This is a genomic window from Rhizobium sp. Leaf262 (assembly GCF_001422245.1).
Taxonomy (GTDB): domain Bacteria; phylum Pseudomonadota; class Alphaproteobacteria; order Rhizobiales; family Rhizobiaceae; genus Agrobacterium.
In genome coordinates this window covers 1-56135 of sequence record NZ_LMMM01000008.1, presented here as the reverse complement: position 1 = coordinate 56135, position 56135 = coordinate 1, and the positions used below count along the sequence as shown (strand labels likewise).

The following is a 56135-nucleotide window of genomic DNA, read 5'->3' as shown; positions in this document are numbered from 1 at the left end:
CATCTTGGCGTCGCCGAAGACGGTTGCCCATTCGCTAAAGCTGAGGTTGGTGGTTATCACCACGCTGGTCCGCTCATAGAGCTTGCTCAACAGGTGGAAGAGCAGCGCTCCGCCTGAAGCGCTGAATGGAAGGTATCCGAGCTCATCAAGGATCAGCAGATCAAGGCGGACCAAGGTCTCAGCGATCTGGCCTGCCTTGCCTTTGGCCTTCTCCTGCTCAAGTGCGTTGACCAATTCGATGGTTGAGAAGAAGCGGACCTTTCGACGGTGATGTTCGATAGCCTGGATTCCAAGGGCCGTCGCCACGTGGGTTTTGCCTGTGCCCGGTCCGCCGACGAGCACGATATTCTGCGCTCCGTCAATGAACTCGCATCTGTGCAACTGGCGCACCGTCGCTTCGTTGATCTCGCTGGCGGCAAAGTCGTATCCAGAGATGTCCTTGTAGGCAGGGAAGCGTGCAGCCTTCATATGATAGGCGATGGAGCGGACCTCGCGCTCGGCCATCTCGGCTTTCAGCAACTGGGAGAGGATCGGCACGGCTGCATCAGAAGCTGGAGCACCTTGCTCGATCAGGTCTGTGACGGCTTGCGCCATGCCATACATCTTCAGGCTACGGAGCATGATGACGACGGCCGCGCTGGCAGGATCATGACGCATGGCGACCTCCCACGATCCGGACGCGCAAGCCATCGTAGCGTTCTACATTGGCCTTGGGTTCACGTAGCAAGGTCAGTGCCTGTGGCGTATCGACGTCGGGACCCTCGTTCGTCTTGCCGTCGATGAGACGGTGCAGAAGATTCAGCACATGCGTTTTGGTTGCCACGCCTTGATCCAAAGCCAGTTCTACAGCCCTGACGACAACCTGTTCGTCGTGATGAAGGACGAGGGCAAGGATATCGGCCATCTCACGATCACCACCGGGGTGGCGAAGCATCTGGTCCTGTAGTTGTCGAAAGGCAAACGGCAATTCCAGGAAGGGAGCACCATTGCGCAGGGCACCGGGCTTGCGCTGGATGACCGTCAGATAATGTCGCCAATCATAGATTGTCCGGGGTAGCCTGTGGCTGCGCTCGATGACCCGCGCGTGTTCACATAGAATGTTTCCCTCGGCTGCGACGACCAGGCGCTCGGGATATATCCGCAGGCTGACGGGCCGGTTTGCAAATGATGCAGGCACGCTGTAGCGGTTCCGCTCGAAGGTAATCAGGCATGTTGGTGAGACGCGCTTGCTCTGCTCGACGAAGCCGTCAAATGCAGTCGGCAATGCCATCAATGCTGCTCGCTCATCGGCCCAAACATCTGCGATAGAACCGGGCAAGGTGCCATGCGCCGTGTCCCGCCACAGCTCCTGGCAATGTTGCTCCAGCCAGTCATTCAAAGCCATCAGATTTGGAAAGTCTGGCATCTGTTGCCACAAGCGTGGTCGGGCATCCTGGACGTTCTTCTCGACCTGACCCTTTTCCCAACCGGCCGCTGGATTGCAGAACTCAGGTGCAAAGACGTAATGGTTCGTCATCGCGAGGAAGCGCATGTTGACCTGTCGCTCCTTGCCGCGACCCACACGATCGACCGCTGTCTTCATGTTATCGTAAATGCCACGACCAGGCACGCCGCCGAAGACACGGAAGCCGTGCCAGTGCGCGTCAAAGAGCATCTCGTGTGTTTGCAGCAAGTATCGGTCTTTTCGACACGTTCCTCATTAGGACGAACATGTCGCCTTCATGCGGTACTTGGCTCCCGACAATGGCTGACGGGTCGGCAGCCCCCTTATTCGGATAGACAAGGTATGTATGGATGCTCTCGATAGGCAAGCTTATCCCCTCGCTGCCGAATACTTCAATTTTACAACAGCTACATAGAATACCTGTCCCGCACAAGCAGACGAACATTTACCGCCGCTGAATCACAGAGAATGAGGATGAACCCCGCAATCATCAATCTCGACACATCGTCCCAAACTGATTAGTTGTGGGCATGGCTCGCTCGCACGCTACGATACCGCTCCGCCCCTATCTTGCACCCATGCTCTTGCGGGGTGTAGGCAAAATCGCCAACGCCCGCCTTCTCCGGGCTCTCACAGCTGAGCTCGAAGCTTTGATAGGCGTGGCTGTTGGCCCGAGAACCCTCCTCAGAACATCCCCACCCATCGTAAGCGGTGCGTTGCGCACGGTAACCATTGAATATCAACACCGGTCGGAACCGGCCTGGGCACCATCGGGAACATATACTGATCTGGCCCACCACCTGCTGACCATTTCAGTGAAAGGAAGCTTAGCCGCAATCTCTGCATCCGAGTCGGCCGTTCGTCCGCAGATTGATCGCAAACTCACAGCGGCACGCCCCATCTCCCGAACCGAGATCGAATCCGGCTTCGTCGGCAGTGAGACCAAAGCGCTGTGGTTAGACGGTATTCACGCCCGCTCTGACGCCAAGCCTGACGCGAAGACCTTGATGGGACGTGCATTGGAGTTCGCCATTGATCCTCTCGGCGATCAGACCTACGCCTTTAAGGCGGTCCGCAGCAAAGTGCCGCTGGTCCTGTCGAGTGGCGCAGCGAGTCAAGTGGTCGGTGCCTCCCCAGATGACGCTCGCCTCTGGCTCAACCGCCCCAAGACTTGGGCTGACTTCTTAACAGACACGGAGATCTTGCTCGACGTGGCGGCTTCGGTCGGGGCGACTCCACCAACCGTGCGCTTCCCTGCTCTTGCGCAGGCGGTTAACGATCTGGCAACCGTCAGCGACGGCGACGCGATCGCCGTGGTTCCACCGGAACTTTTGGCTGAGGACACCGATCAGACCCTGAAGGAACGCGCCGCACAATGGGCCTACGGGGCCGAATTCTCCGTGGTTCCTGGCGCAGGACCGAATCTCGTCGCAACAGTGACCTTCGAAATGACGCTACTAGGAGACCTATCTATCACTCCAACTCTAGCTGGCGACAAGATCACACTCGGTTTTGACTGGACGACTCGACCCGTGACGGGAGCGGCCGGCCGGCCGGCTTTCGATGCCCTGATAGCGGAATATGATTGGCTCAAAATCTACTATGGCAGTGGCCATACTATTTCCGGAGGAAAATGTTTCAGAAGCGCTTACACTGACCAGTGGTTTCCCAATTGGCAGTTCAAGAACTTAGCCAATTACAATGTGACGCAGGAAAAGCCAGTTATACTGGTAGGGCAGACCCTCGGTTTGTCTATCGGGACGCCGAAGGCGCCGGGTCAGCACGACGACTCGCTATTTGGCTATTGCCACGACATTTTTAACACCGGCTGGTTGGCTAGCGATGACGGTTCGATGGAACTTGCTGATTTCGTTCACATTGATGATGCCACAAACCTTGTCACTCTGATCCACGCAAAAGGGGCTGGCTCTTCGGCTGTCACAAGGGAAGTCTCCGCATCGAAGTACGAGGTCGTTACGGGTCAAGCCGTCAAGAACCTTCGTCATCTGGAACGACAATCCTTGACAGACACGCTAGACGCTGGACGCCATCATCTTATCGCGGACGCCGTTTGGCACAACGGTATTCGACAACCCGACAGAACTGGACTTATCGCCCGAGTTCAGGCGCTTCCCATCGGCTACAAAAAGCGAGTAGTGATTCTTCAGCCTCAATTAACGGAGACCGAACATGACGAATGTGCGAATGGCCAAGCTTCCCAAAGAAGAACCCTGAAGATGAAGCAACTCAACACGTTACTCCTTGCAGCAAGACTATCGGCGAACGCGGTTGGCTCAGATTTGGAGGTTTGGGGTGCTGCTTGAACGCTCCTGTGCAACGTCTTGGGCTGGCTAGCATCGTTCCTGCGGGCACCGTAATACGGATGCACAGTGACCGGTCAAGATGGATCGACGCACTCCCTTACAAATCTCCATATAGACATACACGCTTAAGGCGATTCGGCCGAGCGGCGCCGCAATTTCGAGCTTTGCGGCCAGCCCTTGCCTGTCGGCTCTCCGGCTACCCCCCCTGCGTAGAGAAGTTCAACTTTAACATTATGCCGCAACCCGCATTCGCCTTGCATTCTAAGCAAAATATTGCATAGTCCTCAACCAGAGGTGGCGTCACGGGGGGGTCAAATTTATGCAAGTTCAGATAAAGCAAATCACAGGATCCTGGGATTTGGGATACGCATTACACAAGCATTCTCTCCACAGCACCTTCACCGGGCACAATGAATTTGGCCACCCTACTTATGACACCACCAGGTCAGAGCCCGGAGAAGCACTTTATCAGCTCAAATATCGCAATGACTGGTCGCAGGCTGGACCGATAGCCGCCCAAATTAAGACGTCAATTCTACCACTATTTGAAACGATAGGGTTGATAGTACCCATGCCTGCGTCCACCCTGCGTGCCAGACAACCTGTCGATGAGATCGCCAACGAACTGGCCAAGGTCATTGACGCCAGCGTGTTCAACAACATCGTCGTAAAGGCTCCGGCTCCTGAGGGCAGCACGCCGCTCAAGAATTTAAACACAAAGGCAGAAAAGGATGCCGCGCTCGCTGGGCGTTTTTCGATTAACGATCAGATTTCTGGCGATGGTAGTTGGAACGCCTTACTGTTAGATGACCTATATGATACTGGCGCAACGATGGACGCGGTGTGTAAAACACTTAAGACCTACCCGAAGATCGCACGGGTCTACGCTGTTGCCGTGACTTGGAAGTGAGCCAATGAACACCGTTTTTATCGCAGGTTCCATATCAATCAGCCGCCTGCATGAGAAAGTTAAAAGTAGGATTGAGAAGATCGTTGCGTCCGACCTCGATATTGTCGTCGGAGACGCAGACGGCGCGGATACATCGATCCAACAGTGCCTTGTTGAGTATGGCGCTAAGAGAGTGACCGTGTTTTGCAGCGGTGATCGGCCGCGCAATAACTTGGCCGAATGGCCGGTCACTCATATTCACCCGAAAGCGCCGCCCGGTAGTCGAGCCTTTTACACTGCTAAAGACATCGAGATGGCCCACGCCAGCAATTACGGCCTAATGGTTTGGGATTGCAAGAGCACAGGCACACTGAGCAATGTCATTCAGCTAATAAAAGAAGATAAAAAGTCCGTTGTGTTCGTAAATAAAAATAAGGATTTCGTCACTGTCGCTGACGAAGAGGGGTTGAACTACCTGCTTACGTTTATGTCCGACCACGCTCGGACCAAAGCAGAGGAAAAGATCGGCCTATCCTCGAAAATTGCGGACATATCGCAAAAGCAATTCACTCTCGATGTCAACGACAGCGAGCTAGAGCAAAAGAGCAAAAAAAACGCACCCCATATGGCGCCTAGACCCTACCATGAGACCACCTCCAAGCGTGTGGTTTCGGGGGGCGAAAAAAGCATAGCCAATGCGACCAATCCAGTGGATGGAGACTCCGCATGTGCCCAAAACATGAAATTGCGTGTGATTTTAATCACGGCGATTGGGAGCCGTGTGAAAGCAAAGGGCTGGACGCAGGCGGAAGCTGCCCGGCTACTTGGCGTAACTCAGCCTCGTGTGTCAGATCTGCTCCGGCACGAGGTAGGCGTTTTCGGCTTGGACACGTTGATCAATATGGCTGCTGCTGCTGGATTGAATGTTGAAATGCGTGTCAGCGACGCTGTCTGATTGATCATTATAGTCGAAGGCTAACTCTTGATTGGATCCTGAGTGATCCCTTCATAAAAGAACTTCAGTACATATACGTCAAAACGGGAAAGGCTAGGTATTTTGCTGATAGTTTCCAAGCCTATCGACTGAAAAGCTTTTATCGCGGTGGGCAGATCAAGGCTTGGATCGTTGAAATTCATGGCGCCGCTCCGATGAATTTTTCGCGAAATCATTCTTGGTAGCCCGTACTCTTCTAGCTGATAAACGGCGCCGGGCAAAAACGCATGCCCCAGTCGCGCAATAAAAGGTGACACATCTACATTGGGATCGACGATGACCTTGTGAAGTTCATTGGCGTCGCTCAACAAAGTAGTGAGCTTGAACGTTACCGTACGTTCAAGCTGAAAGAACAACTCCACGTCAATTCCCTCATCATCAAGCTCCAGCAATAGATCCGGAATTTCCCGGCGCCAGTTTCTCGAGAGAATTTTCACAAAGGAGACAAGCTTACTGAATTTCACATCCCATCCCGCCGGGCTGAGATTTATGATCAAATAAAGTAATCGATCCCAATGGTCGGGATTATCGGAGTTGAGGTAAGCTAAGCCACGCCATTCCTCGGGCTGTGCCTTCATATTCTCAGCGACCCGCATGATGAAATCTGAGTCACTGTTTTGCAGCACGTTGCTCTTGCTCAAGCGCGCAAATTCATCAGGTCCAAGGATGTTGCCCATCGTGCTCTTGTACTCAACGATTTTCTGGACCTGTTCGTGCGTCAGGGATTCACGGTGCAATTCCTCATCAATGTCGCCCAAAATCGTGTCGGGGAAATCAATTTGAAGCTGGGCGTCTTCATCTTTTGGAGGAGCCTCAAGAAGGTATATTTTACCAACGAAGTGTTTGAACATCCGCCCGCCTCGGCCGATGATATTTTTATACATAAAGTTTTTTAGATTGCTGCTGCCAACCTTGCTCCGCCAAATTATAACGTTTTCAGCAGATGTATTCACCCCTTCAATAATTGAGGATGTCGAAATTATACTGTCGAAACCATGCTTTGATTCAAATATTTTGACCTGTATCTGGCTAAGTGATCTATGCATTCGCCCATTGTGTACTCCTACTCCGCGGCGCACGAGGTTTGTTAATTGCCAGTTGGGATCATAGTTATCGGCAAGCCATCGTGAAAAATGGTTCAATAGCGGCCGATCGAGAACTCCCAGATTTCCAACTACAAGGTTGGCAACTTTATCAATTTGCGGATATGATCCAGCATATATTAAGGACTTTGAAGTCCGAGGAGAAATTATTTTAAGCAACTCTTCGCTTTTCTTGGCCTCATCTTTTCCTATATGCTTATAAATTTCAAATATTTCAAGAAATACTGTATTAAAATCAAGCAGCTCAATGAACTTCATTCCGCGTGTAAAAACACTTTCCTCGAGCCGTTTAATGTTCGGGGCGAGGAAGTAGCGCTGTTTGGCTATCTTGGACAGTTTCAAAATAGCTTTTACGAGCGACGGCGACCGATCTTTATCGTGTACTGCGCTGGCTTTGTAAAATTCGTCTACTATCAAAAGGTCGATGGTGCTCAGCTTGTTCAGGTAACCGAACGCGCGTTCCTGGGGGAAAATTAGGATATTGCGTTTGCCAAGTGGCATATCCGACGTCGTAATGATGTTGTACTTATCTGAGAACTTTTTGAAAACGCGGCGCCGTGTCTCATCCATTAATGCAATAGTGGGAACTATCAGCACAACATTTTCTGGCTCCTTCGCAGCAATAAAGGCATCTATAATGAAGCTCTTCCCGAAGCTGGTGGGGGCACTGACCGCAATATCCGTACCCTCTAAAAGATGGGAAAGCACCAACGATTGCTCGCGATGCAGAGTAGCATGAGCTCGGCCTACATCCACCTTGAACGCTTCGATTATGAACTTCTGCTGCCACGATGCGTGATCAGTCTGCAGATAGGGATAGAGGCCAGTCTCGCGGATTTGATAGTTCAGCACCTCTGGGTACTCAGCTTTCTCTGCACTAAGTTCGGCCAAAAGAGCAATCAGCTTATTTCGGGCGGAAACCTGGTCACCCGAAAATATCAGTTCATTCACTTCTTGGCAGACGTCAAAAACATCCATCTCGCTATCCCTGAGACTTATAAAATTGGACTCCGGACACAAACGCCTTAACTATTGCCTGCTTATTAGGAACTGGAAATAGTATTACATGAAATTTAACATCACTATACTTGAATACAGATGTTGATTTCGCTAGTTGCTTTTTATAGTACGCTTCAACGCGCTCCATATGATGGGAACTTATTAATTTTCTATAGCTATCTGTCAGATCTATATTCTTAGACGTGATGTCGCACTCATGCAAAATCATGATCGGGACGTTTATCCTGCTCTTCAGTTTATCAATCGACTCCTTCGGCCGGATTGCCGCAACTATTCGAGCCTGTAAATCTGAGCCGATCGGAAGCTGGTAAATATCAGACACATTTGTAACGATAATGTTTTCTTTCTTCAGCTTATCAGTCTGAAGCGATTTCAAAACAGAGGTGACTATACTGTCGAGCCTCTTATCTTCTATTGAGTTGTAAAACTTCGCCTCTCCGAACCAAAGGGTAAAATCGTCATCCTTTACGACGATATGCACGCTGTCCGCGCCTTTGGCATTGTCCTGAGCGTTTTGCTTGTAGAATATTTTGGGAACCACAGGCAAAGCCCCAAAGTGATCTTTCATAAAGCCATAAAGAAAAATCTCTGCGATTTCGCTTCCCTCGCCAACTTCATCAGCATCAGAGAAACGCAGGTTCCTGGCTGCTTCTACGAGCTGTGAATGACTTTTACCCGCAAGAGAATCCCGTTCGCGTTGAGAAAGCGCGGTCTGCGCGATATTGTCCCAGAGATAGGTTTGAAATTTCGCGAACCGCCATTTGCCATCCTCGTAATCATTGATGAGGCTGATAAATCGCTTGTTCAGAGCTGTCTTTAATTGCTCCGACGAGCAAACAGTGGACAGTGAAGTGTCCACTAATACTTCAAAATCAACTTTCACCGACATCGCCAAAATGAACCGCAGCCTACTTCACCAGAATCATATATTCTAAAAGTAGTAAAACTAACGCATGCATCGCGCCAGTGGGTTGAGTGCGCTATACCGCATAATCGAATTTCATTATGGCTAAGCTTGGGATTTAACTAAGAATACAAGGAACCCTTGGGGGTGCGCAGTTAGAATCCCCGGTTTGGTATCAAATTATGCCCCACGCCCGAAACCTCCCCCTCCCCGTCATCTCCCGCAAGCCCAACTCCTCGACGATCCGCAGCGCCGCCCGCGGCGTGACGGCAAGCTCCTTCGCGATCATCCCGGCCGACACCAGCGGCCGCGAGATCACCAGCTCGATCAGCTCTGGCAGTTTTGAAGACGTTCGTCTTCCCGCCAATTTGCGCTCCATCATCTGTCGTGCCAGCGTCAACCGGTCATGTTCTTTAAGCCCGAGCTCTGCAGCCGCCACGAAACCATGCGCGATCGCCAGCAGCCTTGTCTCGCGGTCACGATGTCGACGGCGATCGACCGGAATGGTTCTCAGGCCGAGATTGACAGCCGCAAGATGCGCACCGGTGGTGATGCCAGCCTGGCGCAGGATCGACGCGGCCAGCAAGCGGCCGAGCCAGGGCGCATGTTGCAGCACTAAAAGTTCGTTCCAGGCATCGAGGGCGATGATCGCCTGCAGCACTGGCGGCAAATTTTCGGCCTGTCGTACGACACCGTGCCATTCCTCCAGCCGCTGATCCTCGTCCCAGTCGAGATCATAGATCATCGGATTTTTTTCGGCCGCACGCCCAGCCGCCGATTTGCTGGGACGCTTTGCCTGCTCGATGGCGGCGTCCGAGCGGGCGAGCAACGCGTCGATGGCAGCGAATTCTTCCGCAAGCGTGCTCGCACCGTCATCCTCGTTGGCCTCCCCAGCGCCGTTCGCAGTGTTGGGCGCCGCCTCGTCGTCTACAATGACGGAGGTCTCATCACTCAAGGATACTGCAGGCGCGACGCCGGCGACGTCGTGCCCGCGGAGGCTTCGAAGTCCGGCAGGGCTGAGTGCCCAGCCAGACGGCTGCGCGACGATGCGCCTGCGAGTGCGCAACACGTCGCGGGCAATTGTGAGCTCGTGGGTTGGTGTGCGGATGTCTTTGGTGGCATCATGCAGGACGAGGTCTTCGAGATGAACGAGTTCACCATCAATCCATAGCGTCGCGCACGCATCGGTAAAATGCGAGCGTTCGACAAAGCCCTCCCCGACCTGCGATCGGGCAATGCGCTCGTCGAGACGTGACAGTGCGGATGTGGGTTTTAGTTTAATTTTTCAACTCGGAAATTGTCATACAGACGTAAGGGTTCGGCGATAAATTTCAGTATATTTTTCGCTAAGGATTTCAGCGAGGTCTGCCCATGCCAAAGCAATTGCATGATCAGGGATTGCCGGCGACACGCGCGATCTCGGGTGAGCATTGGTCGGTCGCGCTCCGCACGGCCCGCGAACTGGACAAGATCCTTGATGGCATCGGGCCGAAGCAGGTGGCCGTTTCGCGCGCGGCGGCCGAGCTGCGGCTAACGCGGCGACAAATCTACAATCTCCTCGTCCGCTATCGCATGGACAGGAAGGTGACAGCCTTACTCCCGCGCACCGCAAAAAGCCGCCGCAAGCGGCTGTCAGAAAAACTTGAAGCAATCATAGCGACAACACTGCGCGAGCAATGGCTGACACTGGAAGCTCTGCCCCTTGCCCCGGTCGTGGCCGAAATCCGCGCTCGTTGCGAGGAAGCCGGGCTTACCCTGCCGTCATACGTTACGGTTGCCCGACGTATCCCGATGCTGTTTACCGCTGAAGAGATCGCTAAAAAACGGTCAGCCAATCCGAAACACCTGCTCCGGCTGAGGCCACGACCAGGATATATTCACGCAACTCACCCGCTCGATGTCTGTCAGATCGATCACACTCCGGCTGATATCAATTTCGTGGAGGTCGTTGACGGAACTGGCGTGTTTGTGGGTCGGCCTTATCTCACGATCGTGACCGATGTGGCATCACGCGTTATTCTAGGTTTCTGCCTGACTTTGGAGAAACCATCTGTTCTGTCGGTCGGACTTTGCCTTGCCCATGCGATGTGCGCGAAGGACGAATGGCTTGCCAACCGTAACCTTGCTCATGCCTGGCCGACATTCGGCCGGCCTCGGGTGCTCGTCACCGACTCGGCGATGGAATTCAAGGGGCAGGCTTTCCAGCGTGGCTGCGACGATTATGGCATCCGCATTCGATATCGTGATCGGGGAAGAGTGCACCAAGGCGGCGTGGTCGAACGGCTGCTGGGCAAGCTAAACGCGGTCCTCGCCACCTATCGCGGTTCGACCGGAAGGTCTGTGGTTGATCGCGATGAATATCCCTCGGAACGGCGCGCCTGTCTCGGATTCGCGGACCTGGAGCGGTGCGTTGCGCTGGCCATCCTCGATCACAACCGTCAGGAAAACACCAAGACACTGAATGTGCCGAATACGGAGTGGCAGCGCAACAACGCAGCTTTACCGCGCTTCAATGACGATCCACACACCGTTCTATTGTCGTTTCTGCCGGGTACGGAAAGAAGATTGTCGCCGCAGGGGATCAGCATGTTTGCCGTACATTATTACGCGTCATGGCTTGGCGGCCTCATTCCGCAGCGCGACCGGCTCGGAAGGCTGGAGGTAAGATATGACCCTCGAGACATCAGCCATATCTATGTCCGGGATCCGGAAAGCAGACACTTCCGGCCCGTCGAACGGCGCGATGGCAGACTTGCGTCGCTGACGCTTTGGGAACATGAGGCTGAGCGCGCCCGGCGGCGCGACGCAAACCACCGCTCAAGCGTTGCAAAGGTGGAGTTTCGTCGCCAAATCGCTGCTATCGTCGGGACTGCGAAACAACCCAGACGCCAGTTGCGGAATGCTGTCCGCGGTATTCACGCGGTCGCGTCGCAGAAGCCTTATGCGGCTATGCAGGAAAAAGCGCCCGTTGCCTCACCTCATCCCACCCGTCAGAAAAGCCGACTACCGGTCGAAGACTGGTAGCATGGCATGTCGGACCATCTGCTCGACCATGTCCGATCCTACCTTGAACGCGACCAGGATGAGCGGATCGCCTACATCCGTGCCCCACGATGGATCGGCCATCAGGTTGCTCAAGACAGCCATATGCGGCTCACCGAGTTGCTCTCAAGACCGCCGTCATTGCGAACCCAGGGCCTGATGCTGGTCGGTCCCTATGCCAATGGCAAGACGATGATCGCTGAGCGGTTTGCCGTCGAACACCTGCGAACATCTGTCCAGCAGAGGCTTTGGATGGTTCAGACGCGAGAGGGCGCGGGCCTTGGCCATTTTTACGCCAGCATTCTCCAGGCGCTTCACGCCCCCGGGGGTGACATTTGGAATGTCAGCCGCAAGGCGGAACAGTTGGATCACTTGCTGGAAAGTCTCAAACCAAGGGTGTTGATCTTCGACGAGTTTCACAACGCGCTGCGCGGAAGAGCACGCGACATCGAGGCAATATTTGCGTTCCTGCGCCGGATCGGACGTCAGTATGACATCGCCCCGGTTTTGATCGGAGACGTATCCGTCTACGACTTTCTCAACGCCACCAGCGAGATGGCAAGCCGTTTTGATCTGGTCGCAGTCCCGCGATGGCAATACGATGAGCCCTATCTGATGTTGCTCGATAGCCTCGAAGCAGCGTTGCCACTTGCCAGGATCTCGGATCTGTCCAGCGAGCCGTCGGCGCGGCTTATCTTCAGGTTATCGGAAGGTTTGATAGGCGAGACCGTCACCATCGTCACAAGAGCGGCCGTCGCGGCGGTACAATCCGGAGCCGAACGTATCACCAAGGCGGGCATCGTAGAACTGCGGCACATACCAATATCGCAGCGGCGCCTACCGGCTTTACGGGACAACCTGTTATGACGATGGGCGATGCTGGTATCCCGACAATCAGCATACAACGGAGATACCGTCACGTCGTTTCCGACCAGTGGCCCGTCAACGTCTTACCGCAACCCGATGAATTGCTGTCGAGTTGGCTGCACCGTCTTGCTTATGCCAACGGCGTTGCACCGCGTGGATTCGCGTGCGTCTTCGGACTTGGATCTGGCATGTGGTCACCAGCCATCGATTTCAGACCCTCGAGCGACATCGAAAACCTGCTTCGCGCAAATGCCGGTGTATCCCACGCTCAGATCGTGGCAATGACCCTGGCAAGTGGCATCCCGACGGAGCTCTTGCTGCCGTTACGAAACAGCGGTCGGCGCGGGACTTCAACCTGGTTGCAGTACTGCCCCCAATGCCTGGCTGGCGATGAGCATCCATATTTTCGCCGCAGCTGGCGTTTGGCGACCAAAGTATCTTGCCGCCACCACCGCTGCGGCTTGCGCGACCGGTGCCCATCCTGCCAAAGACGTATCGAAGCCTACGGTCAAAGCAAGCTTGTTCCCCAGCATTTTTGCGTCCACTGCGGTTTCGATTTGCGCAAGGCGTCAAGGGTCATCGTCAGCGTTGCAGCGCACCTGGTGGATTATCGCATTGATCAGATGTGCCGCGGGGCGAGTGTCACTCCAGAAAATCAGCGCGTTTTCCTTGCACGATTGCTGCAAATCCCCACGCTGGTGATGACCCACACTTCCGGCTCGCTGCTCAACTTTTCCAGCTCGATGCGAATCCGATGCTTCGAAAAGTTTGCAGATCGCGTTTGCGCACGAATAATGCGTGATGACGATAGTGCTGTCTGGCCAAGCCCCTACAGGGCCGAATCTGCTGGAAATCGTCGAGCAAATACCCTAGTTTAAAGCTTACAGTGCGTGCTGCGTGCGCTGCGGGCTTCCCCGAAATTGACGGAGACTTCGATCAACCTCTCACAAGGAGCGCGAACCCATGTCTTCGACATTTTCCAAGGGCCGCATTCAATCCACTCTCCGTCAGTTCCTCGACAATGAAGCATCGGGTGGCATCATCCTGATGGCAGTTGCTGCTCTGGCAATTGCCACGGCGAACTCGCCGTTGGCAGAGAGCTACTTCCATGTGCTGCACGTCTATGTCGGCCCGCTGAGCATCCAGCACTGGATCAACGACGCCTTGATGGCCGTCTTCTTCCTGCTGGTTGGCCTGGAGATCAAACGCGAGATGCTCGACGGCCAGCTTTCAAGCTGAAGCCGGCGCGTCTTGCCAGGCGCGGCTGCTGCAGGAGGCATGCTGTTTCCGGCACTGTTTTACCTCTACTTCAACTGGAGCGACCCGACAGCTATCCGTGGCTGGGCAATCCCGACTGCGACCGATATCGCCTTCGCTCTTGGGGTCCTTTCCCTTTTCGGTAATCGTGTTCCCGCATCGCTGAAGATATTTCTGGCGGCGCTGGCCATCATCGACGATCTCGGCGCCGTTGTGGTTATCGCTCTCTTCTATACTGCGGAACTGAACCTGCTCGCATTGGCTGGCGCGGGCCTCGTCGTTGGAAATCTGATCATCTTCAACCGCATGGGCGTAAAGGCCCTCTGGCCCTATCTCGCCCTCGGCGCGGTCCTTTGGGTGTTGGTTTTCGCATCAGGCGTGCATGCCACCCTTGCAGGTGTCTTGCTGGCGTTGACGATACCGCTGAAGCTGACGCCGGGGACGCCGGAGGCCACACACGATGAATCACCTCTGCACAGGTTCGAACACCTGCTGCACAAGCCGGTCGCCTTCGCGATCGTGCCGATCTTCGGCTTTGCCAACGCAGGTGTTTCGTTTGCCGGTTTATCGATGTCGGTCTTCGAAGAGCCGCTCACAATGGGCGTAGCGGCCGGCCTGTTGCTCGGAAAGCTGGTCGGCGTTCTGGGAACAGTGGTCGTTCTGGTAAGACTGGGCCTAGCCGATCTTCCAGCGAGCGCCAGTTGGGGGCAGATGACCGGCGTGGCCCTGCTGTGTGGAATCGGGTTTACGATGTCCCTTTTCATTGGCCTGCTGGCCTTCAGCGATCCAGTTGTCCAGGATCACGTCAAGATCGGGATCCTGATGGGGTCGCTTGTGTCCGGTCTTTTGGGTGCGGTCTTTTTGACCGTCTCGGGGCGGCGTACGAGGCGTGCGGTCTGAGTTGCTATTACTCTCCCGCGACCTTCTCCGACCTCCGCACCCCCAAATATGTGCTGAGATAAATCGGTATCACTTAAAAAACTGCGTTCAGGCGAAGATGTGGCCAGCGTGCCAAGCAATCCCGCTCACCATGGTGAGTGGGATTGACATTATTCGGATCAATTGGCTATTGAAGTGACAACGGTAATGGATTCTGCCGGGCATTACGCCGAACCGCTTCCCCGATGAAGCTGATGACTCCTACTCAACGCGCAACACGCGAAGGAGTAGAGTCGTGCCTAGAATTCTGTACCTGTCCTCCAAGACGAAATGTGACCTTGCGGGAGCGTCCATCTGATGGCGTTTTCTGCATTTTTCGGTCTTCGTATCGCCCAGGTTCGCGGCCTCGCGAAATGGATCCTGATCGTCGTCCCGATGGCTGTTGCCGTCGGGTCGCTCGTTGCCGTGTTTCTGTGGAGCCTCGACAGGGCAACCGAGCTTCGCTTCGAATTTCCCTGGCTGATCTACGGCATGCCGGTCGCAGGCTTTGCGATGGTCTGGGCCTACCAGAAATTCGGCAAGTCGGCTGAAGCCGGCAACAACCTGATTGTAGACCAGATCCACGAGCCGGGCGGTGGTGTGCCGCTGCGCATGGCGCCCTTCATCCTTGTGACCACGGTGCTCACCCATTTGGTCGGCGGCTCGGCCGGTCGCGAGGGCACGGCAGTCCAGCTCGGCGGCAGCCTTGCCAGCGCCTTTGGCAAAGTCTTCAAACTGGCGCCCGGCGACGTGCGTATCCTCTTGATGGCAGGGATTGCCGCAGGCTTCGGCGCTGTCTTCGGCACGCCGATCGCCGGCGCGATCTTTGCGCTGGAGGTGCTGACCATCGGACGCATGCAGTACGAGGCTTTGTTGCCCGCCTTGCTTGCCGCCATTGTTGCCGACTGGACCTGTCATGCCTGGGGGATCGGCCACACCCATTATGCCATCGCCTATCTCGGCGGCGTTGGCGAAGCTGTCGGCTTCCACCTCGATGCGGTCCTACTGCTCAAGGTGGTCATTGCCGGCGTGGCTTTTGGTCTGGCCGCGCATTTCTTCGCCGAGCTTTCCCATTTGGCATCATCAGCTTACAAGGCGATCTTGCCCTATGCGCCGCTGCGTCCGGTGCTCGCCAGCGCGATATTGCTGGGCCTTGTCTACATGCTCGGTACGCGGGAATATCTCGGTCTGGGTGTCTGGTCGCCCAATCCCGACGATGCGACGATCCTTGGCTTTTTCCTTCCCGATCACGTGGATTACTGGAGCTGGGCCTGGAAGGCGCTGTTCACGATCGTCACATTAAGCGCCGGTTTCAAGGGCGGCGAGGTCACACCGCTGTTCTTCATCGGCGCAGGTCTCGGCAGTGCGCTGGCCGGTGTTCTCGGCGCACCGGTCGATCTTTTTGCGGCGCTTGGCTTCGTGGCCGTCTTCGCCGGCGCCACTAATACGCCGCTGGCTTGCATGATCATGGGGATTGAGCTCTTCGGCGCCACCTATTCGGTCTACCTCGCTGTCGCCTGCTTCGTTGCCTATCTGTGCAGTGGCCATTCCAGCATCTACCTGTCGCAGCGCGTCGGCGTTCCGAAAACGGCTGCCGCCAACGATATTCCTCCCGACATCTCGGTTCGCCACATGCGTGACATGCAGACTCAGAGCCTCGGCGATCTCGTCGGAAAGGTCCGTCTACGGTCACTTGCTACCACCGCAACACTCAATGAAAGGCCCGCCGTCGTGACGCAACACAAGCTGCATTCTACCGAAATCGGCATGGTCCGTATCTACATGAAGCCGCGTGAGAAGGCGCCCGGCAAGGGCGGTTGGTTCGGATCGAAGCCTCTTTACCGGGAATTGGTCCTGCAGGCGAAGTCGGCCGGCATCATGAATGCCGTCGCGCACCATACGCATTTTGGCTATTCGAACAGCGGTAAGCTTCAGGACGAGGGCTTCGAGATCCCCAATCCGGATCTGACTATGTGCGTCGAGATGATTGCATCACGCGACCAGCTTGAGGAATTCTGCCGGACCCATGGCGCGCTGCTGAAACACAAGGTGATCGTCTACAAGCACCTGGAACAGTGGGATGTCGTCCATCACGACGTTGAGGCGGCAGAAGCGCTCAAGGTCACGACATCCTGAAGGAGGCGCGATCTTGGTTTATCTGATCGTTTTCCTTGGCGCAGGTATCGGTGGTGTTTTCCGGCACGCCGTCAACATGGGAGCGGCGCGCCTGTTCGGCTTCGGCTTTCCCTACGGCACACTCACCGTCAATGTTGTCGGCTCCGTCGTCATGGGCCTGCTCACGGAATTTTTCGTGTTTCGCTCTGGCCTGCCGCAGGAGTTGCGCCTGTTTCTGACAACCGGGCTACTTGGCGGATTCACCACCTTTTCGACTTTCTCGCTAGATGCCGTTACCCTGTGGGAACGCGGGCAATGGGATGTTGCTGCCGGATATGTCGCTCTTTCGCTGGTCCTGTCGATGGCGGGACTTTTTGTCGGCCTCATGCTGATCCGGATGGCCGGACATGGACAAGCCGCATGAAAATCTTCCTTACAAGCTGGCCGTTCTGGGCCCTCCTTTCGGCCGGCTTTGCAGCCCTGACGGCGATCTTCGCCAAGATCGGCGTCGAAAACGTCAATTCCGACTTCGCCACCTTCATTCGCACCATCGTCATCCTGCTGGCCGCTGGCGCGATGGTCTATATCACCGGAAATTGGCAGGAGCCGTCGACGGTCTCGACCAGAAGCTGGCTATTTCTTGTACTTTCCGGTTTTGCCACGGGCGCATCCTGGATTTGCTACTTCCGGGCGCTGAAGCTTGGTGACGCCGCCCGCGTCGCGCCGATCGACAAGCTGTCCGTGGTGTTCGTGTCCATTTTCGCTGTGCTGTTCCTCGGTGAACGTCTGACCCTGCCGAACTGGCTCGGTGTCGTGATGATCGCGGGAGGAGCCGTGCTCGTCGCCTACAGGGCTTAAGACCGTCAAAAAACTTCAAGGGGGAGGAATGCACGATGTTGAAGGTGTCGTTTTGCATTTAATCGTGAGATTCCAGTCCTAACAGTTTCAGTAAGATAGCCCGGCACTTAATTTGAGACTTGGCATTTAATTTGAGACTCTGGCTTCTCTTTGGCACTTAATGTGAGATTCGCCGCCAGGAAAATATGGCTGTTTACGGCCACGCCTCATTGGATTTGCGAGAGACCGATTGTCGTCAATGGCCTTGCAGCCATGTGATTACAGACACATGCCGCTACCAATGGTCATCAAAGCCCGTCGTGCTGCTTCGACGTGGCTGCAATTCTGTCCTGCGTGCCTCGGTTCTGATCAGCCCCATATTTTCGGAGGCGATGGCGACACGCGACTAGAATCTCCTGGTTTATCCACGGGTGCGGATTACGCGACCGTTGCCCACGTGCCACCGCGGAATTACTGCCTTCGCTCAGCCACGGCTTGTCGGCCAGCATGTCTGCACCTCTTGCGCTTATGACCTGCGGCGGGCGTCCAAGGTGCCGGTGACAATTGAAGCGCAATACTTTGAACAGATAATCAATCGTTCTATCGGTACAGTGGCGAATATCCTTGCGACGAACAATCCGCCGAAATGGCCTTGGCGACGAGATTTGATCGCAGTTCTACCGACTCGGTTTCCAGCCGGATACGCTTGTTCGAGCGCTTCATTCCCGACGACGCCTATCTGGATGAGGGCTTCGTCCTTCCCATTCGGCGGTCAAAGCGGATTATGAAAGATAAAATCGAACCGGCCCGTCAAACTGCAGCTCGCTGATCGTCGTGGTGGCATTCGCCTCTTCTGAGGCTGGCGCCTATTCTCCAAAATTAGGCGGAGAATAGGCGTGCAATCTCCGCACATCTTTTGTGCCAGCCTCCGCATCCCGCGATATCAGGATAAAGCGTCGCGCTCGCCGACAAGCTCTTCTATCGTTTTGTCCAGCATACTTTTCTGAAACCCGTCCAGATCGAGACCTTCAACGACGCTATAGTCACCGTCCTTGCACATCACAGGTACGCCACACACCAGCCCTTCCGGTATGCCATACTGCCCCTGCGATATAACAGCCATCGATGTCCAGCGCCCATCTGTACCACACATCCAATCACGCATCTGATCGATCGCTGCATTGGCGGCAGATGCTGCAGAGGACGCGCCCCGCGCCTCTATGATCGTAGTGCCCCGCCTTGCGACCTCACGGATCAGCACCTCCTTGTACCAATGGTCGTCGCCGATGGTCTCGGATAAGGGCCTGCCGGCAGCCGTTGCGTAGGTCCAGTCGGCAAACATGGTCGGCGAGTGATTGCCCCAGACCACGAGCCTGTCGATGTCGCCGACGCCACAGCCGGCCTTGCGCGCCAGTTGGGTCAACGCCCTGTTGTGATCAAGCCGGATCATCGAGCTGACCTGCCTTGGGTTAAAGTCTGGCGCATTGGCGATCAGGATGGAAGCGTTGGTGTTGGCCGGATTGCCAACGACCAGAATTCTAGCTTGTCGTCCGGCGACCTCGTTGATCGCCCTCCCCTGCACCTTAAAGATCTCTGCATTCGCTGCAAGCAGGTCTCGCCGTTCCATTCCCTTTGACCGCGGCCGGGACCCGACCAAAAACGCTGCGTCGACACCGTCAAACGCTTGCCGAGGATCGTCGGTCGTGACGATGTTGTGCAGCAGCGGAAAGGCGCAGTCTTCCAGTTCCATGACGACGCCGCGTACGGCGTCCTGGGCTTGAGGCAAATCGAGCAGCCGCAGTTCGATCGGCTGCGACTTGCCATAAAGGTCGCCATTCGCCAATCGAAACAGCAGGGAATAGCAGATCTGGCCGGCAGCACCGGTCACGGCGATCTTTTTGGGAGTGGATTGCATTGTCATTATCTTTCCGGAGACGGGATAGGGTTATTTCGAGGGCGTGGTCCAGCCGGCCTTGGCAAAGATCGCCTTGGCCTCGGTGCCCTGAAGGAATTGCGAAAACGCCTTGGCGTCGGCATTCTTGCCTCCGCGCTCGGTCAGCACGATCCCGGTGTCTCGGTAGATGCGATAGTCCGGTTCGACCTCTACGACGTCTGCGAGTTCTGGGTTGGCGACCTGCCAGATATTCCAGATGATCCAGGCATCGAAGGACTTGTCCTCGGTCCAGGCCTTCTTGGCTTCGGCACTGTTGGCGGCAAAGGTCCTGATGTTGGCGCGAAGGGCCTTCACCTTCTCGATGTCACCGGTCCGGCCGGCCATGTCTTCCCAAAGACCGTTCTGCCCGGCACCATTGACGACAAGCACCTTATGGCCGGGTTTGAAGAGATCAGCGAGGCCGGTGATCTTCTCCGGGTTCCCCGGACGCACCAGGATCGCGGATGGGCGCAGGTAGAGCGGCACGACATCAGCGTCCTTGATCTGGCCGTCCATCGCCTTCACGAAATCCGACATCATCGTCTCGGAGCCGCTGAAGATCAGGTCAGAGTTGTCTTTAGCGTTGCTGATCCATTGCGGCGTCGGGCCGGCGGTGACGATCACCTTGTTGCCGGAGCTTTTCTCGAAGGCGGCTGCCGCCTCCTTCATGGCAGGGAATGGTCCACCGGGACCATAGACGTGGATATCGGCGGCAAGCGTTGGTGCTGTCGTGGCGAAAAGCATCGCCGCGCCGGTGATGATGGATTTCAGCATGGTATTTCCTCCGTGTCTGGTTGGAAGGAAACTAGCGGGATCCAGCATCAGTTCCATCGCATAATTTTGCTACGAACATTCGGAAAAATCGATTATAACTCGGAGCAAATTCAAGGCTGCTATCCTCATGACCCTCGACCAGTTGCGCATCTTCGCCGAAGTCGCCCGCCAACAGCATATCACCAAGGCTGCCAAAGCGATGAACATGACGCAGTCGGCCGTCAGTGCTGCGGTCATCGCGCTTGAGGAGCGCCACGGCGTGGCTTTGTTCGACCGGATCGGACGTTCTATCGTCCTAAACCAAACCGGAACGATCTTTCTCGAACATGCACTTCAGGTCTTGGCCGAAGCGAAAGCCGCCGAGTCTGCACTAAGCGACCTGGCGGGACTTTTGCGCGGGGAATTGTCGGTTATGGCGAGCCAGACTGTTGGCGCCTATTGGCTGCCCTCCAGGCTAGCGAAGTTTCACACACGCTATCCTGGTCTCGGTCTCGACGTCGGGATCGGCAATACCGAGGCGGTAGGCGACGCGGTTGAGGCAGGGCGGGTTGAGCTCGGCGTTGTAGAGGGCGCGGTCGACAGACCGGCCTTGTCGTCGCGCATGATCGCCACGGATGAGATGATCCTCGTCGTGTCGCCAACTCATCCATGGGCCAAAGGCAAAAAGCTCGGAAAGGCCGATTTTGAAGACGCGACATGGGTTCTTCGCGAACCCGGATCGGGAACACGGCTCGCCTTCGAGACGATGATGACGAAAGAGAAATTGAAGCTGCAGGCGTTGAACGTTGCAATTGTCCTGCCCGGAAACGAGGCCGTGCTCGGCGCAGTCGAGGCCGGCATGGGGGCAACACTGACATCGCGAAGTGCTGCCCAGACCGAACTCAACAGCGGCCTGCTGGTCGAGGCCAATGCTTCTCCGCTTCCGCGCCCATTCTTCCTGCTCCGGCATAAGGAGCGGTATCGCTCCAAGGCGGCCGATGCGTTCGAAGCCCTGTTGTCGGAATAGACACGATGACCTATCGCGGACCTGATACGCTCTGGCACGAGCATCGACGCGAGGAGCGGTTGGCCGCGCTTGACAGCGCGCATATGCAGCCATTGAACGCCTTCCGGGAGCACCTTCAGCTTAACTCCGACCGGGATATGCCGAACTTCGATCCCTACGATGGCGGTATCAGCGCAAGACTGCTGATCCTTTTGGAGACGCCTGGACCAAGTCCGGTTGAACGCGGCCAGCGTTTCGTTTCGATCGATAACCCGACCGGCACGGCGAAGAACCTGCGCAAGGCACTGACTGGCGCAGGGATATCGCGCCGAGACATCGTTCTGTGGAATACGGTCCCGTGGGTCCGCGCAACCCGAAGCTCGATCGTGGCCAGCGAGCGGCGCGAGGGCATCATGGGACTTGCAGGCCTCCTGCCGCTGCTGCCGAACCTACGTGTCGCCATCCTGGCGGGCGCGGTGGCGAGCGGTGCTGAAGGGGTATTGGTGGATGCCGGCCTCGAGGTGATCCTCTGCCCCCATCCGAGTCCGACGCTGATCAATACCTCGCCGACGCTGCGCGACCGCCTTCACGCGGCTTTCGAAGTTGCCGCCGCAAAACTCGATCGATCGAAAACGGCGATCGAAATATCCTGAACTATACGTTGGAACTGATCGATGTACCCACGTATTTTCTCCTCAACGATCAGGAGAAATTCGATGCACAAGATTGTTGCCTTCAAGAAGCCGGTAGCGCCAGCTCCGGATGTTCCTATGCAAGGCCATGTCATACGGAACTTTACGCCAAATTGGTTCGCGACCACGATGGGCACCGGCATCCTTTCGGTCGCTCTCGCACAGTTTCCTGGGCATCCGTGGCTTTTCGCGATCGGTCAGGCGCTTTGGCTCTTCAATATCCTGTTGTTTGCCATCTGCACAACGCTCTACACTGCACGCTGGCTGCTCTATTCTCATGAGGCAAGCCGCGTCTTCTCGCATTCTGTCGTGTCGATGTTTTTTGGCTGCATCCCGATGGGACTGGCCACGATTATAAATGGCTTCCTGATCTATGGCATCCCGCATATCGGCGACACGGCGGTGGCAATCGCAACGACGCTGTGGTGGATCGACGTCACACTGTCGCTGGCCTGCGGTCTTGCAATCCCGTTCATGATGTTCACGCGCCAATCGCACTCGATCGACCAAATGACGGCGGTATGGCTGCTGCCGATCGTGGCGAGCGAGGTGGCGGCCGTCAGCGGTGGCCTGCTTTTGCCCCACATCGCCGACGCTCAAACGCAGTTGACGGTGCTGATGACCAGCCTGGTGCTATGGGCCTGCTCGGTTCCGCTGGCCATGAGCGTGCTTGTGATCCTTTTCCTGCGCATGGCGGTCCACAAGCTTCCGCATGTCAACATGGCCGCCTCGAGTTGGCTGGCTCTCGGCCCGATCGGAACCGGTGCCCTTGGTCTTCTCGTCATGAGCCAGACCGGACCCGCCGTGTTGTCGGCGAATGGATTGGCGAGCGTTGCTCCGGCCTTCGGTGGCGCCAGCTTCCTCGGCGCGATCCTCCTGTGGGGCTACGGCATCTGGTGGCTGGCGACTGCTGTCCTGATCACCCTGCGCTACCTTCGCGAGGGCCTGCCATTCAATATCGGCTGGTGGGGCTATACCTTCCCGCTTGGCGTGTTTGCCGTCGCCACGCTTCGTCTCTCAACGATGGTGCCGATGTCGTCTATCGCAATCCTTGGCGCGGTTCTTGTTATAGCACTTGTCTGCATGTGGCTGCTGGTCGCGGCCAAGACGATCAAGGGCACTCTCGACCGCTCGCTCTTCGTCTCGCCCTGCCTCAAGGCCGACTGATGATCGAAACACTCCGGCAGTGCTCATGGCGGAGTGTTTTTTTGTAACCGAACAGGAGAAGACATGACGTTTCGTATGATGGCCGTGATCGTCGGCATTGCCTTAGGATGCGTGACATCGGCCGAGGCCGAACCCGTGCAGGATTTGATGACCCCGGCCGTATTCCAGGACAGCTTCGTTGGGCAGAAGACCGCTCCAGTCACGCTGGTCGTCTATTCCTCCCCAACCTGCAGCCACTGCGTCGACTTCCATGAACGAGACCTGCCGAAACTGCTGGATACATATGTCGCATCGGGTAAGTTGAAGATCGCGTACCGGCCCTTCGTGCGAAACTCGGTGGATGCCGTCATCTTCATGCTGGCGAATGCGCGGGGCCGAGACAAATTCGACGAGACGGTATCGTCCTTCATGACGAAATTCGATGAGATTGCCGGCGCCGCCAATGCCGAGGATGCATTGCGCGAGATCGCCGGTAGCATGGGCATCGACCGCACGGGTTTCGATCGCGCTGTCGCCGATCAGGCCTATCTCGACAAGCTCAATGCTGCGACAACCGAAGCGAACAAAAAATTCGGAGTCGCCGGCACGCCATCGTTTTTCGTCAACGGCCAACAGGTTCGGATTAAAATGAGTTTCAACGAGGTCGCCAAAGCAGTCATGAAAGCCACCGCCAGCCTGGAGTGAAACCAAAATCTGAGAGTGGCGGAATTCCCTGTAGGAAGTTTTCCTACGATCGACCAGGCTGGTTTTCCTCTGAAAAGACAGACGACTGGGCGCCGTCGTCGAACGGCTTAGAATGTCTGCTTTTTCGCCCTGTTCCAACCGGCCGTTCATTCTCCATACCGCAATCCGCTGCGAGTATCGTCCTTCAGACATCGTTCACAGGCAGATTGGATCCAACGCGCGTGATCCTCTTGGCGGCATATGAACAAGCCGTATTTCGGCACGCCTCGAGTCACCATCCGCGTTCCGTCGTTCTTCGCGCAGACCGGCATAGCACCGCGCGTGCCAACCGCTCACGCCGACGTGAGAACAAATACGGATGAGCAGTGGAATAAACGGCGACCCACAGCGTTCTTATCCACTAAAGCCAAAAGGATTCCGCCATGCGCGTTTACAGTTTCATACTTGTTGCCAGTTTTGCCATTGTGGGAAGTGCAACTGCTGAGCAGTTCCACGACCACCAACCGGCGATGAGCATGGAGGATAGCGGCCCTTCAACTGCGTTCTCCAAAAGCATGAAAGTGGCCATGGACAAAATGCATACCGGCATGATGGCGGTACCCGAAACAGGCAATCCAGACTACGATTTTCTGGCGCAAATGATCCCGCATCACCAAGGCGCCATCGACATGGCCAAGGCAGTGTTGCTCACCACCCAAGATCCGCAAATCCGAAACCTCGCCCAGTCGATCATCACAGAGCAGGCTTACGAAATTCAGTTGATGAATTCGATGCTCACACAACAGCGCGGCTCCGTCGCCGCCAACCCGGAGACTTCGAAATGAAACGTTCCGCAGCCCTGCTGATCGCCTTGATGGCGAGCACGCCAGCCTTTGCCCTGCCCGAATCCAAGGACCGGGTCTATGCTGCTGACCAGAACAGCAACACCGTATCTGTCATCGATCCATCGACCAACACGCTTCTCGGCCTGATCAAGCTCGGCGACCCACGCCCGAATGTCTTGAGCCCGCTTTACAAGGGTGAGGTCAACGTCCACGGCCTTGGCTTCTCGCCGGATCACCGTACCATCGTCGCCGTCTCGACGGTGACCAATTCCGTGACCTTCATCGATACCGCGACAAACAAGATCAAAGGTGTCGCCTATATCGGCCGCAACCCGCACGAGGCCTTCTTCACGCCGGATGGCAAACACGTCTGGGCAACCGTGCGTGGCGAGGATTACCTTTCGGTCATTGATGCGAAGACATTCAAGGAGACCGATCGCATCAAGACCGAGAGCGGTCCCGGCATGACGATCTTTACGCTAGACGGCAAGCGCGCCTTTGTGGCCAACAGCTTCAATCCGGTCGTTCAGGTGTTCGATGTCGCGTCGAAAAAGCTGCTTGCATCCATTCCGGTGGTATCGCCATTCTCGCCGTTCATTCAGGTGACGCCAGATGGAAAGGAAGCCTGGCTAACCCACAAGGATGTCGGCAAGGTGACGCGAATTGATACCAAGACATTGAAAGTCAAGGGCGTGATCGATAGCGGTCCGATCACCAACCATCTGGCGTTCGCCGACACATCCGCCGGAACTCTGGCTTATGTGACCATCGGCGGCGAGAACGTCGTGAAAGTCTACACGCTGGACGACGAGGCTAAGCTGATAGCCACCATTCCCGTCGGCGCCTTGCCGCACGGTGTCTGGGGTTCGGGCGACGGCAGCCGCGTCTTTGTTGGCCTCGAAAATGGCGACGCGGTGGACGTGATCGACACTCAGAAGAATGAGAAGATCGCCCATATCCCCTCCGGCCAGGCCCCACAAGCGCTGATCTACGTTCCGGATGCGGTCCCAACAGGCGATGGCCGCCAAAACCTTGAATCACGCAAGGACATGCCGGAGAACATCACACTCATGCTGAAGCCTGCCGCAGATGCGCAAGGCGGCGGAATGGTCGTCTCGCGCAATCTTGGCCTGATCGATATCGTAGATCTCAGCGTTTCGAAATTGAAGCCGGACACGGCCTATGCCCTGTTGTTCGAAGGTCAGCCGGAACCGATCGTGGCGTTCAAGACGGATGCCAAAGGTGCCGCGACGGCATCTGCCACCAGTCCGACCCGCTCCATCGTTAAACCGGGCGAAGCCTCCAAGACACCTAAGGTTATCCTCGTTGAGGGAACAGAACCGTCCGCAAATGCGGTCTTGCAGAGCAACTAACAGTTTGACTACCTGTTATGGGCAACCCCAAACCAAGCTGACTGCGGCGTTCTTACAATGCCGCAGTCATTTTTGACACCGCACTGAGATTGACCGGATTCAAATCATTCCTTGATAGATCGCAGTTGCGATCGGAAGGAGCTTTGCCCGATCGACCGAGGCGGATACCGCGAAATCGAACCCCTGATCCACCCAGACAAAACTGGACACGCCGTTTTTCTCTTCAAACGTGAACGCTGTCTGCGCTGATTGGCCGGCGCGTAGATAAACGGCCAGCCTCTCGCCTTTGTCATCCTCGTACATGAGTTGTGCAGCCGCAGCGCCACCGCCCGGAAGGACGCGTCCGCCGAGCAGCTTATACCCGAATGCCGAAAGGTTCGGTGGCGTCAGTGCCCGGCCGGATCGCTTCGACAGCCATGTGACCAGATGTGCCTCGTCATCCGCTCCAACTTCGACCGGATGGGCTACTTCGACCACGAAGGTCCGATAGGCGTCAGATGCATTCGCGGCAAAACCCGCCTCGGACAATCGCGCTGCGTTGATTTGCACGCCTTCAGGCTTTAGCCACCAGCCACCGGCCAGGCCTATTCCCAGGAAGATGCAAGCGGTCATGGCGGAGCGATACCAGACTTGTCTTCGCAAAGCTGCGTTGGACTGAAGGTTGGCGATGCGCAGCCGCGCTGGAATGGGCTCTGCGAATTTTTCAGACAGCCGCACACGTAAGGCTTCCCGGTCCGCAAGCTGTTGCGTGACCCTTGCGCTCACTTCAGGATGACCAGCAAGATAGGCGTCGACAAGCGCCTGACGGTCAGGCGGTAGCTTTCCGTCGATGTAAGCCTGAAGATCATCTTCGCCGATCGGCGAACCGGTGTTCATCATTTTACCCTTCGCAAGGTCACGGGCGTCTTGTTGTCGAGAATGGATCGGAATTTCTGCCTGGCGCGCGACAGCCGCGACATCACGGTTCCGACCGGAACACCAATGACGGCGGCAGCCTGCTCATAGGACAGATCCTCGACGCCAACCAGAAGCAGAAGCGATTTTTGATCGTCGGAAAGCCTATCGAGCGCTTCGAGTATATCGCGTACGGCGATACCATGATCCTGTTCGGCGGGTGATCCGGGGAGCGTGACGGTATCGAGCTCGTGGTGTGGCCCCCGTCGCTGGGATTGGCGTCCAGCCGAAATGTGCAGGTTTCGCATGATGGTAAACAGCCATGCCCGCAGGTCGCCATCGGTCCGACGCAGATACCAGCGTGATATCGCACGCTCGAGGCAATCCTGCACGAGATCGTCGGCGCGGTTGTGATCGCGCAGAAGCGCGAAGGCATAGCGTCGCAATGCCGGTATTTCCGCCTCCAGTCGCATCGCCATTGTCGACATCATCAGCCCTTCGGATCGGTGGCCATACCGGGGATGCTGGCATGGCCACCATTCGGCTTACTTTGCAGGCGGGTTAACCTGCCAGATTTCGTCGACAAGTTTTCCGTCACGATAGGTCATGATATAGAGAACGGGAACCTTGTTCTTGCCGGCAAAGACAACATTTGCTGCAACGGTCGCGCCCTTAGGATTGGCTGCCTCCCAGACTTCGCCGACTGTGGCGGTCTGTTCGCCCTGTGCCGTCGAGAATTTGGTCCAGACTTCAGCTATCGCCTTTTCCGACGCATATGTGCCGTCGAGCGGACCACCAATCCAGGCAAGGGAAGGATCCTTACCGTAGTCCTTGGTGATTGTCGCGACATCGCCCTTGGCGATTGCTTCGATACGGGTTTTGGCCATGTCCATGGCAGGACCAGCAAAGGCTGCACCGGTGCACATGAGAAAAGCGAGCGGCAGAGCCATCAGAGCTGTTTTGCGCATAGTATAATCTCCTTGTTGAAATGACAGGAGAGAGACGCTGGCAATCACGCGTTATTCCACCCGGCAGCAAAATAATTTTTTCCTCGCTCACCGCGCTCAAGGATATTGAACTCCCTTTGGCTGGTAGAACGGATTCCAAGGGCGAAGTTCTACAGGAGGATGTGTCGTACGTAGGCCTAATGGCTGAGAAACACGGGCAAACTTGTGTGATCCATCACTGTCTTCGTGGCCCCGCCAAAGACGGTCTCGAGGAATAGGCCATGACGGTAGGCGCCCATCAAAAGCGTATCCGCGCCGCCCCTATTGGCCTTCTCCAGAAAATCGTCGGCGTTTTTCGCCACGGAGGTCTGCAGCCGCCCTGTCCCGCTGACATGCAATGTCTGAAAGAACGCAACCGCCTCTGAGATGTCGTTCTCGTGTGCTGCGATAATTATCAACGTATCAGCAGCGCGGAGCCAAGCTCTGGCCTTTTGAAGGCAAGAACGTATTCCGTCATCGTCCCTCCAGAAAATGGCGATTGAGCGGCCGAAAGAAACCGGAGTGCCGTTAGTATCCGGCGTAAAAACCACCAGCCTATGGTGATCGAAGAGCGCCGCATGCAGGGCATCGCCGCCGTCCATCGATTGCGGGTGGGCGATGGTCACAAGATCGGCTGATCCAAGATGTTTGCGGACACCGTCTTCTTCTCCACCATCAGCTTCCACCCACTCGACCTTGGCGCCAGCCGGCGACGGTTCACGCCCTGCCGACCACTCCTCGAAGATCTTTCTGACCTCGTTCCGTCGCTGAAAGGCCGTGCCCTCATCGCGGATCCGCATTTCCTGCATGTCGACTTCCTCTACACTGCCTCCGATCTTGGCGGGATCGACGCAAACATGGAGCGCCGTGATTGTTGATCCCGGTTCGACCGCTGATGCAGCGTCGGCGATGAGCAGGCTGGAAAGGGCTGTTTTAGGATGTGGGATGAGTGCAACAACGTGCATGGTTTTCCTCCTGGTTCAGGTTTCCTGCGACGCAGCTTCCGCGTCTTTTTGTTCGTGGCTCCGAACAAGCGATACCATCATCGCCGTGCCGTCGTCTCCCATCGCCTCCAAACATCCTCCAGCCAGAATACGCGATCATCCTCGGGCAGAACCGGGGTGCCACGCGTACCAGACCTGCCATATCGGGAGGCAAAGTGGGTTCGACATCGGATCTGCTCTAGGCTCGGTAAGCGACGAGGATAGCGCCGCAGGCAATCAGGCAGACGCCAAGCCAATTGGGAAGCGACAGACGCTCCCCTAGAAAGAGTACGGCGAAGATTGCGACGAAGACGACACTGAGCTTGTCGATCGGCGCAACGCGTGCGGCATCACCGGGTTTCAACGCCCGGAAATAGCAGATCCACGACGCGCCGGTTGCCAGGCCTGATAGAACAAGGAATACCCAGCTACGGCCGGACACCGTACCCGGCGATTGTCAATTTCCGGTGACATAGACCATCATCCCGGCGGCCGCCAGAATGACGATCGTGCGAATGAAAGTCGCGAAATCGGAATTGACGTTTTCGACCCCGACTTTTGCGAAGATAGCCGTCATTGCCGCAAAGCCAGCCGATAATAGCGCCCAGAAGGGCCAGCCGAGAAAAATACTTTTCATGCCGTTTGACCTCCAGCCATACCACGCACCAGCACCATGCCAGCGAACATTGCAATGAATGCCAGGATGACAGAAGCGCTGGCGTAGAGGATGGCGGCGCTAGCCTCTCCCCTTTCCCAAAGCCCTACAGCATCCAGCGAAAACGTCGAGAAGGTCGTAAAACCGCCAAGAATGCCGGTTGTCAAAAACAACCGCAGTTCTTGCGGCAGCCCGATGTGCGCTACCGCGGCGCCAAGCCCAAACCTGTCAATCTTCCAACATGTCGTCTCCGGCGGCCGGGTCAGTATCCACGGCGCTACCCTGTTTACTCAAGAGACCAGCGTCTTCCAGCGCCTCGATGTTTGGCAGGTCCCGCAAGGTCTCCATGCCAAAGGCCGAGAGGAAATATGGCGTCGTGACATAGGTATATGGCGCGCCCGGCGTGGGGCTCCGTGGGCCGGAGCCGATAAAACCTGCACCACGCAAACCGCCGATCGTATCGCGGCTGACTTCCTTGCCAAATAACTTTGACAACTCACCGCGCGTGATCGGCTGGAAATATCCGACAGCTATCAGCACCATCGCCTCAAATTCAGACAACGCCGCCACACCGCCTCGCGTAGGCGCGAACGAAGCGCGGATCGTCTCGGCAAACCTTGGTCGGGTCCGGTGTTGCCACCCGCCTGCGACCGAGATCAGTTCATAAGGGCGATCTCGCAGCTCTCCGACCAAGTCGTCGATCAGCAGATCGACGCTGCAGTCTTTGCCGACCACCCGCGCCAGAGTCTCGCGGCTGACCGGCTCGGCGGACGCAAAAATGACCGCCTCGACGCGCATCATCCATTCCCGCCAGCGCATTTCCGACGGCAAGTCCAGTAGCTCGCGATCATACAGGAGCTCTTGCTTGCGTCCTCCGGCTTGACGGCGGGGTTTAGCTGCGCTCGCTCCTGCCATTGTCACAATCCAAATATTCGGAAGGAGGACCGGCCCGAGAGCTCGCGTATCGCCTCAAAGCCTTCGAGCCGCTCGAACAGCCGGTTTGCCGCCCATCGTGACAGGCTGGCCCCGGCTGCCGAAGCGGATACAGCGTCTTCGTTCAACAGCCGACGGATGACTGGTTCAGCTCCTCTGGTCCTGACTTTGGCTGCGATGGCCAACAAGCGGCTAGCGCGGCGATCGATCTCCGCAGCGGAACGCAGTGCCAGTTCGGCGCCATCGACAATCGCCATGCAGATTGCTTTCGAATAGGCTGACTCACCCGGCTTCACGCGACCCCGGCCACCGATGGTGCGGAAAGCTGGGCCAAAGCGCTCGGGTAGCAACAGGGGAACCGGTTGCGACCAGTTCAGCTTCTGAGCCAGCACCATCTCGCCAAGACCAAGTGCCAACACTTCTGTGTCCGGGCGAGCCGCAGAAATCGCCATTATAAGGTCCGCCACCGCGAAAGGTGCCGAACGTCCGGATTGGATGGCAGAATCGACAAGATCTGGGACCAAGGCAAGATCGTCGTCCCAACGGATCGATAGAAGCGTGGCCAATTCCTTAGTAAACGATGTGCCCGCCATGCCGATCCGGCGGGACAGCATTCGTGTGGCCAAAAACAGCTTCCCGGCAGGACCGGGATCACCGTCCACGGGCGTCAACAAAACGGCGTCCCGCAGCGCGGGCTCTTCCTCGTTGCGACCGAGCATCCTGGCCGCGACGGCGGCTGACTTGAGAGCAAGACGATCGCGCCAGCAGCCTATCCATGGTGTATCCGAACGGATTAAATCGTCGAGTGATTTCAGCGCGATACCTGCGGCAAAAGCAGCATCCCGCTCGTCAATGTCACGGCCACGCGCCAGCGCCCAGCTTGGGAGGTAGCCGGTCCATGTGGAGGTTGCAGAGAACGAAGATGTGATCGAATCCATACGCAGCAGCATAAATCAGATGTGCAGTTTGTGCTACTTTTTCGTTATAAACCGCACAGCCTATCGCGAAGATAAAACGTCCGATAATCTTGCATTATCGGACATATTGTTCTTTATATAGAGAATGACCCAAATCATCGAGCAGAACAGCGAAATTAACGTCGAGGAGACCTCAGCGCCGTCTCTCAGAACAGCCTCCGGCGGTGATGTTTCCGCGCGGGAGGTGTCTGGCGATAGCCCCCTCCCCTCTCTCGTCGGCGAGGACCAGACGCCCGCCCATCTTGCAAGCCTTGCTGATCGCGCCCGGGGTTATGTCGAAGCCGCGAGTTCCGCCAATACCCGCAAGGCTTACGCTTCGGACTGGAAGCATTTTGCCGCTTGGTGCCGGCGGTCCAATCTGGGCCCCCTCCCCCCGCATCCACAAACCGTCGGGCTCTATATCACCGCCTGCGCCTCCGGCACGGCTGAGCGGGGTACAAAAGCCAACTCTGTCTCAACCATCGAACGACGCCTCTCCTCCCTCAGCTGGAACTATGCCCAGCGTGGCATCTCGCTCGATCGCAAGGACCGGCATATCGCCACCGTGATGGCCGGCATCCGCAACAGCCACGCCAAGCCACCTATCCAGAAGGAAGCAGTCATGGCTGAGGATATCATCGCCATGGTCGAGACGCTCGATCGCGGCTCTCTGCGCGGCCTGCGGGATCGGGCCATGTTGCTCATCGGCTTTGCTGGAGGGCTTAGGCGCTCCGAGATCGTCGGCCTCGATCTGAAGGCCGACCAGACTGAGGACGGTCGCGGTTGGATCGAGATCCTCGACAAGGGTATGCTCCTCACCCTGCGCGGTAAAACCGGCTGGCGAGAGGTCGAGGTCGGTCGCGGCTCGGCCGATGCGACCTGCCCGGTCGCCGCAATCGAGACCTGGATCAAGTTCGCCAAGCTGGCTCATGGCCCTCTGTTTCGCCGGGTCACCGGGCAAGGGAAAGCAGTTGGGTCAGAACGGCTGAACGACAAGGAGGTCGCTCGGCTTGTGAAGCGGGCCGCGATGGCCGCAGGCGTCCGCGGCGATCTCAGCGAAATTGAACGCGCCTTCAAGTTCTCCGGCCATTCCCTTCGCGCGGGCTTGGCCTCTTCCGCTGAAGTCGATGAGCGTTACGTCCAGAAACAGCTTGGGCACGCATCAGCAGAGATGACACGTAGATATCAGCGCCGGCGGGATCGCTTCCGCGTGAATCTGACCAAGGCATCAGGGCTTTAGGTGGCCCCTCCCCCACTCCGGAGTGAAATCGTAAGAGGAGATTTCAATGTCGGATTTCTCACTTAGCGCTTCAATTGAAATCGGGAGCTAAAAGCCACAGCGGATGCCGCGTCCGAAATCGGCCGCAGCAGGCTCAATATGGGTAATTTGGTGAGATCGTAAACCATTGAAATCATGGTAAATGATTTGTTAAACGGACGCCAGTGGATATTTGGTGTCCGTCAGATGGTACGGTTCTGGGTTACGCTTCTAACCATCGATAAGTACCTCTTATCGATTCTTATGCGTACGTTCTAATTGTACGGTTTGGTAGCCTATGATATAGTCGCGCCGATAATGAATTCGGAGCTCACAATGGCCCAGACCAGCTACAAAATCAGTGAGGCTCGCAAGAATTTTGCGGAAGTCCTCGAGCGTGCCAACCAAGGCGAGGAAATTGTCATTATGCGCGGCAACGAGATCTATGCCCGCATTGGACCCGCCATTGATGGTAATAAGCGTCCCTTTGGCCTTTTGCGCCATCGTGGCCTTCCCGACGACCTGTTCGACACTGTTGATGCCGAGCAGGCTGCGATCGACGCAGGCGACTGGAACGACGAGACCGGTGTCTGGCAGGACAAGCCTGGCGAAACAGCGCAATGAAGATTCTGCTTGATAGTCATGCGATCTACTGGTGGGCAATCGGCAGCGAAAGGCTTTCTGCACGGGCGCGCGCGCTGATCGAGGACAAGACGAATGTCGTCCTCGTCAGCGCCGTTTCGTTCTATGAGCTGGATAACAAGATGCGGCTGAACAAGCTCGACCTGAAGCCACAGGAGTTGCGGGCAGCCGTGACAGCCAGTGGCCTACAGACTCTCGCCATAACCGATCTGCATGCCGAATTGGCAGCAAGCTTCGACTGGGGCCATCGCGATCCCTGGGATCGCATTCTTGCGGCGCAGACAAGACTGGAACACTGCACGCTGATCTCAACGGATGTCGTGTTCGACACTGTGCTGCACGAACGGATCTGGTGAGGCAGGGATGAAAGTGTTTGTCGAGATAGCAGAGGCCGCAGAACGGCTTGAGGATTTGATTGAGCTGACGCTACTCGGTGATGAGATCCTGATTTGTAGAGACGGGACGCCGACTGCCACCTTGACACCGATCGAGAAAAAAGAAGAGTCGATGGACAGGTTCATGGCTCTTGCAGCAGAAGGTCGCAAGAACGTTCCAGTCGGAGCCACATCCAACCACGACGACTTTGATGATGAGCATGGATTGCTAATATGAGTGGTCTTGATCGCCGCTTGCGTGAACTCGACACGATTGCTGCAGTCCTGCCGCTCGAGCGTCGGGATGAACTTGCGGAGCTTTTGACCGATCAAGATATCGAGACGCTTCGCCATCTGGTCAATGAGGGCATGGGTGCCAACACGCTGCGGGCACTGACGTCAGACCTTGCTTATTTGCAGGCTTGGTCGCTCGCGGCAACCGGAGCCTCGCTCCCCTGGCCGGCACCTGAAGCTCTTCTGCTCAAATTCGTTGCCCATCATCTGTGGGATCCCGAAAAGCGCATCAGCGATCTGGGTCACGGGATGCCGCAAAATGTCGATCGTCTTCTGCGCGAGCAACGGTTTCTCAAGTCCGTCGGCCCTCACGCACCCGATACGGTCCGCAGGCGGTTGGCAAGTTGGTCGACGCTGACGAAATGGCGCGGCTACCAAGGGGTATTCTCCTCCCCTGCCCTCAAGCAGGCGATACGCCTGGCTGTCCGTGCCACGCCGCGTCCGCGAAAACGCAAAAGCGCTAAGGCTGTGACCGGTGACGTCCTAGCAAAGCTCCTTGCGACCTGCGGCTCCGATAGCCTGCGCGACGTCCGTGACCGGGCAATTTTGATGGTGGCGTTTGCCTCCGGTGGTCGTCGGCGCAGCGAAATCGCTGGGCTGCGCAAAGAACAGTTGACCGTCGAGGTGTCGATTGCAGTCGACAACGCCCCTCCCCTCCCCTCGCTTTCCATTCATCTCGGCCGGACAAAAACGTCCGGAAGTGAAAACGACGACGTTGTTTATCTAACGGGGCGGCCCGTCGATGCATTGAATGCATGGATGACGGCCGCGCGCATCGATAGCGGAAGCATTTTCCGCAAGATCGATCGCTGGGGAAATCTGTCCAAACATGCGCTGGAACCGGGCGCCATCAACGCGATCCTGAAACAGCGTGTGGTTATGGCCGGCCTGGAACCGGGGGAGTTTTCTGCGCACGGCCTGCGATCCGGATATCTGACGGAGGCCGCGAACCGGGGCATTCCCCTCCCCGAGGCTATGGAGCAATCACGCCATCGTTCCGTTCAGCAAGCATCGAGCTATTACAACCATGCCACACGGCGCAGCGGTCGAGCGGCAAGAATGCTGTGACGGAAAGGCTCGGAACTTAGTCCATGACAATCCTGTTCAAAACAACGATGACTGAAGACCAGGCGTTTGCAAAGATCGAGCAAGCGCTGAATACCGGTCGCGAATACGACGGCTATTTCAGTGTCGCGGACGATGACGGCGAGATGCCTTTGTCGTGGGGACCCTCGATGAGCGGCGAAGAGTTTCTTGCGAACGTCAGAGAAATGCTCGAAGTGACATGGAAAGCAGCCCGGTTTTGGGTTGTCTATGACCGTCGTGAGGATCGTGGAGATCCTGATGCCATCGCGATGCGCAATGCAGCATTTCGTATCACACGCGGCTATAACGGCGTCATCGTCGCTTCGTTAAGTCTCCTGGGACGCAAAGACGCTTTGCAAGATCTCGAACTGGTTTTCGTCTGTTTCAGAGAAGATTTCCAACGTCGAAACTTTAGAATTCGCTTTGAGAACAAACCCATTACATCTCCGTGATGGCCAATCGATTTTGCGCCAACACTGGATATCGCAGCTGGCGCAAAATTTCCCTATCCTGCGACGTTGCAAAAGGCAGGAAAACAAGTGCCGCTTTAATTGGGTGTGATTAAGCGTACAGAAATAAACCCGTCAACGTGAGAAATAACAAGGCGTTGTCGTGCGTATCGGCATAAGGACCCCCAGCCGGTTCACAATCAGGGACTCCGTCACATGAAGATTTTGATGGTGAGCGTCTCCGGCGGCTGGCGCGGCAGACGTAAGATGCAGCGCAGGTACGACGAAGATTTGGCCTTGTCTCTATGCGCTGTTTGCCGAATCGCTTCGTAAAGCGCCCCAAAAAGTTTACTGCGGTAAACTCGATATACGCCTTAGTTTTCCTGTTAACTTTCGGTTAACTTTGTTTTCCTTGCCAGACTCGTAGAATCGGGTCTAAATGCGGTTACTTTGCTCGTGTGAGCTTGAAAACGCATTTAAGGTTTTTCGCGATGAATATCGCTCATATCGATAAAACGGCAATTTCTGACGTCGATCAACTTATCATTGGTCAGGCGCAAGAGCTGTCGGAAAAATTGAAGCAGCATCGCTTGGAGATGTATCCTCCACGGGCGATGAAGGACCTGCGCGAGTTTCAGCTTGCAGAGGCTGCACGTTTTGTTGGAGTAACAAGTGGCTACCTGAAGAACCTGTCCCTCGAAGGCAAAGGCCCGCAGCCCCAGGTTACCGCCTCCGGTCGCCGGTCTTATACGGCGGCGCAGATGGAAGCGATGCGTCATTTCCTAGAGCACAGCGGCAGAGCCGGAACACATTATGTCCCTCACCGTCGTAACGGCGAGAAGCTACAAGTAATCGCGGTCGTCAACTTTAAGGGTGGTAGCGGCAAGACAACAAGTGCCGCACACTTGGCGCAGTATCTCGCGTTGTCCGGTCATCGCGTGCTCGCCGTCGATCTCGATCCGCAGGCCTCCCTCTCCGCAATCCATGGTTTGCAGCCTGAGTTCGATGTGCATGAGAACGAGACCCTTTATGGCGCCATCCGCTATGACGAACAGCAGCGCCCGCTAAGCGAGATCATTCGCAAGACCAATTTCCCCAACCTCGATCTTGTGCCTGGAAATCTTGAACTGATGGAGTTTGAACACGATACCCCACGTATTCTAGCCCAAGGCAAAGGCAAGGACTACGGACGGATTTTCTTCGCTCGTCTCGATGAGGCTCTATCGTCCGTGGCATACGATTACGACGTGGTGATTATCGACTGCCCTCCCCAGCTTGGCTTTCTGACGATGAGCGCGATCTGTGCAGCGACTGCGGTCTTGATTACAGTTCACCCGCAGATGCTGGACGTGATGTCTATGTGCCAGTTCCTGCAGATGCTGGGCGACATTCTCAGCACGCTTAAGAATGTCGGCGGTAACATGAATCTGGACTGGCTCCGGTATCTTGTCACTCGATACGATCCGCAAGATGGGCCACAGACGCAGATGGTGGCGTTCATGCGTTCCATGTTCAAAAACCATGTTCTACTGAACCCCATGTTGCGAAGTGTCGCGATCTCAGACGCCGCGATGACGAACCAGACGCTTTACGAAGTTGAGCGTGCCGCATTCACCCGTTCAACATACGACCGGGCTATCGAAGCAATGGACGCGGTAAATGCTGAAGTGCTGGATTTGATATACAAAGCATGGGGCCGCAACTGATGTGTATTGAGTTTACCGCAGTAAACTTTTGGCAGGGAGCGCACCATGGCTCGTAAAAATATCTTGTCTGGAATTATGAATGAAGACAAGCAGACCAGCCCTGACGGTATCGAGGAAAAGCCTCAAGAGAGCTTCCGCACGACCACGCGCGGAATGGGTGCTCTTGGTGCCGTAACCAGAAGCATTGACGAACTCGCAGCGCGCGCAGATGCCGCACAGGAGATCGAGAGACGTCTGGCCGAGGGTGAGACTGTAATCAAGCTCGATACGGGGTTGATCGATAGCTCGTTCGTCACGGATCGCGTTGCGATGGACGAAGCGGAATTTCAAGAACTTGTCGAAGCTATACGCGCCCGAGGTCAGGACACCCCCATATTGGTTCGTCCGCACCCCACAAGGGCAGGACACTATCAGACCGTATTTGGTCACCGCCGCGTTCGAGCCGCCCGCGAGATCGGAATTCCTGTTCGTGCCGTCGTCAAGGCGCTGGAAGACCGTGATCACGTCATTGCCCAAGGACAAGAGAATTCGCAGCGATCCGACTTGTCTTTCATCGAGAAAGCGATGTTTGCACACAATCTGGAAACAGGCGGTTTCGGACGAGACACTATCATGTTGGCGCTTGGAGCTGACAAGACAACAATCTCTAAGATGCTGTCTGCTATCGAGCGATTCCCTGCCGATATTCTCGACACTGTGAAGGCGGCGAGGGCACCAGGCCGCGACCGTTGGTATTCTCTTGGTGGGGCGGTGTCAGAAGACGCCATGGCTGACAAGGTACGGTCTGTTCTTCGCGAACCTGATTTTGTCGCTTCTGCTCCCGATGCTCGTTTTGATATGTTGGAGCGTTTGGTCCCTAGAGAAAAGTTTACCGCAGTAAACTCAGGAGCCAAATCGCCGGTCCAAACGTGGGAAAGCGAAAGAAGCTTGGTTCGAGCATCTATCAAAGGCGACGGGAAGCGCGTGACTATCGCTCTGAAGTCTCCCAAAAATTCGGACCAGGCCGCCGCGTTCGGCGCCTATCTCGCCAATAATCTCGACAAGCTCTACGAGGCTTTCGAAAACGATCAACAGCAAAGTGGAGACTGAACCGCAAAAGAAAAAGGCCCCCAAACGGTAAACCGTGGAAGCCCTTCTCGATCTCTAGCAAGTAAGAGAATCGCATTTCCTCGAATCACAGTCAAGAGTCTTTGGCATCGTTTGGGTGAGCAATTTTCTTTGCCTTTTGGAAGGTGAAAGAAGTGCAGACAGGAAGTGTGACGACGCCCTTTGGGCGGCGGCCAATGACGCTCGACTTGGTGAAGCGGCAAGTGGCCACGAATGATATCAAGGCGGGCAAAACAGTTGAGAAATGGAAAGTCTTCCGTGATGCTTCGGAAGCGAGAGAAGAGCTCGGCTTGCAGTCGAACAGCCTGGCTGTGCTCGACGCGCTTCTGAGCTTCTACCCGGAAAACGAATTGTGCCAGGATGCGCAGCTCGTCGTGTTTCCGTCAAACGCGCAACTGATCCTTCGAGCCCACGGCATGGCAGGCGCTACGCTGCGTCGACATCTCGCGCTTCTGGTCGATGCTGGCCTGATTGTCCGCAAGGATAGTGCCAACGGCAAGCGTTATGCGAGGAAGAACGGTGCTGGCGAGATCGAGAACGCGTTTGGCTTCGACCTCTCGCCAATCCTTGCCCGGTCTGAAGAGCTTGCTGTCATCGCGCAGAAAGTTGTTGCGGCTCGTTCCGCCTTCCGTAAGGCGAAAGAGAACCTGACAATCTGCCGCCGGGATGTCCGCAAGCTCATTACTGCGGCAATAGAGGAGGGGGCTGACGGCGACTGGATGGCAATCGAGGCTATGTACATCGACCTCGTTGCCCGCATTCCACGCTCACCAACCATCGCTGACGTCGCAAGTATCCTCGATGAACTCGAACTTCTGCGCGAGGAAATCCTTAATATGTTGGATACGCAGTCAAATTCAGAATTTAATAGCACCAATGATGCTCATATTGAGCAGCACATACAGAATTCAAAATCCGAATCCTTCAATGAACTTGAACCTAGCTCTAAAAACGAGCAGGGCGAAAAGCCGAGCAAGAGACGCCAACCTCAAACTGAGACGCTGAAGGCCTTTCCTTTAGGTGTTGTGCTGAAGGCATGCCCTCAGATTGTCGACTATGGTCCAGCCGGTACTGTGGGTGGTTGGCGAGATCTGATGTCGGCCGCGGTTGTGGTGAGGTCGATGCTGGGGGTCAGCCCGTCGGCCTATCAGGAGGCGTGTGAAACGATGGGGCCGGAAAATGCAGCGGTTGCGATCGCCTGTATCCTGGAGAGGGCAGGGCACATCAATTCCGCCGGCGGATATCTGCGTGATCTCACCAACCGGGCAGCACGTGGGGAGTTTTCGCTCGGACCGATGGTAATGGCACTGCTGAGGTTGAACGGGGAAGCCGAAAAGCGGTCGGCTTGATGATCATTGACAAAAGCGAGTTCGATCACCATAACTACCCCAATGGGTTATAATCACTATGCAGACAGTTGCTGAAACATCGCTCTTCGTCAAACAGGCAACGGCTCTGTTCACGGACGACGAGCGCAGGGATCTGATCGATTTTCTGGCGACCAATCCTCAGGCTGGTAATGAGATACCGGGTGCAGGTGGTGTCCGTAGCTGAGATCTGCGGCCAAGGGTAAAGGCAAACGGGGTGGCGCCCGCGTTATCTATGACTGGTACGGCGACGATGCGCCCATCTATGCGCTTCTCGTTTACGGAAAGAACGAAAAGACGGATTTGACGCTGGAAGAGGCCAAGGTGGTTGCTGTGTTCGCAAAGGCGATCAAAGCGACGTACAGGAGCAAACCATGAGCGAGAGGACAAAATTAGGTGAGGATTTGATTCAGGCTATGACCGAAGCTCTGGGTCATGCGCAGGGTAGGGACCCTGCGGGCATGCGTGTCACTGCCGTTGATCTGGAAACTGTTGATGCGAAGGCGATCCGCCAAAAGCTGCATCTGACGCAAGATGAAATGGCTGCTTTGCTTGGGACAAGCCCATCAGGATACAAAAAGTGGGAGCAGGGGGCTCGTCAGCCATCAGGTGCTGCTCGAACACTTCTGCGTGTGATGGAGAAGGAGCCCGAGGCAGTGCTGCGAGCGCTGTCCGGTTGATCAATGCGTTCGCTAACGTATCGAAACACTGTTAATCGCGATAAACTTTTCAGACCCCAGGTGATCTTTCCTCATGTCTCAATATACGCCAGAGTTGGGCAGCAGCTATTGCCTTGGCACCTTTCATAACACAGATGTACGACCACGATTGTAGGGAATCTGCATTCGGAACATCGGGCGACGATCTGGTGGCTTCGCCCAAAATATTATAGTTTCATATAGTATTTATACCATAAAATAGGCCCATTATTGCAGCGTTCCCAGAGTGATCTTCCGCACCAGGGCATAAGCAGTCTCGCCGGGAAGGCGGGCTATATAGCTTTTGAGGCTGTCGTCATCATCGTAAGCCGAGAACCACGTCAGAACATAGACTTTCCCGTCATGCCACCAGGCCTCTCCCACAAGAGAACCCGCGCCATCACCAGGTGCGGAAGTCACCGAAAACACGAACTTCTGCACTGTAATGCCGTTGCCGGAAGAACGATCATCGGCCTTGTTTGAGACCAGCTCCAGCTCGGGCATCTGTGCCGCTTCCATACTGAATCGACGGAGTGCATTTTCCGGCCCCACCTTTGCGAGATCCGGCTTTTGCGGCATATCGCTTTCGCCGAGCCATACTATGGAGCTCGCCAACCCATCCTTTTTCTGCATCAGATGCAATTCGCGCTGCCCCTCACCCTTGCGGCCATCGAAATCGTTGAAGGTAACGCGGAACACATCGGGAGTACGGATGGTTTTCAGTCGGCCGCTGAGCGTCAGCGTAACTGGCACAGCGCTATCGCCATAACCATCCGGCTTGCCATCCGTGAATGCCATATCGGAAATAATACGGTTGAAGACATCTCCTGTGTTGCCTATGCGCTCGTTGATGGTCGCATCATCGGCAGCATCGGCCAGCGGGATGAAGAAATGATGGTTGAGCACGGTATTTCCGCGCGTGCGGCAATCGCTCAAGACCCCCTCCTGCGGCTTGCCCTGCTTGTCGAGACTCAAGGATAGAATCTGCGCGTGGGTCTCATTGAGATTGAGGTCGTCGATTGTCTGAACTAAGTAGCCGTCGCGACGCAGCGTGTTGTTGCAAAGCCTGAGCGCCGACCCCCCCACGCGCAAGCGATAGGCCATGACGGTCGCCGTGATATCGACACCGGCAGACGGCAAAACGTATTTCCCGACAATCGTTATGTTGCCAAGCCCGGCACTATCGCCTTTCACAGTTGTAGTTTGGATCTTCGCATCTTTCGGAAAGACTGTCGTATAGCCCAGATTCGCAGCCCCGAAATCCATCGTTCTGCTGACCCAGCCAGCAGCCTCAGCTTGCTCCGAGGTCCATTTTGTGGCACGAACAGCATCGTTCTCGGCAACTCCTGATTGCGCATTCGCTGCGCTGCCGGTCACAACCAGAATGCAGCAGGCACGCATGGTGCGGCCCATCATCGTCCGTAACATGTCGATCTCCTTCATGCCGGACAATATGATCAGGGGTGCAAAGCGTGACAACCCTGATGGAGGAAAAATGTCATCAGACGCAGTTCCCGGCGAACGTATGGACATTCCGACTTCCGAAAGAACAATCTGTAAATCGGCAGGGGGTCCCGATGCTGATACGCATGATAACGCCTTTTATTTCTCACGTTGACGGGGTCATTCCTGTACGCTTAATCACACCTTGTCACTCCCGTAGAAGTCGAGTGACGATTTGCGGTGAGTGCGGGCGAAAATGGTAGATCTTCCCGTCGATCGACAAGTGAAGCATGTGCGCAAATGGATCGTCGAGCAGAACGCCGTCTCCGATCGAGACCGGACTGCCCCTATCTACCGATGTCGCTGTGAGCGAATAAGTCAGGGGTTTGCCGGTTTCCACTGCCACCGCGGTAAGAAAGGCGGATAGGGCGTGCTCCTGTTCATCCGCCGTTGCAGCGCTCACCACCGACTGCCAAAGCTGGACAAGATCCTGTTCCGGAAGCACGTCCTTCAGCCAGCGCAGTCTTTCAGCGCTGAGGCGCACCCGGCAATCCGCAAGTGCCACGCTAGCAAAGGATCCCGTCTGAAGCGCCGCTTCAGCGGCACATGTGGTGTCTCGATAGTCTATCCAGATGCGCTGGGCATTGCGGAAACGCTCCTGCTGAGATGCTTCCAGTGCCGGCAGCAAACCGGACCAGGCCTGATTGAGTTCATCGTCTATCGTCTCGTATGACCTTGCGAGACAATCGAGCATTTGGCTTGTAACCCCACCGGACCGTTCCATGCAGCTGCTTGCAATAAGGGCCTTGGTTTCCCGAGCCGCCGATGGCATGGCCGACAAGAGAACGGCGGCGAATGGGACCAGCCTGTTCCCACACCCCCACTTGCCGCGCGCTGTCTCGGCTCCCATACTCCATTGCGAGAACATTGCTTACGTCCTTTCCCTGAAGCTACAGTACTATATGCTTGCTTCCATCGTCCTTGGGCAATGTGGCAGGAACAGGAATGATCGGGAACCCAACAACCGCGAAAAGAATTTGGCTCGGAAACTTCGGCGGGCTGGCCAGAAAATCCATCCTGATCCTGGTAGCACAACTCTGCTGCGCGGCCCCCCTCCTCGCACAACAGTCCGCTTTGGCGCACAACGATCCAGACGCTACATGGCCGGCGTTCATTCGCTCCCCGAAAGACCTGACTGGTCTGCCTCCTGCGCGCCAGAAGGAAAAGCTTGACCGGCTAGGCGCAGCTTTTATCAAAGATCCCGCATCGGTCAGCGACGCTCTCGAAGCGGAGATCGGCGGGCGGGCGGCACTGCGCACCTACCTGTATGTAATGCTCCAGCAGGGGCGCCATGACGACATCGCTGAACAGGTCCGCAACGTCCTGCATGCCGGCCAGCTCGGCCGTCCTTTTGCCGATATACTCAACACGGCCGAACATCAGGATGGATCCATTTGGTTCCCGCTTGCCGAGCAGGCCGGCTTCTTCCTTGGAGGAGTGGCTGCGGTTCTGGACGGCAAAAGCGACGAAAGCGCCAGCTCGCGGGGCACCTCTGACTGGTTTGGGGCAGACGACGCTAGACAAGACCTGCGGTTCTTGGCGGAGAAGCTTGACATGCATCCGCCAGTAGGGAACGAAACCGCTGCGGACTGGCTGCTCAATGCACTGACCAATTCGCGCAGCGGACTTTCCCGTCCTGCAGCTCAATGGTTCGAGAAGGGGTTCAGACAATCATATCGGTGAGGAAGTGAGGTGCCCATGCTAGAAGAACACGGCCTCATCGCTCCATAAAGCCAGCAAGTGTCGGTTCTTTATCTCTCAGGTTGACCAGTTGGCGGGCACAAAGAAAGAGATCGCCGAGATGGAGGCCGCCATCGCCAACTGAATTTGCCGCTGGGTGGGGCTATGCCGGAGCCTCGACCGCCATTCGCACGGGCACCAGACTTTGCGCTGGCGTTGTGGCGTCAGCGCACCTCGGAAGCAGTCGTCACGCGGCTGTCGGACGCCTTGCTGCCTGAAACTGGCTGACTGGCGGTTACGACAGATGAACAACTCAGATTTCTGCCGAACATATGCGGTTTTATGCCTTGTGCTGCTGTTTGTCGTGACCTTGCTACGGCCGCCCTGTGCTCAGCGAAGAATGACTTTGTCGGTACCGGAGCAATACCTCCTATAGAGGAAAATGCACGCGGTATTGACAAGCTTTCGACACTCTAGCTTCACTATCTGACGATTGGAGGCAATATGAACAGAATTATTATGGCCCTTATTGGGGTACTGGTGACGGTCACGCCGACGTTTGCACAGGACTACGCCTGGCAGAATTTCGCTGCTCAGGACGCCATGAACACGCTACACCATCAGTTGCTGAGGCAAACCATCGAGGGCTCGCAGTCGCAGGGTGGCTCCGCGCCCACACTCGCTGCCTCCGAAACCGTAACCACCTATTCCACATCGCGCCCAGTCAGCGCCAAGGCACAGCGGCAATTCCTCGATTTTATTAAGGAGCGCTCTGGGAAAGAGGCAGAACGAGCTGTGGCCGGCATTTTCGCGCAACGCGTCCCGCAGGATATGTGGGCCGAGCTTGTCGCTGCCGACGGACTGGAGCCGGGCGATGCTGTCGATGCGATGGTGTCCTACTTCGCCCTGAACTGGGTCATCGCTAATCAGCAGCCGGATGCAGAATTCTCGCTTGCCGGCGTGCAACGACAGGTACGCGCCGCCATGCAAGGCGATCCTGCTTTCCAGGCACTCGACGATGCGGGTCGACAGGAATTTGCCGAAGTATTGATGATGAATTTCCTCCTGCAACAAGCGGTACTGTCGGATGCCTATGTCCGTGGTGATGCTCAGATGATGCAGCAGCTGGCAGATGCCGCAGTAGCACGCTTCAAATCGGAAATGGGCATTGACCTACTTGCGCTCAAGCCAACGCCGGCAGGCTTGGTTGCCAGCGCGCCCTAACCGCCATTATAGCGTTCTTGAAGGCAGCTCCAGCCAGCATTCTGATCGCCATCTGTCGTTTGGCACTTAATCGTAAGAATGTGGCCATTCATCCAAGGTTTGGCATTTAAAATGAGACTAGCGTGACGTGAATCTCGGTCCGGGATGACGATATAGCTAGACAACCTTCTGTAATCGTTGAGATTTGCAAAGGCATCGCAAGCGAGATGTTCACAATGAGTATCGTGACAAATCTCAAATTATGTGCAGCGCTAAGTATATGATTTTGTTTGAATCCGTGTCTCGCGATTAAATGCCAAACGACACTTTTGCCGCGTTGCAAAAGTAGGAAGTTTGCGCCGAAGGTGAAGTCCGGGTTCAGCCCAACGCGCTCAGTGAGCTTGGTTTAGCTCACGCCGCCCGGTTCTGTAGGTAGAGGCCTCGAAAAAACACAGCCATGTTTGGCCACCAGAAAGTAAACTCATCTGTTTCCCACGCGGCCAAAGGATCGTCATCGGATTGGCTGAAAAAAGCCTTGCAGACACGTGGCGACGGACCTTGGCGATAGTCCAGCAGAACAGCCTGGCTACCGGCACATGCGATAGCGATCAGGCGTGGATCAAGCTTGCTACAATCCAACCTGCCGAGATCGAGATCCTCCCATTTCACCGTCAGAAGATCACGTAGAGGTGCGACATTCTCCAGCGCCAGATATTGATGGGTTGATTGGGGAATGGGCACAATATCATCGTTCTGTGGGTTGTTCCTGTCTCCCCAATGAAGAGTATCCACCCAACCGCCGTTAAAATGTTTGTAGACGTCACGCCACGGCATTGGCAGGCGAATTCCCAGTCGGGCTTCCTGCGTGGCAATCTGTGCCTCGGTCAGTCTTCCGCTCTCTTTGACGCCAACCCGTCTTACCCAGATACGGTTCTTTATCAGTTCGGGATCCGTCTCGTTCTCCATCACCGTGTGCTGGTTCAGGTGCCAGGTAAATATGTTGTCCACATCCACACCCGTAACCGGCTGTTTCAACCGCTTTTTCTCGCGGCGTGTATCAGGATTAACGGGGCTCCAGTGGAGGGCCGACTCGTCATCGACCTTGCGCTCCTCCAGCATCCTCAGAAAAAGCCGCTCGGTTTCAATTTCCTCTGAAGTGGGCGAAGAAGATGCAGGTTTCGTCATTCTCCGTAAACCTTTTCGCAAAAGCCGCTAGGGCCGGCGAAACTGGCCGACCTCTGCGAACATTTCTCCAGATCACGATAGCTCAGCGGATATCTCTGATTTCAAGCTCTTACTCGGAGGTTGCCTGAATATCCACCTTGTCGAGCAAGCCCATGGGATCTTCAGAGGCAGCAACCAAATCCAGAAGGCCGAGACCGTTTGCGCCGGTGGCTTTGACGGTCACGATCAGTGTTCCAGGAGTGCTGACGAAGCGAACCAGTGCTTCCACTGCACTCTGGAGTTTTGGCTGTTCGGCCGCAATCTGCTGCAACATCATGCTGGCCACCATTGTTAAAGTACCGCGCACCTGATCTTCGGTCATTTCATTCTGCAGAGCATAGAGTTTGATCGCCTTGGCCATCATACCCTCGTCCCTGATTGTCAGTTTCACTTCACGACCCGCGAGCCCGAAGAGGGCGGCCTGAGCACGGCCGACATCGAACGCGAAGAACTCTTCTGTAAACCCGCTGACCAATCCGGAAAGATTGACACTGCCGATATCCTTGCTGCGGAGAGAGATTTCCCTGATGAGCAGGTTCTTGTTCGGCTCATCCCATCCGGCAGAGAGAGCATAAGACAGGGCGAGAGATTCAAGCCCCAGTTTACGCGCTTCAATGAAAACTTCCTCCGATGAATCCACCGGGATGGGAACAGAAAGCTCGTCCTGTCTGATCTCAATATCGGTCGGGATACCATTGTAGGGCTTTGTCAGCCCCATCTCGAAATTTTTGAGCTTGAACTGAACTCTCTCGGGCATATCCCCTGTGATTTCTTCTGTCTTTTCCGGGGTGGCGACATCGACATTGATACCACCGACACGCACCCTGCCCAGTTCCGGCATCAGGCGCGTAAAAGCGAATGTTTCGATCTGCGTATCGTCTAGTCCGATGATCTGTGAAAGACCATCAATCGTTGAGCTCCAGTCAAACCCATTGAGGCTTGCCTCGCCCACTTCGATCGTGTCGTCACCACTCTTCATTGACAGGCCATAAAGGCCAAGACTAAGCTTGCGGCTCTCCATCTGCATGTCGATGCGATCGATGCCGCCAATGACACGCTTGCCAGCCGACCCCTCACTTTCGTTCGGCACGTCTGCTTTTAACCCCAGCAACTGCATGTTGCTCTTGCCAATCATGTCAAGGACCGACAGACTTTTGGCAAAAATTGCCTGACGCTCCTGCGGCGAAGGTTCGTGAGTGGTTTCGAGTGTCGTGAGTGTTTTCAGGGTGTCCAACAGCGGCTCTGCTGGCATGCGCGCCGTGAAACCATCACTGCGGATCTCGTCGTAGCTGAAACGACCGTCGCCCTCAGAGAAGGAAATATTTTTAACCGAGAGAGGACCATAGACCGGCTTTGCTTCCTTGTCTTGAGGACCTGCTTTTTCAGTGTACAGCCTTGCTATATAAGCCGCATCGAAATCCTGGCCGACTATGGCACCGGTTGAGACGATCATATGCTTTTTTTGGGTCTCGCCGGCACTGGTCGGCAATTCCATCTCGATGTCGTAGCTGGCATTGTCCACCGAGTATTTGGCGATCCGCCCATCGGCAATGTCTGAGAGCGTGACGTTCCTGTAAACGGTTTTCTGCTCGGTGCTGGCAATGGATTGCGTAACTGTCATCTCAGGTGTGAATATACGCGTCGCCGCGAAGCGCTCGATGTGTTTGGCGAGAGATTCGGAACCACCATCGCCTGGTTCGTCCGAGCGCAAGGCTTCTTCAAAGGAAGCATTCTCAATGCGCGCATGCGCCACCGAGAGTGTCCCCGTTGGCACATCGATAGCGACTTCATTGATATCAAGGGCACCGTCCAGAAAAGGAAATTTGGGACGTCCATCGATCGCCGCGATTTTTATCATTTTGCCGTCGGCCAGAGGTAATGTCATGTCGCGGACATGAACCTGGCCAAGAAAATCGACCTCGACGGAACGGGCCGTTGCTCCGCGGCTGGAAAGAAGTTCGCTGACCTTTGCCTCGTAGTAGGTTTTGCCCCCGACAACACCAGTGGCAGCAACAGTGATAATTGCAGCTGTCGCCCATAGAGCCTTGCGTCGGCCCGTGCCGGCTTTTCTATCTGATTGGTCCACGAATTTGGTCCCCTGCACGAATTGAATCTGTCCGCCTTTTAGGCGCGAAAGTTGCCAGGCAAGAGGTGCCCAGCGGCCAGCGGAAGTTTTGCAACATGATCCGGTTGTTTGCTCAAGCAAATCGATGGGTGTCCCGTCGGATTTGCAGACGAAAATCGATGTGTTGTTTACCAAGAGATCAAACGGTTTCAAGATGGGCTTCGCCTGCGGCTCGAAAGCGAATTATTGTCTGAGGTTATGACTGTTTGAAAGGAGCAAACGTGTTCGACTCGCATTTGCGACATTGATATCGACTGGTCTAATTCTATCTTGGCGTGGCGGCGGGGGGACCCTTCGCATCCTCGATCTTTGTAAGTGGACGAAGCTTGTGGTGTGATGCCTACCCTCCTGGATCGTCCTCCGGTTGATTAATATGCTCGTTAACGATCGAAACACCTCAAGCTGCGATAAAGGTTTCAGATCCCAGTTGATCTTTTCTCATGTCTCAATATACGCCAGAGTTGGGCAACAGCCATTGACCTAGCGCCTTTTAAACGAATGTAAGACCACGATTGCAGGGAGATTTTGATGCCGTTTTTCAAGAAGTTTATGGCCGCTACCGCGCTAGTTTTCGTTTTGCAAAATTCGCTCGCAGTCGGGTTTGTGGCTCGTTCGGCATTTTCACAGACTGCTTCGGAAGCGGCGGTATCTGAAGAGGTCACAGCCAAGCTGAACACCTATGTTGGGTTCTTGAACCGGACGCTCAGAGCATCAGAGTCGTTGGAGAGGTACGACAGTTGGGTGGATATGAAAAAAGGGCCCACTGGCAAAGAGAGGATCATCTACGGTCTCTACTCGCTTTACGATGTCCGAGATGAAGCTTCTGCCGTGGTCGCCGCTACGCAGGCAGCCCCCAAGATGCCAGAGCTTGATGCTGCAATGGCCGCCTATGTCGAGACGTACCAGCAGCTTGCGCCCGTCATTGAGCGCGCCAACAAATATTACGAGAGACAGGACTACAAGAGCGATAAGATGGAGGCCGGTAAGGGCTTCCATAAAGAGATAGCTGCGCTTGCTCCCTTATTTGAGGAGCGCCGCAACACGGTAGATACTGCGCTCCGCACGGAGAAGGTGAAAGCGGATCTGGCGTCACTGGCCGCGCTGGAACAAAGCGAGGGTAAAAAGTCGCACTGGCATGTCCGCAACGTGATGTTTCGTGCAGAAGCGGTGATGGATCTGATGCCGACAAACGATCGTCCAGTCGTGAAGATGACCGACTTCAAGCAAGCACTGGATGAATATTCGGGCGCTGTGCGGGAGTTCGATGATTACGCGCTGGAGCATCCCGATTCGTTCCACGTTTTTGAATCGCAGCCTGCGTCACTTTTATCGAAGCTGCGTGATTTCGACGAGAAGCTGGAGAAGGCAAAAGGCGACGCTCGCAAAGGGGCTGGCGAGGATATGCAGTGGCTGGTGTCAACCTACAATACGATGGTGAGCACGGCCGAGACGGCCACAACGTTTGCCAAGGACTAGGTCCAGTCGGCTTGAACGTGGGATTTTGGCCAACTTGACGAACAAAAGTAGAATATGGATTTTGATGATCGAAGGTGCCGGTGTTTGCGTCGCAAATATCAGGCGCAATACCGAAATTTAATCGCGATATTTGCAACAGGCTATGGTCTACGTTCGTGGTGTCAGCCAACCTGTGAAGAACTAGGGCCAGCCAGTCCGTGGCTCTGAACGATAGGAGAGACCAATGACGCACGGCTTCCGTAAAAGCATATTATTTCCGATTACTCTGATGTTAGCTGGTATCGCCGCGTTTTTTTTCTTCCTTTTTATGACGGGGCATGATCCCGACGAAAAGCCGCTGACATTGATCCATTGGATTATCGGCGGAGCGCTGATCGGTCCAGGTTTTGGCTACCTCATCCAATGGAGGCGGGACAGGGACCGATCCAAGCTATAGGCAACTCACAGCGTTGGCGGCCCTCGCCATTATCCTGATTTTTGCAGATTTGCGAAAGTCAGTATAACACTTCAAACAAACTCGGGGTTTTCGCAACAACGACAAATTACCAATATGATCGAGGCTGACTGTGGCGAGATTCTTGAGAAGAACGCTCATTCTCGTATCTGTAATCGGCCTCTGCGCCTTGATAGCCTTCCATGCTGCCCACTGGTGGGCCTTGGGCGCTCACGACAGCTGAGACTTTTTTCAACGTCCGCCGAGCCACGTTCCGCTTCTTCACAATCCAGAGCCTATGGCTGTTCTGGTTCGAGTGCTTTGATCACGAATGGGTTTCGTTTGTAGCGAAGGCGTATTCGAGATTCATCCGTCTCGAGGCTATCGCAACGCAGTCGTTGCACCGCTGCTTCGATTTCTCTGGCACGCGGACCATTATATGGGTCTTCTCCCGCCCAATGCTCACATTGAGCACGACGGTCCAGAAATGCTTCGACATCGTGAGGCAGTTGGACCGTCGCAGACGCCAGGACGGCTGTTACCCAGAACGCAAGTATCATCATGTCCTCCCTGGCATCCTCACTTTTCGATAATCCTATCATCGGTGTGAGCTGTTGAGAGCAACCAACCGACCGGTAGATGCTCAGGCTGTGACCCGCGTGTCGCTCCAATCAAGGGATCGACCATCGGCGGATCGGATAACCAGTCGTGCGATTGGCCTGCCGGTTTCTTGCTCTACCAGTGATGAGCGTTCCTCGTCCTCGGTGAACAGGAAATCTTCGCCCCACTGGCGGAGTGCAACGATGACAGGGAACAGACCGCGTCCCTTCTCGGTAAGGATATATTCGCGGTAGGCAGTTCCATCAGATGCTGGTGCGGTCTCAAATATTCCTCGCCTTACCAGATCACGAAGCCGAGTGGCCAATACACCCCTGCTGATGCCGAGCCCGTTCTGGAACTCACCAAAACGGCGCTTACCATCGAAAGCATCGCGGATGATCAGGAGCGACCACCAGTCTCCGATTGCATCAAGAGAACGCGCCACCGGGCAACCGGAATTCCACAGGCTTACACGTTTCACCATCGGTACAGGTCTCCATCTTTAACAATCTGGTTCTATCTTAGAACTAGAAATGCGTTGAGCCAAGTGGTCTTGGAGTGCACCAAAAATACGATCACAAGGGCCACCAAATGAAAGAGAAGATAGACTATGCCGCGCAAGGAACGCGGGAGCAGGGATTGTCTGGACTACAGACCCTGATTGTTGCGGCTGCAGCCGGTCTCAGCGTAGCGAACATCTATTACGCACAGCCCTTGCTTGACCTGATGGCCCATGATCTTGGAATACCGCCAGCCACGGTCGGCCTCATCGTGATGTTGACGCAGGTCGGTTATGGGTTGGGGTTGATCTTCATCGTGCCGATTGGCGATCTCATCGACCGCCGTAAGCTCATCATCGCTCAGGGATTGTTGTTGGGGATCGCTCTTGTGATTGTCGGGGCAGCGGAAACGAACGCGATGTTGTTGGCAGGCATGAGTGCGGTCGGCTTGTCGGCAGTTCTCGTACAGACACTTGTCGCTCAGGCGGCGGCCTTAGCCACTCCGGCCCAGCGGGGTAGGGTCGTGGGCACGGTTACCAGCGGAATCGTAACAGGCATTCTTGCTGCGCGATCATTTGCAGGAACAATTGCAGATATCGGCGGATGGCGCTCGGTGTATTTGACATCTGCATTTATCACACTCGTGATGGTCGTCGTTCTCATGGCGATGCTGCCGCGCCAATCTGCGAAACGGACCGTGGAGACGTATGCCCATGCTCTACTCTCTATTCCAACCATGTTTCTCCGGGAGCGGAGCTTGCTGTATCGAGGCGTGCTTGCACTTTTGATCTTTGCTGCCTTCAGCACGTTCTGGACCGCGCTTGTCCTTCCGCTCAGCGCCCCGCCATTTTCCTATTCACACACGAGGATAGGGCTGTTTGGCCTGGTTGGGCTGGCGGGAGCGATTGCCGCAACATGCGCAGGAAGACTTGCGGATGGAGGTCACGGCCGATGGACAACGGGGTGTTCTCTAGCGATCTTGCTGTCATCCTGGGGACTGATCGCTCTCCTTCCGGTCTCAATGGTGAGGCTGGTCGTGGGCGTCGTCTTGATGGACCTGGCGGTACAGGCCGTTCACGTCACCAATCTCAGCGCCACCGTGGCTTTCAACCCGCAAAAGAGCGGACGCTTGGTTGGAGGCTACATGGTGTTCTACTCGGTTGGTAGCGCCGTCGGCGCTATTGCTGCCACGACAACCTACGCGCGGTTCGGCTGGATGGGGATTTCTCTCCTCGGGGCCACGTTCAGTGCAATTGCCTTGGCATTGTGGATCACAAGCGAGATATCAGCTAGGATCAATGAAGCGTAATCGGTTCGCGTCGCATTCGCATGGTTTCATCACCGGTATTCCCCCGGAACGCGCGAACGGCACGGCGCGATTCCGTTTGCGAAATGAACACGGGTCATTCAGCGGCTTTATCCCAGCGCTCTAAAGATCGCATGGCGGTGTTTTGCCAAGTCCGGTGACAGGTCACGCGCAAGCAGATCGTATCAATATTTCGAATCGGTATCGACGAACCGATTCAAAACTGTCGTTGGACATCCGCAGGCAGATTTTCGATTCTGCCGGGATGAGTACACAGCACAACCATGTTTATATCGAACGAATTGATGCCCCCCGAAACATGGCGCGGTACTACGTGCTGGACATGACATCCACGCTGTTTGGAGACGTGTGTCTCACGCGGACCTGGGGCAGGATTGGCTGCCGGGGCCAATGCAAGACGCAGCACTTCGCGCGAGGGGAGGACGCGTTGATCGTGTTTCTTGACATTTTGCGACGAAAGACTATCCGGGGCTACCGGGCGCCGGCCCTTATAAATGGCCCGGTTCGGTAGGGGAGGGGAGAGCGGACGGCCCATGCTCGGACTTCGAATGATGGGAGATCATCCAGCGCGCCGGGGGCAGCCGCAGTGCATGTTCGGAAAGCACGCACCCCGTGCCAGCGATGTTCTATTCATGTTCTCATCATCAAATGAGTCAAGACGGTTCTTAATATCGGTTGATTGAAAGCATGATGTAATTTTATCTAGCGTTCAACCGGAGGTGATAATGGAAGAATTGAGGAACGCGCTCAAAGCGCTCAGGCTGGCGCATGATTTAGTTCGTGCTGTGGATCGGGGCATGCTCACATATCTGATTGAGGTAGCAGTCCAGCAAGCTGAGTACGACATCGAACAAGAAGAGAAAAAGCAGGCGCGACATTGAACGAGATCGAAAGCGGATCACAACGAAAGCGCCGCATATGGCCGTGGCTGGTGTTGTTCGCCGTTACACTTCTGGCAATTTATGGCTACCGACAGGCCGTCCTTGCCTGGGAAGATATGGCCAGAACGTGGCGAGACCTCGTGCAGCTATTTTGGTGGATTATTCCAGATCGGCAGCCGTGAAACCAAAACAAAACCCGCCAGGTCGGCGGGCGAAGTTGAGGATGACGCGCGTACTGAATACATTTCGCGCTTGGTGTCGAAACTGCACGGCAAAAGTGAATGCCTGGTAAATTTCTGGTAGCAAGAAACCTGCTGGGTCAGATGGATTTCTTGTTATTTCGCGCTGCTGGCGCGCAGACACCTATCTTTCCGACCGGCTTCGGTTTGGGCCCCAGTCCCGCAAGGTCAAACAGCCGCGCCCGTAACATGACAAGATGGGGCTGAATGCGCTTCAGTTTACAGGCATCGCGCCGGTCGTGCCGCATTTTGCAAACTTGCCTTTGGCATCCTTGCACTGAGCAGCCTTTTTCTTGACTGGCTCGCACTTGATGAATTTTCCCTTTGTATCTCTGCACTGTTCAGCACTTGCAGGAGCGGCGGCAAAAGACGTCAGGGCTGCGCAGACGAGTATGGATTTCCACATTGATCTCTTCTCCAGGTCACAATTGACCTGAGACGACGTTACATCAAGCGCAAGACGGACGCCATATTCCTGTCTTTTCCGCCACATGACAATTATTAAGGCTAAGAGCGCTTCGTACATTGCGACAACAGCCTCTGGATTGATCAAAACCGGAGACTCCGATTTTGTAGACTGCGTGAAGCTGATGAGTTTGACCATTCGTCTTCCTCTCAAGGTTGACCCATGCCAGTCGTGACATGGGCACGGCACGAAGCTTGGAGCAAGGCGGAGAGGCCCTAATGTTAGTTCGTCGAGGCAGAAAGGCGAGGCGGTGTGCCAACTCCCTGAATCAGTGCTGCAGGTGACAGTTTTTCACGCGATATCTCTGTTCGTCCCCGACATAATCGCGGCTGTCCCCAGCGAGCCTTTTTTACATTGATCCGGATTTTAGCGGCCAAATAATATTTCAGGGAGGGTTTGTTCTGGGGTCGGGGGCATTGTTGAAGAAAAGTTTGATCTATCTTCAAATGTATATCTGAGATTTGCGATAACAAAAAAAGTTTATAAAAGCGTCAAATATTTTTATATACATGTTTTTATTTCCCATTATCTATGATTAAAAATCAGAAAGTTATCGATCTTGAAGTTTATTATCCAATTTATACTTATAGTTGGATATACTGTAATTTGACACGTTTCTATATATACATGATTATAGGGTTGTTCAATACGATCAGTGCTGAACGTTGTTTCAACTTTTCAGGAGGCACAATTGGCCAACCTTTCTTTGACTGCCCGCGGTTCTCAGGCGTCTACCGCTCTCTACACCACTCTCAATCTCGGCGCCGAGGTCGCCACGCGACTTGAGGACGCCGCTGTCCACATCATCGAGATCGGGCGCCGCTCCACAGAACAGACTTTCGAGCGCGGCGATCGCTTGCAGCAGGCTGCAGCGCTCGTGCCGGAAGGCGCGTTCGATACATGGGTCGACAAACGTTGCGGCATCAAAGCCCGAAGTGCTCGCAACTATATGGCGGTTTTCCGCAATCTGTCCGACTACCGCGATGAGCTCGTTGATCTCTCGATCGGATCAACCGTTCTCTTCCATTTGAGTGCTGCAAGCGCAGATCAGATTCAAGAAGCCATCGCTTTCGCTAACGACAACGGCGGTCTGAAAGTGGCGGATGTCAAATCCATTCTCGAGGGTGGCAAAAGGGACGATGACGGGCAAGATGGTCCTGAAGCCCAACTGTTCTCAACCGGCGGCGCAAGCGGTCTGAAGGCCCTTATCGCCCAGAAGACACGCACCGGCTTGAAGGCGTTCATTGCGCATGTCCATGACATCCTGGAGATCATCCGCGCGGCGCTTGCCAAAAAACGGGTCATCAAGGAAGCGCTGTCGCGATCTGTCCAGGAACTCGCCCGTGTTGCACGGCAGGAGCTGGAAAGTCTGGCCCTCTTCATTGAGGCCGATCTCGAGTTCGGTCGCAATACGCGACTGGCGGCCTTCCCGGCTGGTAGCGAGTGGGCCCATGTCACAAAGACGCTTTTCATTCTCGGAAGCATCGAGGACTGGCCGAAGGCTGCGCTGGTCAAGGCGTGGCTGGAAACCGAAGTGGTGCCGGTTCTGGAATGGAGCGTCTCAAAAGATCGGAAGCCCAAGTGGCCATTGACTAGGCAGATGATCGAGGCAGTCGAGTACACCGTGTTGAGCAATTTTCCTGTGTCAGACGTTGGCGATGACCAAGCCGTGGTGACCGAGATCGCGGCCGACGGTTCGCCATCGAAACGGCAGTCTGTTGGTAATGTGCCGGCGCTTGTCCCGGACGTCGGACTTGCCGACCTCGATGATGCATCGCTCGCTTTGCCGATGTTGGTCTAAGCGTCACCAGGAAGAGCGGCCGGATTGTCCGGCCGTCTCGGACCGCCAAAAGGGCCGCTTGTCGGCCCTTTTTATTGTTTGGTTTTTTGCAGACCTTCGGCGGCCTTGACCTTCCGATCAACACCCCGGCTCGGTTCGCTGGC

General features: G+C 55.6%; 54 protein-coding genes, 4 pseudogenes and 1 riboswitch (1 of these 59 running past the window's edge). Of the genes and pseudogenes, 36 read left to right on the top strand and 22 right to left on the bottom strand.

The features are described from left to right. Both istB and istA read right to left on the bottom strand, forming a co-directional pair. Nucleotides 1-657, bottom strand: the 5' portion of a protein-coding gene (gene istB, locus ASF29_RS10455; protein ID WP_062450630.1) for an IS21-like element helper ATPase IstB. It extends 144 nt beyond the left edge of the window; only the first 657 of its 801 coding nucleotides appear in the window; it begins with the start codon at nt 655-657; its stop codon lies off the left edge, out of view. Then, nucleotides 647-1675, bottom strand: a pseudogene (gene istA, locus ASF29_RS10450) (IS21 family transposase); the annotation flags it as partial. The pseudogene istA and the gene istB, both read right to left, overlap by 11 nt. A gap of 485 nt (nt 1676-2160) precedes the next feature. Here istA and ASF29_RS10445 point away from each other — a divergent pair. From ASF29_RS10445 to ASF29_RS10435, 3 genes are all read left to right on the top strand, one after another. Then, nucleotides 2161-3768 carry a hypothetical protein gene (locus ASF29_RS10445; protein WP_156462614.1) on the top strand — a complete coding sequence of 536 codons (1608 nt, stop codon included), beginning with the start codon at nt 2161-2163 and terminating at the stop codon, nt 3766-3768. Nucleotides 3769-4087: 319 nt separating this feature from the next. Beyond that, entirely contained in the window at nt 4088-4678 is a 591-nt protein-coding gene (locus tag ASF29_RS10440; protein ID WP_062450628.1) for a ComF family protein, read from the top strand. Between the two features lie 4 nt (nt 4679-4682). Next, the gene (locus ASF29_RS10435; RefSeq protein WP_062450627.1) at nt 4683-5612 is read left to right on the top strand and encodes a helix-turn-helix transcriptional regulator; all 930 of its coding nucleotides are present in this window, start codon (nt 4683-4685) and stop codon (nt 5610-5612) included. Between the two features lie 20 nt (nt 5613-5632). On the opposite strand, the gene ASF29_RS10430 is transcribed toward ASF29_RS10435, so the two are convergent. The 3 genes and pseudogenes from ASF29_RS10430 to ASF29_RS10420 form a co-directional block, all read right to left on the bottom strand. Beyond that, nucleotides 5633-7732 (bottom strand): DEAD/DEAH box helicase, encoded by a 2100-nt coding sequence (locus tag ASF29_RS10430; protein ID WP_062450626.1) that lies wholly within the window; start codon nt 7730-7732, stop codon nt 5633-5635. A gap of 4 nt (nt 7733-7736) precedes the next feature. After that, on the bottom strand, nt 7737-8657 hold the full coding sequence (locus tag ASF29_RS10425; RefSeq protein ID WP_244473534.1) for a DUF1837 domain-containing protein: 921 nt from the start codon (nt 8655-8657) through the stop codon (nt 7737-7739). 196 nt (nt 8658-8853) lie between these two features. Further along, nucleotides 8854-9939: pseudogene (locus ASF29_RS10420) on the bottom strand (RHE_PE00001 family protein); the annotation flags it as partial. A 110-nt stretch (nt 9940-10049) separates the two neighbouring features. Between ASF29_RS10420 and ASF29_RS10415 the strand changes: the two are divergent. Then, nucleotides 10050-11702 (top strand): Mu transposase C-terminal domain-containing protein, encoded by a 1653-nt coding sequence (locus tag ASF29_RS10415; RefSeq protein ID WP_062450623.1) that lies wholly within the window; start codon nt 10050-10052, stop codon nt 11700-11702. On the opposite strand, the gene ASF29_RS24900 is transcribed toward ASF29_RS10415, so the two are convergent. Continuing rightward, nucleotides 11682-11825 (bottom strand): hypothetical protein, encoded by a 144-nt coding sequence (locus ASF29_RS24900; RefSeq protein ID WP_244473533.1) that lies wholly within the window; start codon nt 11823-11825, stop codon nt 11682-11684. The genes ASF29_RS10415 and ASF29_RS24900 overlap by 21 nt on opposite strands. On the opposite strand from ASF29_RS24900, the gene ASF29_RS10410 reads away from it, so the two are divergent. From ASF29_RS10410 to ASF29_RS10385, 6 genes and pseudogenes are all read left to right on the top strand, one after another. Continuing rightward, nucleotides 11826-12587 carry a TniB family NTP-binding protein gene (locus ASF29_RS10410; protein WP_244473531.1) on the top strand — a complete coding sequence of 254 codons (762 nt, stop codon included), beginning with the start codon at nt 11826-11828 and terminating at the stop codon, nt 12585-12587. It begins immediately after the preceding gene. Next, complete coding sequence (locus ASF29_RS10405; RefSeq protein WP_062450621.1) at nt 12584-13465, top strand: TniQ family protein; 882 nt, start codon at nt 12584-12586, stop codon at nt 13463-13465. Before ASF29_RS10410 ends, ASF29_RS10405 begins: the two co-directional genes overlap by 4 nt. A gap of 85 nt (nt 13466-13550) precedes the next feature. After that, nucleotides 13551-14744, top strand: a pseudogene (nhaA, locus tag ASF29_RS10400) (Na+/H+ antiporter NhaA). Between the two features lie 173 nt (nt 14745-14917). Further along, nucleotides 14918-14994: riboswitch (Fluoride riboswitch) on the top strand. A gap of 86 nt (nt 14995-15080) precedes the next feature. After that, nucleotides 15081-16898, top strand: a complete 1818-nt coding sequence (locus tag ASF29_RS10395; RefSeq protein WP_062450620.1) for a voltage-gated chloride channel family protein — start codon at nt 15081-15083, stop codon at nt 16896-16898. Nucleotides 16899-16911: 13 nt separating this feature from the next. After that, entirely contained in the window at nt 16912-17301 is a 390-nt protein-coding gene (gene crcB, locus ASF29_RS10390; protein WP_062450619.1) for a fluoride efflux transporter CrcB, read from the top strand. After that, complete coding sequence (locus ASF29_RS10385) at nt 17298-17735, top strand: EamA family transporter (protein ID WP_062450618.1); 438 nt, start codon at nt 17298-17300, stop codon at nt 17733-17735. Before crcB ends, ASF29_RS10385 begins: the two co-directional genes overlap by 4 nt. 922 nt (nt 17736-18657) lie before the next feature. Here the strand turns inward: ASF29_RS10385 and ASF29_RS10375 are convergent. Next, nucleotides 18658-19629 (bottom strand): malate dehydrogenase, encoded by a 972-nt coding sequence (locus tag ASF29_RS10375; protein ID WP_062450662.1) that lies wholly within the window; start codon nt 19627-19629, stop codon nt 18658-18660. Between the two features lie 30 nt (nt 19630-19659). After that, nucleotides 19660-20421, bottom strand: a complete 762-nt coding sequence (locus ASF29_RS10370; protein ID WP_082453456.1) for a substrate-binding domain-containing protein — start codon at nt 20419-20421, stop codon at nt 19660-19662. A gap of 127 nt (nt 20422-20548) precedes the next feature. Here ASF29_RS10370 and ASF29_RS10365 point away from each other — a divergent pair, with 127 nt between their 5' ends. From ASF29_RS10365 to ASF29_RS10340, 6 genes are all read left to right on the top strand, one after another. Then, nucleotides 20549-21427, top strand: coding sequence for a LysR family transcriptional regulator (locus tag ASF29_RS10365; protein ID WP_062450617.1), 879 nt, complete (start codon nt 20549-20551; stop codon nt 21425-21427). 5 nt (nt 21428-21432) lie between these two features. Beyond that, nucleotides 21433-22059 carry a uracil-DNA glycosylase family protein gene (locus ASF29_RS10360; RefSeq protein WP_062450616.1) on the top strand — a complete coding sequence of 209 codons (627 nt, stop codon included), beginning with the start codon at nt 21433-21435 and terminating at the stop codon, nt 22057-22059. A gap of 63 nt (nt 22060-22122) precedes the next feature. Then, on the top strand, nt 22123-23265 hold the full coding sequence (locus tag ASF29_RS10355) for a TDT family transporter (RefSeq protein ID WP_082453455.1): 1143 nt from the start codon (nt 22123-22125) through the stop codon (nt 23263-23265). Between the two features lie 63 nt (nt 23266-23328). Continuing rightward, nucleotides 23329-23949 carry a thioredoxin domain-containing protein gene (locus tag ASF29_RS10350; protein ID WP_062450615.1) on the top strand — a complete coding sequence of 207 codons (621 nt, stop codon included), beginning with the start codon at nt 23329-23331 and terminating at the stop codon, nt 23947-23949. 422 nt (nt 23950-24371) lie between these two features. Then, nucleotides 24372-24773 (top strand): DUF305 domain-containing protein, encoded by a 402-nt coding sequence (locus ASF29_RS10345; RefSeq protein ID WP_062450614.1) that lies wholly within the window; start codon nt 24372-24374, stop codon nt 24771-24773. Next, nucleotides 24770-26146 carry a YncE family protein gene (locus ASF29_RS10340; protein ID WP_062450613.1) on the top strand — a complete coding sequence of 459 codons (1377 nt, stop codon included), beginning with the start codon at nt 24770-24772 and terminating at the stop codon, nt 26144-26146. The genes ASF29_RS10345 and ASF29_RS10340 overlap by 4 nt, the downstream gene beginning before the upstream one ends. A 99-nt stretch (nt 26147-26245) precedes the next feature. On the opposite strand, the gene ASF29_RS10335 is transcribed toward ASF29_RS10340, so the two are convergent. The 8 genes and pseudogenes from ASF29_RS10335 to ASF29_RS10300 form a co-directional block, all read right to left on the bottom strand. Continuing rightward, on the bottom strand, nt 26246-27022 hold the full coding sequence (locus tag ASF29_RS10335; protein WP_234791238.1) for an anti-sigma factor: 777 nt from the start codon (nt 27020-27022) through the stop codon (nt 26246-26248). Continuing rightward, on the bottom strand, nt 27022-27528 hold the full coding sequence (locus ASF29_RS10330) for a sigma-70 family RNA polymerase sigma factor (RefSeq protein ID WP_062450659.1): 507 nt from the start codon (nt 27526-27528) through the stop codon (nt 27022-27024). The genes ASF29_RS10335 and ASF29_RS10330 overlap by 1 nt, the downstream gene beginning before the upstream one ends. A gap of 57 nt (nt 27529-27585) precedes the next feature. Next, nucleotides 27586-28008: a hypothetical protein gene (locus ASF29_RS10325; protein WP_062450611.1), complete on the bottom strand. Its 423-nt coding sequence runs from the start codon at nt 28006-28008 to the stop codon at nt 27586-27588. A gap of 176 nt (nt 28009-28184) precedes the next feature. Beyond that, entirely contained in the window at nt 28185-28991 is an 807-nt protein-coding gene (locus ASF29_RS10320; protein ID WP_062450610.1) for a universal stress protein, read from the bottom strand. A 217-nt stretch (nt 28992-29208) separates the two neighbouring features. Beyond that, nucleotides 29209-29646: pseudogene (locus ASF29_RS10315) on the bottom strand (EamA family transporter). Continuing rightward, nucleotides 29643-29897, bottom strand: a complete 255-nt coding sequence (locus ASF29_RS10310) for a CrcB family protein (protein ID WP_268753664.1) — start codon at nt 29895-29897, stop codon at nt 29643-29645. Before ASF29_RS10310 ends, ASF29_RS10315 begins: the two are co-directional and overlap by 4 nt. Continuing rightward, entirely contained in the window at nt 29893-30579 is a 687-nt protein-coding gene (locus ASF29_RS10305) for an SMC-Scp complex subunit ScpB (protein ID WP_062450609.1), read from the bottom strand. Before ASF29_RS10305 ends, ASF29_RS10310 begins: the two co-directional genes overlap by 5 nt. 2 nt (nt 30580-30581) lie before the next feature. Next, the gene (locus tag ASF29_RS10300; protein WP_062450658.1) at nt 30582-31535 is read right to left on the bottom strand and encodes a DUF1403 family protein; all 954 of its coding nucleotides are present in this window, start codon (nt 31533-31535) and stop codon (nt 30582-30584) included. Between the two features lie 124 nt (nt 31536-31659). Here ASF29_RS10300 and ASF29_RS10295 point away from each other — a divergent pair, with 124 nt between their 5' ends. From ASF29_RS10295 to ASF29_RS10245, 11 genes are all read left to right on the top strand, one after another. Then, the gene (locus tag ASF29_RS10295) at nt 31660-32793 is read left to right on the top strand and encodes a site-specific integrase (RefSeq protein WP_062450608.1); all 1134 of its coding nucleotides are present in this window, start codon (nt 31660-31662) and stop codon (nt 32791-32793) included. 354 nt (nt 32794-33147) lie between these two features. Continuing rightward, nucleotides 33148-33435, top strand: coding sequence for a type II toxin-antitoxin system prevent-host-death family antitoxin (locus ASF29_RS10290; protein ID WP_062450607.1), 288 nt, complete (start codon nt 33148-33150; stop codon nt 33433-33435). Beyond that, nucleotides 33432-33809, top strand: a complete 378-nt coding sequence (locus ASF29_RS10285) for a type II toxin-antitoxin system VapC family toxin (protein WP_062450606.1) — start codon at nt 33432-33434, stop codon at nt 33807-33809. Before ASF29_RS10290 ends, ASF29_RS10285 begins: the two co-directional genes overlap by 4 nt. A gap of 7 nt (nt 33810-33816) precedes the next feature. Continuing rightward, nucleotides 33817-34065, top strand: coding sequence for a hypothetical protein (locus tag ASF29_RS10280; RefSeq protein WP_062450605.1), 249 nt, complete (start codon nt 33817-33819; stop codon nt 34063-34065). Continuing rightward, entirely contained in the window at nt 34062-35189 is a 1128-nt protein-coding gene (locus tag ASF29_RS10275) for a tyrosine-type recombinase/integrase (RefSeq protein WP_062450604.1), read from the top strand. The genes ASF29_RS10280 and ASF29_RS10275 overlap by 4 nt, the downstream gene beginning before the upstream one ends. A gap of 23 nt (nt 35190-35212) precedes the next feature. After that, nucleotides 35213-35659, top strand: a complete 447-nt coding sequence (locus ASF29_RS10270) for a hypothetical protein (protein WP_062450603.1) — start codon at nt 35213-35215, stop codon at nt 35657-35659. A 488-nt stretch (nt 35660-36147) separates the two neighbouring features. Next, nucleotides 36148-37362 carry a plasmid partitioning protein RepA gene (gene repA, locus ASF29_RS10265; RefSeq protein ID WP_062450602.1) on the top strand — a complete coding sequence of 405 codons (1215 nt, stop codon included), beginning with the start codon at nt 36148-36150 and terminating at the stop codon, nt 37360-37362. A 45-nt stretch (nt 37363-37407) separates the two neighbouring features. Next, a complete protein-coding gene (gene repB / locus ASF29_RS10260) occupies nt 37408-38451 on the top strand; it encodes a plasmid partitioning protein RepB (RefSeq protein WP_062450601.1) in 1044 nt (347 codons plus the stop codon). Nucleotides 38452-38603: 152 nt separating this feature from the next. After that, on the top strand, nt 38604-39818 hold the full coding sequence (gene repC, locus ASF29_RS10255) for a plasmid replication protein RepC (RefSeq protein WP_062450600.1): 1215 nt from the start codon (nt 38604-38606) through the stop codon (nt 39816-39818). Between the two features lie 58 nt (nt 39819-39876). Then, nucleotides 39877-40023 (top strand): hypothetical protein, encoded by a 147-nt coding sequence (locus tag ASF29_RS24895; protein ID WP_234900432.1) that lies wholly within the window; start codon nt 39877-39879, stop codon nt 40021-40023. Between the two features lie 187 nt (nt 40024-40210). Then, on the top strand, nt 40211-40516 hold the full coding sequence (locus ASF29_RS10245) for a helix-turn-helix domain-containing protein (protein ID WP_062450599.1): 306 nt from the start codon (nt 40211-40213) through the stop codon (nt 40514-40516). Nucleotides 40517-40762: 246 nt separating this feature from the next. Here the strand turns inward: ASF29_RS10245 and ASF29_RS10240 are convergent, their stop codons facing one another. Beyond that, nucleotides 40763-41962 carry a hypothetical protein gene (locus tag ASF29_RS10240; RefSeq protein ID WP_156462612.1) on the bottom strand — a complete coding sequence of 400 codons (1200 nt, stop codon included), beginning with the start codon at nt 41960-41962 and terminating at the stop codon, nt 40763-40765. A gap of 223 nt (nt 41963-42185) precedes the next feature. Continuing rightward, a complete protein-coding gene (locus ASF29_RS10235; RefSeq protein WP_062450597.1) occupies nt 42186-42905 on the bottom strand; it encodes a lysozyme inhibitor LprI family protein in 720 nt (239 codons plus the stop codon). 77 nt (nt 42906-42982) lie between these two features. Between ASF29_RS10235 and ASF29_RS10230 the strand changes: the two genes are divergently transcribed. The 3 genes from ASF29_RS10230 (at nt 42983) to ASF29_RS10225 (ending at nt 44941) form a co-directional block, all read left to right on the top strand. Continuing rightward, on the top strand, nt 42983-43720 hold the full coding sequence (locus tag ASF29_RS10230; protein WP_062450596.1) for a hypothetical protein: 738 nt from the start codon (nt 42983-42985) through the stop codon (nt 43718-43720). A 162-nt stretch (nt 43721-43882) separates the two neighbouring features. After that, nucleotides 43883-44005, top strand: a complete 123-nt coding sequence (locus ASF29_RS25040; RefSeq protein ID WP_280136423.1) for a hypothetical protein — start codon at nt 43883-43885, stop codon at nt 44003-44005. A gap of 216 nt (nt 44006-44221) precedes the next feature. After that, nucleotides 44222-44941 (top strand): DUF6683 family protein, encoded by a 720-nt coding sequence (locus ASF29_RS10225; RefSeq protein WP_156462611.1) that lies wholly within the window; start codon nt 44222-44224, stop codon nt 44939-44941. Between the two features lie 390 nt (nt 44942-45331). On the opposite strand, the gene ASF29_RS10220 is transcribed toward ASF29_RS10225, so the two are convergent. Continuing rightward, a complete protein-coding gene (locus ASF29_RS10220; protein ID WP_156462610.1) occupies nt 45332-46105 on the bottom strand; it encodes an SMI1/KNR4 family protein in 774 nt (257 codons plus the stop codon). Nucleotides 46106-46214: 109 nt separating this feature from the next. Further along, a complete protein-coding gene (locus tag ASF29_RS10215) occupies nt 46215-48230 on the bottom strand; it encodes a hypothetical protein (protein WP_062450657.1) in 2016 nt (671 codons plus the stop codon). 567 nt (nt 48231-48797) lie between these two features. On the opposite strand from ASF29_RS10215, the gene ASF29_RS10210 reads away from it, so the two are divergent. After that, nucleotides 48798-49745, top strand: a complete 948-nt coding sequence (locus ASF29_RS10210) for a YiiG family protein (RefSeq protein WP_082453454.1) — start codon at nt 48798-48800, stop codon at nt 49743-49745. A gap of 223 nt (nt 49746-49968) precedes the next feature. Beyond that, nucleotides 49969-50181, top strand: coding sequence for a hypothetical protein (locus ASF29_RS10205; RefSeq protein ID WP_062450593.1), 213 nt, complete (start codon nt 49969-49971; stop codon nt 50179-50181). A 640-nt stretch (nt 50182-50821) separates the two neighbouring features. Here ASF29_RS10205 and ASF29_RS10195 read toward each other — a convergent pair. Further along, nucleotides 50822-51262, bottom strand: a complete 441-nt coding sequence (locus tag ASF29_RS10195; RefSeq protein ID WP_062450591.1) for a helix-turn-helix domain-containing protein — start codon at nt 51260-51262, stop codon at nt 50822-50824. 107 nt (nt 51263-51369) lie between these two features. Here ASF29_RS10195 and ASF29_RS10190 point away from each other — a divergent pair, with 107 nt between their 5' ends. The 3 genes from ASF29_RS10190 to ASF29_RS24330 all read left to right on the top strand — a co-directional run bounded on the left by ASF29_RS10190 (nt 51370) and on the right by ASF29_RS24330 (nt 53486). After that, nucleotides 51370-52587, top strand: coding sequence for an MFS transporter (locus ASF29_RS10190; RefSeq protein ID WP_062450590.1), 1218 nt, complete (start codon nt 51370-51372; stop codon nt 52585-52587). A 262-nt stretch (nt 52588-52849) separates the two neighbouring features. Continuing rightward, nucleotides 52850-53116: a WGR domain-containing protein gene (locus ASF29_RS10185; protein WP_062450655.1), complete on the top strand. Its 267-nt coding sequence runs from the start codon at nt 52850-52852 to the stop codon at nt 53114-53116. Between the two features lie 214 nt (nt 53117-53330). Next, nucleotides 53331-53486, top strand: coding sequence for a hypothetical protein (locus tag ASF29_RS24330; RefSeq protein WP_156462609.1), 156 nt, complete (start codon nt 53331-53333; stop codon nt 53484-53486). Between the two features lie 453 nt (nt 53487-53939). Here ASF29_RS24330 and ASF29_RS24680 read toward each other — a convergent pair whose 3' ends face one another. Continuing rightward, nucleotides 53940-54329 carry a hypothetical protein gene (locus tag ASF29_RS24680; RefSeq protein ID WP_200925531.1) on the bottom strand — a complete coding sequence of 130 codons (390 nt, stop codon included), beginning with the start codon at nt 54327-54329 and terminating at the stop codon, nt 53940-53942. A gap of 553 nt (nt 54330-54882) precedes the next feature. Here ASF29_RS24680 and ASF29_RS10175 point away from each other — a divergent pair. Next, nucleotides 54883-55992, top strand: a complete 1110-nt coding sequence (locus ASF29_RS10175) for a hypothetical protein (RefSeq protein WP_062450589.1) — start codon at nt 54883-54885, stop codon at nt 55990-55992. Nucleotides 55993-56135 lie beyond the last annotated feature (143 nt).

Excerpts from the sequence above, each read along its gene's own strand:
- ASF29_RS10210 (WP_082453454.1), top strand. The coding sequence starts at position 48,798 with ATGCCGTTTTTCAAGAAGTTTATGGCCGCTACCGCGCTAGTTTTCGTT.
- ASF29_RS10195 (WP_062450591.1), bottom strand. The coding sequence starts at position 51,262 with ATGGTGAAACGTGTAAGCCTGTGGAATTCCGGTTGCCCGGTGGCGCGT.
- ASF29_RS10405 (WP_062450621.1), top strand. The coding sequence starts at position 12,584 with ATGACGATGGGCGATGCTGGTATCCCGACAATCAGCATACAACGGAGA.
- ASF29_RS10185 (WP_062450655.1), top strand. The coding sequence starts at position 52,850 with ATGAGTACACAGCACAACCATGTTTATATCGAACGAATTGATGCCCCC.
- ASF29_RS10230 (WP_062450596.1), top strand. The coding sequence starts at position 42,983 with ATGATCGGGAACCCAACAACCGCGAAAAGAATTTGGCTCGGAAACTTC.
- ASF29_RS10345 (WP_062450614.1), top strand. The coding sequence starts at position 24,372 with ATGCGCGTTTACAGTTTCATACTTGTTGCCAGTTTTGCCATTGTGGGA.
- ASF29_RS10395 (WP_062450620.1), top strand. The coding sequence starts at position 15,081 with ATGGCGTTTTCTGCATTTTTCGGTCTTCGTATCGCCCAGGTTCGCGGC.
- ASF29_RS10375 (WP_062450662.1), bottom strand. The coding sequence starts at position 19,629 with ATGCAATCCACTCCCAAAAAGATCGCCGTGACCGGTGCTGCCGGCCAG.
- ASF29_RS25040 (WP_280136423.1), top strand. The coding sequence starts at position 43,883 with ATGCCGGAGCCTCGACCGCCATTCGCACGGGCACCAGACTTTGCGCTG.
- ASF29_RS10290 (WP_062450607.1), top strand. The coding sequence starts at position 33,148 with ATGGCCCAGACCAGCTACAAAATCAGTGAGGCTCGCAAGAATTTTGCG.
- ASF29_RS10370 (WP_082453456.1), bottom strand. The coding sequence starts at position 20,421 with ATGCTGAAATCCATCATCACCGGCGCGGCGATGCTTTTCGCCACGACA.
- ASF29_RS10325 (WP_062450611.1), bottom strand. The coding sequence starts at position 28,008 with ATGCGCAAAACAGCTCTGATGGCTCTGCCGCTCGCTTTTCTCATGTGC.
- ASF29_RS10360 (WP_062450616.1), top strand. The coding sequence starts at position 21,433 with ATGACCTATCGCGGACCTGATACGCTCTGGCACGAGCATCGACGCGAG.
- ASF29_RS10300 (WP_062450658.1), bottom strand. The coding sequence starts at position 31,535 with ATGGATTCGATCACATCTTCGTTCTCTGCAACCTCCACATGGACCGGC.
- repA (WP_062450602.1), top strand. The coding sequence starts at position 36,148 with ATGAATATCGCTCATATCGATAAAACGGCAATTTCTGACGTCGATCAA.
- ASF29_RS10240 (WP_156462612.1), bottom strand. The coding sequence starts at position 41,962 with ATGTTACGGACGATGATGGGCCGCACCATGCGTGCCTGCTGCATTCTG.
- ASF29_RS10350 (WP_062450615.1), top strand. The coding sequence starts at position 23,329 with ATGACGTTTCGTATGATGGCCGTGATCGTCGGCATTGCCTTAGGATGC.
- ASF29_RS10335 (WP_234791238.1), bottom strand. The coding sequence starts at position 27,022 with ATGAACACCGGTTCGCCGATCGGCGAAGATGATCTTCAGGCTTACATC.
- ASF29_RS10430 (WP_062450626.1), bottom strand. The coding sequence starts at position 7,732 with ATGGATGTTTTTGACGTCTGCCAAGAAGTGAATGAACTGATATTTTCG.
- ASF29_RS10365 (WP_062450617.1), top strand. The coding sequence starts at position 20,549 with ATGACCCTCGACCAGTTGCGCATCTTCGCCGAAGTCGCCCGCCAACAG.
- ASF29_RS10340 (WP_062450613.1), top strand. The coding sequence starts at position 24,770 with ATGAAACGTTCCGCAGCCCTGCTGATCGCCTTGATGGCGAGCACGCCA.
- ASF29_RS10220 (WP_156462610.1), bottom strand. The coding sequence starts at position 46,105 with ATGACGAAACCTGCATCTTCTTCGCCCACTTCAGAGGAAATTGAAACC.
- ASF29_RS10295 (WP_062450608.1), top strand. The coding sequence starts at position 31,660 with ATGACCCAAATCATCGAGCAGAACAGCGAAATTAACGTCGAGGAGACC.
- ASF29_RS24895 (WP_234900432.1), top strand. The coding sequence starts at position 39,877 with ATGCAGACAGTTGCTGAAACATCGCTCTTCGTCAAACAGGCAACGGCT.
- ASF29_RS24900 (WP_244473533.1), bottom strand. The coding sequence starts at position 11,825 with ATGGCTGTCTTGAGCAACCTGATGGCCGATCCATCGTGGGGCACGGAT.
- ASF29_RS10440 (WP_062450628.1), top strand. The coding sequence starts at position 4,088 with ATGCAAGTTCAGATAAAGCAAATCACAGGATCCTGGGATTTGGGATAC.
- repB (WP_062450601.1), top strand. The coding sequence starts at position 37,408 with ATGGCTCGTAAAAATATCTTGTCTGGAATTATGAATGAAGACAAGCAG.
- ASF29_RS10385 (WP_062450618.1), top strand. The coding sequence starts at position 17,298 with ATGAAAATCTTCCTTACAAGCTGGCCGTTCTGGGCCCTCCTTTCGGCC.
- ASF29_RS10330 (WP_062450659.1), bottom strand. The coding sequence starts at position 27,528 with ATGTCGACAATGGCGATGCGACTGGAGGCGGAAATACCGGCATTGCGA.
- ASF29_RS10280 (WP_062450605.1), top strand. The coding sequence starts at position 33,817 with ATGAAAGTGTTTGTCGAGATAGCAGAGGCCGCAGAACGGCTTGAGGAT.
- ASF29_RS10225 (WP_156462611.1), top strand. The coding sequence starts at position 44,222 with ATGAACAGAATTATTATGGCCCTTATTGGGGTACTGGTGACGGTCACG.
- ASF29_RS10190 (WP_062450590.1), top strand. The coding sequence starts at position 51,370 with ATGAAAGAGAAGATAGACTATGCCGCGCAAGGAACGCGGGAGCAGGGA.
- ASF29_RS10355 (WP_082453455.1), top strand. The coding sequence starts at position 22,123 with ATGCACAAGATTGTTGCCTTCAAGAAGCCGGTAGCGCCAGCTCCGGAT.
- ASF29_RS24330 (WP_156462609.1), top strand. The coding sequence starts at position 53,331 with ATGGAAGAATTGAGGAACGCGCTCAAAGCGCTCAGGCTGGCGCATGAT.
- ASF29_RS10235 (WP_062450597.1), bottom strand. The coding sequence starts at position 42,905 with ATGTTCTCGCAATGGAGTATGGGAGCCGAGACAGCGCGCGGCAAGTGG.
- ASF29_RS10270 (WP_062450603.1), top strand. The coding sequence starts at position 35,213 with ATGACAATCCTGTTCAAAACAACGATGACTGAAGACCAGGCGTTTGCA.
- ASF29_RS10245 (WP_062450599.1), top strand. The coding sequence starts at position 40,211 with ATGAGCGAGAGGACAAAATTAGGTGAGGATTTGATTCAGGCTATGACC.
- ASF29_RS10415 (WP_062450623.1), top strand. The coding sequence starts at position 10,050 with ATGCCAAAGCAATTGCATGATCAGGGATTGCCGGCGACACGCGCGATC.
- ASF29_RS10275 (WP_062450604.1), top strand. The coding sequence starts at position 34,062 with ATGAGTGGTCTTGATCGCCGCTTGCGTGAACTCGACACGATTGCTGCA.
- ASF29_RS10305 (WP_062450609.1), bottom strand. The coding sequence starts at position 30,579 with ATGGCAGGAGCGAGCGCAGCTAAACCCCGCCGTCAAGCCGGAGGACGC.
- ASF29_RS10205 (WP_062450593.1), top strand. The coding sequence starts at position 49,969 with ATGACGCACGGCTTCCGTAAAAGCATATTATTTCCGATTACTCTGATG.
- ASF29_RS10285 (WP_062450606.1), top strand. The coding sequence starts at position 33,432 with ATGAAGATTCTGCTTGATAGTCATGCGATCTACTGGTGGGCAATCGGC.
- ASF29_RS10410 (WP_244473531.1), top strand. The coding sequence starts at position 11,826 with ATGCGGCTCACCGAGTTGCTCTCAAGACCGCCGTCATTGCGAACCCAG.
- ASF29_RS10320 (WP_062450610.1), bottom strand. The coding sequence starts at position 28,991 with ATGCACGTTGTTGCACTCATCCCACATCCTAAAACAGCCCTTTCCAGC.
- ASF29_RS10435 (WP_062450627.1), top strand. The coding sequence starts at position 4,683 with ATGAACACCGTTTTTATCGCAGGTTCCATATCAATCAGCCGCCTGCAT.
- ASF29_RS24680 (WP_200925531.1), bottom strand. The coding sequence starts at position 54,329 with ATGGTCAAACTCATCAGCTTCACGCAGTCTACAAAATCGGAGTCTCCG.